This is a genomic window from Anaeromyxobacter sp. SG17 (assembly GCF_022690695.1).
In the GTDB taxonomy this organism is placed as follows: Bacteria; Myxococcota; Myxococcia; order Myxococcales; family Anaeromyxobacteraceae; genus Anaeromyxobacter; species Anaeromyxobacter soli.
Map to the genome: position 1 here is coordinate 1 of NZ_JALCYX010000036.1, position 42,907 is coordinate 42,907.

At 73.8% G+C, this 42,907-nt stretch carries 38 protein-coding genes and 1 tRNA gene; 27 read left to right on the forward strand and 12 right to left on the reverse strand.

Annotated elements, in window-relative coordinates:
* Positions 1-113: 113 nt before the first annotated feature.
* Positions 114-1,778: a zinc-ribbon domain-containing protein gene (locus MNY60_RS14015; protein ID WP_242360876.1), complete on the reverse strand. Its 1,665-nt coding sequence runs from the start codon at positions 1,776-1,778 to the stop codon at positions 114-116.
* Between the two features lie 109 nt (positions 1,779-1,887).
* Between MNY60_RS14015 and MNY60_RS14020 the strand changes: the two genes are divergently transcribed.
* Positions 1,888-2,487, forward strand: a complete 600-nt coding sequence (locus tag MNY60_RS14020) for a polyhydroxyalkanoate synthesis regulator DNA-binding domain-containing protein (protein ID WP_242338792.1) — start codon at positions 1,888-1,890, stop codon at positions 2,485-2,487.
* 3 nt (positions 2,488-2,490) lie between these two features.
* On the opposite strand, the gene MNY60_RS14025 is transcribed toward MNY60_RS14020, so the two are convergent.
* Both MNY60_RS14025 and MNY60_RS14030 read right to left on the reverse strand, forming a co-directional pair.
* Entirely contained in the window at positions 2,491-3,258 is a 768-nt protein-coding gene (locus MNY60_RS14025; protein WP_242338791.1) for a ParA family protein, read from the reverse strand.
* 1 nt (position 3,259) lies between these two features.
* Complete coding sequence (locus MNY60_RS14030; RefSeq protein ID WP_242338789.1) at positions 3,260-3,574, reverse strand: hypothetical protein; 315 nt, start codon at positions 3,572-3,574, stop codon at positions 3,260-3,262.
* Positions 3,575-3,615: 41 nt separating this feature from the next.
* Here MNY60_RS14030 and MNY60_RS14035 point away from each other — a divergent pair, with 41 nt between their 5' ends.
* The 4 genes from MNY60_RS14035 (at position 3,616) to MNY60_RS14050 (ending at position 7,331) form a co-directional block, all read left to right on the forward strand.
* Positions 3,616-4,557, forward strand: coding sequence for an ArsA-related P-loop ATPase (locus tag MNY60_RS14035; protein ID WP_242338787.1), 942 nt, complete (start codon positions 3,616-3,618; stop codon positions 4,555-4,557).
* Positions 4,554-5,681 carry an ArsA-related P-loop ATPase gene (locus MNY60_RS14040; protein ID WP_242338785.1) on the forward strand — a complete coding sequence of 376 codons (1,128 nt, stop codon included), beginning with the start codon at positions 4,554-4,556 and terminating at the stop codon, positions 5,679-5,681. The genes MNY60_RS14035 and MNY60_RS14040 overlap by 4 nt, the downstream gene beginning before the upstream one ends.
* Positions 5,682-5,843: 162 nt before the next feature.
* The gene (locus MNY60_RS14045) at positions 5,844-6,254 is read left to right on the forward strand and encodes a secondary thiamine-phosphate synthase enzyme YjbQ (RefSeq protein WP_242338783.1); all 411 of its coding nucleotides are present in this window, start codon (positions 5,844-5,846) and stop codon (positions 6,252-6,254) included.
* A 12-nt stretch (positions 6,255-6,266) separates the two neighbouring features.
* A complete protein-coding gene (locus tag MNY60_RS14050; protein ID WP_242338781.1) occupies positions 6,267-7,331 on the forward strand; it encodes a hypothetical protein in 1,065 nt (354 codons plus the stop codon).
* Between the two features lie 17 nt (positions 7,332-7,348).
* Here MNY60_RS14050 and MNY60_RS14055 read toward each other — a convergent pair whose 3' ends face one another.
* Entirely contained in the window at positions 7,349-9,169 is a 1,821-nt protein-coding gene (locus MNY60_RS14055) for a long-chain fatty acid--CoA ligase (protein WP_242355480.1), read from the reverse strand.
* A gap of 161 nt (positions 9,170-9,330) precedes the next feature.
* Here MNY60_RS14055 and MNY60_RS14060 point away from each other — a divergent pair, with 161 nt between their 5' ends.
* The 4 genes from MNY60_RS14060 to MNY60_RS14075 all read left to right on the forward strand — a co-directional run bounded on the left by MNY60_RS14060 (position 9,331) and on the right by MNY60_RS14075 (position 15,590).
* Complete coding sequence (locus MNY60_RS14060) at positions 9,331-10,647, forward strand: O-acetylhomoserine aminocarboxypropyltransferase/cysteine synthase family protein (protein ID WP_242360878.1); 1,317 nt, start codon at positions 9,331-9,333, stop codon at positions 10,645-10,647.
* A 144-nt stretch (positions 10,648-10,791) separates the two neighbouring features.
* On the forward strand, positions 10,792-12,516 hold the full coding sequence (locus MNY60_RS14065; protein WP_242338775.1) for a nitrogen regulation protein NR(II): 1,725 nt from the start codon (positions 10,792-10,794) through the stop codon (positions 12,514-12,516).
* Complete coding sequence (locus MNY60_RS24315; RefSeq protein WP_242338773.1) at positions 12,513-13,910, forward strand: sigma-54 dependent transcriptional regulator; 1,398 nt, start codon at positions 12,513-12,515, stop codon at positions 13,908-13,910. The genes MNY60_RS14065 and MNY60_RS24315 overlap by 4 nt, the downstream gene beginning before the upstream one ends.
* Before the next feature lie 108 nt (positions 13,911-14,018).
* Positions 14,019-15,590 (forward strand): ammonia-forming cytochrome c nitrite reductase subunit c552, encoded by a 1,572-nt coding sequence (locus MNY60_RS14075; protein WP_242338771.1) that lies wholly within the window; start codon positions 14,019-14,021, stop codon positions 15,588-15,590.
* Positions 15,591-15,668: 78 nt separating this feature from the next.
* Here MNY60_RS14075 and MNY60_RS14080 read toward each other — a convergent pair whose 3' ends face one another.
* The gene (locus tag MNY60_RS14080; protein ID WP_242338769.1) at positions 15,669-18,134 is read right to left on the reverse strand and encodes an OmcA/MtrC family decaheme c-type cytochrome; all 2,466 of its coding nucleotides are present in this window, start codon (positions 18,132-18,134) and stop codon (positions 15,669-15,671) included.
* 404 nt (positions 18,135-18,538) lie between these two features.
* Between MNY60_RS14080 and MNY60_RS14085 the strand changes: the two genes are divergently transcribed.
* The 12 genes from MNY60_RS14085 (at position 18,539) to MNY60_RS14140 (ending at position 29,931) form a co-directional block, all read left to right on the forward strand.
* Positions 18,539-18,979, forward strand: a complete 441-nt coding sequence (locus tag MNY60_RS14085) for a hypothetical protein (protein ID WP_242338767.1) — start codon at positions 18,539-18,541, stop codon at positions 18,977-18,979.
* Positions 18,972-20,150: a hypothetical protein gene (locus MNY60_RS14090; protein ID WP_242338765.1), complete on the forward strand. Its 1,179-nt coding sequence runs from the start codon at positions 18,972-18,974 to the stop codon at positions 20,148-20,150. The genes MNY60_RS14085 and MNY60_RS14090 overlap by 8 nt, the downstream gene beginning before the upstream one ends.
* The gene (locus MNY60_RS14095) at positions 20,150-20,482 is read left to right on the forward strand and encodes a hypothetical protein (protein WP_242338763.1); all 333 of its coding nucleotides are present in this window, start codon (positions 20,150-20,152) and stop codon (positions 20,480-20,482) included. The genes MNY60_RS14090 and MNY60_RS14095 overlap by 1 nt, the downstream gene beginning before the upstream one ends.
* 12 nt (positions 20,483-20,494) lie before the next feature.
* A complete protein-coding gene (locus MNY60_RS14100; RefSeq protein WP_242338761.1) occupies positions 20,495-22,399 on the forward strand; it encodes a PP2C family protein-serine/threonine phosphatase in 1,905 nt (634 codons plus the stop codon).
* Positions 22,392-22,916, forward strand: coding sequence for an ATP-binding protein (locus tag MNY60_RS14105; protein ID WP_242338759.1), 525 nt, complete (start codon positions 22,392-22,394; stop codon positions 22,914-22,916). Before MNY60_RS14100 ends, MNY60_RS14105 begins: the two co-directional genes overlap by 8 nt.
* On the forward strand, positions 22,909-23,301 hold the full coding sequence (locus tag MNY60_RS14110) for a hypothetical protein (RefSeq protein WP_242338757.1): 393 nt from the start codon (positions 22,909-22,911) through the stop codon (positions 23,299-23,301). The genes MNY60_RS14105 and MNY60_RS14110 overlap by 8 nt, the downstream gene beginning before the upstream one ends.
* A 286-nt stretch (positions 23,302-23,587) precedes the next feature.
* Positions 23,588-24,040, forward strand: coding sequence for a cytochrome c nitrite reductase small subunit (gene nrfH, locus MNY60_RS14115; protein WP_242338755.1), 453 nt, complete (start codon positions 23,588-23,590; stop codon positions 24,038-24,040).
* Positions 24,041-24,071: 31 nt separating this feature from the next.
* A complete protein-coding gene (locus tag MNY60_RS14120) occupies positions 24,072-25,544 on the forward strand; it encodes an ammonia-forming cytochrome c nitrite reductase subunit c552 (protein WP_242338753.1) in 1,473 nt (490 codons plus the stop codon).
* A gap of 68 nt (positions 25,545-25,612) precedes the next feature.
* Complete coding sequence (locus tag MNY60_RS14125; protein ID WP_242338751.1) at positions 25,613-25,873, forward strand: hypothetical protein; 261 nt, start codon at positions 25,613-25,615, stop codon at positions 25,871-25,873.
* Positions 25,870-26,142: a hypothetical protein gene (locus MNY60_RS14130; protein WP_242338749.1), complete on the forward strand. Its 273-nt coding sequence runs from the start codon at positions 25,870-25,872 to the stop codon at positions 26,140-26,142. The genes MNY60_RS14125 and MNY60_RS14130 overlap by 4 nt, the downstream gene beginning before the upstream one ends.
* A 190-nt stretch (positions 26,143-26,332) precedes the next feature.
* On the forward strand, positions 26,333-27,679 hold the full coding sequence (locus MNY60_RS14135; protein ID WP_277957014.1) for a multiheme c-type cytochrome: 1,347 nt from the start codon (positions 26,333-26,335) through the stop codon (positions 27,677-27,679).
* A 137-nt stretch (positions 27,680-27,816) separates the two neighbouring features.
* Positions 27,817-29,931 carry a S9 family peptidase gene (locus tag MNY60_RS14140; protein ID WP_242338747.1) on the forward strand — a complete coding sequence of 705 codons (2,115 nt, stop codon included), beginning with the start codon at positions 27,817-27,819 and terminating at the stop codon, positions 29,929-29,931.
* Between the two features lie 56 nt (positions 29,932-29,987).
* On the opposite strand, the gene MNY60_RS14145 is transcribed toward MNY60_RS14140, so the two are convergent.
* From MNY60_RS14145 to ttcA, 4 genes are read right to left on the reverse strand one after another with little or no spacing between them, the layout of a single operon-like run.
* The gene (locus MNY60_RS14145) at positions 29,988-30,929 is read right to left on the reverse strand and encodes an EI24 domain-containing protein (protein ID WP_242338745.1); all 942 of its coding nucleotides are present in this window, start codon (positions 30,927-30,929) and stop codon (positions 29,988-29,990) included.
* Positions 30,926-32,095: a phosphopentomutase gene (locus tag MNY60_RS14150; protein WP_242338743.1), complete on the reverse strand. Its 1,170-nt coding sequence runs from the start codon at positions 32,093-32,095 to the stop codon at positions 30,926-30,928. The genes MNY60_RS14145 and MNY60_RS14150 overlap by 4 nt, the downstream gene beginning before the upstream one ends.
* 35 nt (positions 32,096-32,130) lie before the next feature.
* Positions 32,131-32,811, reverse strand: a complete 681-nt coding sequence (deoC, locus tag MNY60_RS14155; protein WP_242338741.1) for a deoxyribose-phosphate aldolase — start codon at positions 32,809-32,811, stop codon at positions 32,131-32,133.
* A complete protein-coding gene (gene ttcA / locus MNY60_RS14160) occupies positions 32,808-33,689 on the reverse strand; it encodes a tRNA 2-thiocytidine(32) synthetase TtcA (RefSeq protein WP_242338740.1) in 882 nt (293 codons plus the stop codon). Before ttcA ends, deoC begins: the two co-directional genes overlap by 4 nt.
* Positions 33,690-33,814: 125 nt before the next feature.
* On the opposite strand from ttcA, the gene MNY60_RS14165 reads away from it, so the two are divergent.
* Positions 33,815-34,090 (forward strand): TIGR02300 family protein, encoded by a 276-nt coding sequence (locus MNY60_RS14165; protein ID WP_242338738.1) that lies wholly within the window; start codon positions 33,815-33,817, stop codon positions 34,088-34,090.
* A gap of 19 nt (positions 34,091-34,109) precedes the next feature.
* Here the strand turns inward: MNY60_RS14165 and MNY60_RS14170 are convergent, their stop codons facing one another.
* The gene (locus MNY60_RS14170; RefSeq protein WP_242338736.1) at positions 34,110-34,796 is read right to left on the reverse strand and encodes a carboxypeptidase regulatory-like domain-containing protein; all 687 of its coding nucleotides are present in this window, start codon (positions 34,794-34,796) and stop codon (positions 34,110-34,112) included.
* Between the two features lie 190 nt (positions 34,797-34,986).
* On the opposite strand from MNY60_RS14170, the gene cyoE reads away from it, so the two are divergent.
* The 4 genes from cyoE to MNY60_RS14190 are packed head-to-tail and all read left to right on the forward strand — an operon-like array spanning position 34,987 to position 38,977.
* Complete coding sequence (gene cyoE / locus MNY60_RS14175) at positions 34,987-35,877, forward strand: heme o synthase (protein ID WP_242338734.1); 891 nt, start codon at positions 34,987-34,989, stop codon at positions 35,875-35,877.
* An 8-nt stretch (positions 35,878-35,885) separates the two neighbouring features.
* The gene (locus MNY60_RS14180; RefSeq protein WP_242360881.1) at positions 35,886-37,811 is read left to right on the forward strand and encodes an ABC transporter ATP-binding protein/permease; all 1,926 of its coding nucleotides are present in this window, start codon (positions 35,886-35,888) and stop codon (positions 37,809-37,811) included.
* On the forward strand, positions 37,808-38,239 hold the full coding sequence (locus MNY60_RS14185; RefSeq protein WP_242338731.1) for a DUF420 domain-containing protein: 432 nt from the start codon (positions 37,808-37,810) through the stop codon (positions 38,237-38,239). The genes MNY60_RS14180 and MNY60_RS14185 overlap by 4 nt, the downstream gene beginning before the upstream one ends.
* A gap of 45 nt (positions 38,240-38,284) precedes the next feature.
* Positions 38,285-38,977, forward strand: coding sequence for an Ig-like domain-containing protein (locus MNY60_RS14190; RefSeq protein ID WP_242338729.1), 693 nt, complete (start codon positions 38,285-38,287; stop codon positions 38,975-38,977).
* 227 nt (positions 38,978-39,204) lie between these two features.
* Here MNY60_RS14190 and MNY60_RS14195 read toward each other — a convergent pair whose 3' ends face one another.
* On the reverse strand, positions 39,205-41,472 hold the full coding sequence (locus MNY60_RS14195) for a tetratricopeptide repeat protein (RefSeq protein ID WP_242360883.1): 2,268 nt from the start codon (positions 41,470-41,472) through the stop codon (positions 39,205-39,207).
* 109 nt (positions 41,473-41,581) lie between these two features.
* Between MNY60_RS14195 and MNY60_RS14200 the strand changes: the two genes are divergently transcribed.
* Positions 41,582-41,657, forward strand: a tRNA-Ala gene (locus MNY60_RS14200).
* A gap of 51 nt (positions 41,658-41,708) precedes the next feature.
* Here MNY60_RS14200 and MNY60_RS14205 read toward each other — a convergent pair.
* Positions 41,709-42,907, reverse strand: a 1,199-nt coding sequence (locus MNY60_RS14205) for a mechanosensitive ion channel family protein (RefSeq protein WP_242360885.1), incomplete at its 5' end; no start/stop codon positions are given.

The window sequence follows — 42,907 nt, forward strand, 5'->3', positions numbered from 1 at the left end:
CTCGGCGCCGATCTCGCGTCACGCGGCGCGGGCGCGGATCTCTCCCTCCTCGAGCGCCCCGAGCCGCCGCGCGAGCCGCCGCGCCGCCAGGACCTCCGGCGCGGTCGCGCCCGTCACCTCCGGCGCGCCTCCTCCGGCGCGGCGGAGATGCGCAGCGCCGCCCCGGCGAGCTGCGGCGGGTACTCGTCGATCGCGACGAGGAAGGGCACCTCGTCCCCGGGCCGGATCTCGTCGGGCGCACGCCGGGCGGCGGCGCGGGACGCCCGGGCGAGCGCCTCCGGAGTGGCCGCGCGCCAGAGATCCTCCGGGCCCGGGACCGCCCCCGCGAGCGCCTCCCCGCGCGCGATCACCGTCCCCTCGCGCACCACCTCCACCGCGACCCGGACCGAGCGGACCCGCGCCGGCGCGTGCGAGACGATGGAGCCGCGGACGAACAGGATGGGGGCGGCGCGCTCCCTATCGTAGAGGCCGCTGCGGACGTCGGACGCGACGAACGGGCCCGCGGGCGTGCCGTGGCGGAGGGCGGCGGCGATGGCCGCCGGCCGGAACGCCGCGGCCTCGATGCGCCCGCCGCGCCACACGACGAGCATCGCGAGCGCGATGGCGAGCACGGCCACGAGCGCGACGGCGTTCACGGCGAGCGCGGTCAGCCGCGCGCCGCGCGCCGAGGAGCCTCGCCGCGCCGAGGCGGGCGGGGCCGTGAACGGCGCCGCGCGCACCGGCGCGTGCGGCTCCGGCACCTCGGCGACGGGGATGAAGTCTAGCGTCGTGGGGACGTGCGCCGGGATCGGCAGGGGCGGCGGGCGGAGCGGGGCGCGCGGAGCGGGCGCAGGCGTCGGCTCCGTGGCGAGGGCGAGCGCGGCGGAGGCGTGGTGCGCGGGTGCGAAGGACGGCTCGGGGTGCGAGGAGAGCTCGGACAGCTCGAGGCCCGGCGCACCGAAGGCGAACGCGGGCTCGGAGTCGAGCGCGAGACCCGGCCCGCCGAACGCCGGCTCCGAGCCGCCGAACGCGCCGCGCGAGCGGTCGCGGCCGCCGCCGGACGCACGGAACGCCGCCGGCGTCTCGCGATCCTCGAGCGTCAGATCGGGCCCGGAGGGCGGGGCCGCCTCGCCGGCGGGCTCGGGCGGCGGCTCGGCGGGAGCCGGCGCGGCGCCGAGCAGGTCGGCGAGGTCCGTGAGCGGCAGCCCGCGCGCGCGGCCCGAGGACTCCGCGGGACCGTCCGCCACCTCCGCGAGCGCCGCGCTGCCGGTCGCGGCCCAGGGGTCGGCCCCGAAGGAGGAGGCCTCTTCCTCGGGCGCGCCGGCGGCGTCGCCGGCGCCGGCGGCGAACGGATCGTCGCTCGCCGTCGAGGAGGCGAACGGATCCGCCGCCTGGAAGGGATCGGCCTCGGTCGCGTGCGGCTCGCGCGCGGCGGGCGCCGGGATGGTCCACGCGAAGGGGTCGGCCTCCGGCCCGGCGGGCGCCGCGGGGGCGAACGGATCGAACGAAGGGGCAGCGAAGGTGTCCGGGCGAGCGAACGACGGCTCCGGCGGCGGGGGGAACGCGAAGGGATCGCCGGACGCCGGTGCGGAGGAGCGCGCGGGCGGCTCGAGCTCGACGTCGAGCGCCGGCGCGCGCGGCGCCGGGGCGGGCACCGCGGCGGGCGGCGTCCCGCCGTGCTCACGCTGCACGGCGAAGACCGTCTTGCACTGCGAGCAGCGCACCTTGGCGCCGCGCGGGCCGATCTTCTCGTCCGCGACGCGGAACCTCGCTTGACAGCTGGTGCAGAGGACGATCATGCGGCCCCACTCGGGATCCGCAGATTACACCGCTGCGGCGCTTGACACAAAGCGTCCGCCCCAGAACAATCCTTTGAGTTCGCGCACTTACTCACCTCGGACGGCCCCCATGAACGAAGAACGCCCCGCAGCCAGCGAGCCCTCCGCGGGTGGGCGCGAGCCCAAGGTCATCAAGCGCTACACCAACCGTAAGCTCTACGACACGGTCGAGTCGCGCTACGTGACCCTCGACGAGATCGCCCAGATGATCAAGGCGGGCGCCGAGGTGAAGATCATCGACAACCGGACGAAGGAGGATCTCACGTCCGTCACGCTCGCGCAGATCATCTTCGAGGAGGAGAAGAAGACCTCGAAGATGAGCCTCGACACGCTGCGCGATCTGATCCGCCACGGCGGCGAGGTGGCGCAGCGGCTCGTCGAGGGGACGCAGGCCGAGCTGCGCGGCCGCGTCGAGGCGGTCCGCGCCGCCGCCGAGCAGCGGGTGCAGACCCTGCTCGTGAAGGGTCAGCAGACGAGCGATCGCGCCCGGGAGATGGTGCAGTCGTCGCAGGAGACGATGACCGCGTTCCAGAAGCGGGTCGACGAGCGGGTGCGCACCGCGGTCGAGCAGATGTCCACCGTCTCGGACGCGCGGAAGCAGCTCGACGACATCTCGCGGCGGATCGAGGCGCTCGAGAAGCGGCTCGACGACCTCGCCCCGAAGCCGTAGCGCTCAGGCCGCGGGCGCGCGCGCCAGGATCTCGTCGGCGATCGCGGCGAGGGCCCGCGCGCCCGACGAGCGCGGCGCGTACTCGAAGATCGTGCGCCCGTGGCTCTGGGCCTCGTCGATCTTGACGGACCAGCCGAGCACGTGGGCGGACAGCTCCGCCGGGAAGCGCGCGCGGAGCCGCGCGAGGATCTCGTCCGCGAGCTGCGTCTTCCGGTAGAGCGTCGGGACGACCAGGGTGAGCGCGGGCGCCCTGCCGCGCGCCGCGCGCATCGCGTCGAGGCTCTGCACCATCTCCGCGCAGCCGTCGAGCGCCAGGTACGTGAGCGCGACCGGGATGACGATCTCGCTCGCCGCGACGAGCACGTTCTCGGTGACGAGCGACACCGAGGGCGGCGCGTCGATGAGCACCGCGTCGTAGCGGCCCGCCGGGATCGCGTCGAGGCGCCGGGCGAGCCGCTCGGCCCGATCGGGCGACGACGCCACCGCGACCGGGAACGCGGCGAGCTCCTTGTTCGCGGGCAGGAGCTCGAGCCCCTGGATGGGCGTCCGGACGGCGATCGCGTCCATGGGCCGATCGCCCGCGAGGAGGTCGTGGATGGTGGGGGAGAGCCCGCGCACGTCGACGCCCAGCGACTTGCCGGCGTGGCCCTGCGTGTCGAGGTCCGCGACCAGGACGCGCAGCCCGCGCGCGGCGAGGTGCGCCGCCACGTTCACGCAGAGCGTGGTCTTGCAGGTGCCGCCCTTCTCGTTGACGAAGGCGATCCGCCGCATGCTACTCGCGGCCGTCGTCGTCCGCGCCGCGCTCCACCTTGGCGGCGAGGCCGTCGATCATCGACTCGAGCTCGGACAGCTTCTGCTTGAGCGAGGCGACCTCGTCCTTGGAGGGCAGGTTCGCCGCGTGCAGCGCCTGGCGCACGCCCTTGTCGAAGGTCTCCTTGGCCTGCACCGCGGAGGAGAAGAGGGTCTGCAGCCCGGTGGTCACGCGCTCGCTCGCGAGGAGCTTGCCGACGAAACGCCCCATCCTTTCCTCGCTCGCCTCCAGGGCGCGCTTCAGCATGGGGTTCCTGAGCATCTCGTCGAACGGCATGTTGGACTTGTCACCCTCCCCTCGCTAGCTTGTCAAGCCTCGTGCCCACCCCGACCCTTCTCGATCGGAGGCTCGTCGTGGTGACGGGCAAGGGCGGCGTGGGGAAGTCGACCGTGTCGGCCGCCCTCGCCGTGCTCGCCGCGCGCGCCGGGAAGCGCGTGCTCGTCTGCGAGGTGAACGCGCGCGAGCGCATCGCGCCGCTCCTCGGCGCGCCGCCGGCCGGGGCGCAGATCCGCGAGGCGCGCCCGGGCCTCTTCACCTTGAACGTCACCCCGCCCGACGCGATGCGCGAGTACGGGATAATGGTCCTCAAGTTCCGGACCATCTACGACGCCGTCTTCGAGAACCGGCTGGTGCGGCACTTCCTCCGGGTGATCCCCTCGCTCGCCGAGCTGGTCATGCTCGGCAAGATCCTCTTCGAGGCGAAGTCCGAGGAGCGCGGCCGGCCGCGCTGGGACGTCGTCATCGTGGACGCGCCCGCGACGGGCCACGCGGTCCAGCTCCTGCGGGTGCCCTCGGCGCTCCTCGACACGGTGCCCGCGGGGCCGCTGCGCGGCGACGCGGAGTGGATGCAGGCCCTGCTGCTCGACCCGGCCCGGACGGCGCTCGCGATCGTCACGCTGCCCGAGGAGATGCCGGTGAACGAGGCGATCGACCTCGACGCCCAGGTGCGCAGCGAGCTCGGCGTCCCGCGCGCCGCCCTGTTCGTGAACGCGATGCCCGAGGCGCGCTTCACGCACGAGGAGGAGGCGCGCCTCGAGTCGCTCGCGGGTGAGCCGCCCCCCCTCGGGCCCGCCGCCGCCGCCGCCCGCCTGCAGGCGCTCCGCGCCGAGCAGGCGCAGCGCTACCTCGCGCGCGCGCGCGCCGCCCTCGACCTCCCCACCACGGTGCTCCCGCTGCTGCCCGTCGCGGAGTGGGGCGCGGCGGCCGTCGAGCGGATCGCCGACGCGATCGCGGCCGCGCCGCCGGAGCCGGCGCCGTGACGCCCGTGCGCGACACGACGGCGGGCCGGCGCATCGTGGTGTGCGTGGGCTCGGGGGGCGTGGGGAAGACCACCGTCGCGGCGGCGATCGCGCTCGACCGCGCGCTCGCCGGCGGGCGCGTGCTCGTCTGCACCATCGATCCCGCGCGCCGCCTCGCGAACGCGCTCGGCCTCACGTCGCTCGGGAACGTCGAGTCGCGCGTCCCCGATCACAAGTTCGCGGAGGCGGGGCTCCGGGCGAAGGGCGAGCTCCACGCCATGATGCTCGACGTGAAGCGCACGTGGGACGACCTCGTCGCGCGCCACGCGCCGGATCCCGCCCGCCGCGAGCGGATCCTGAAGAACCGGCTCTACCAGCAGATGTCCTCCGCGCTCGCCGGCTCGCAGGAGTACATGGCGATGGAGAAGCTGTACGAGCTCGCCACCGACCGCGACTACGACCTCATCGTCCTCGACACGCCGCCGACCGCCCACGCGCTCGACTTCCTCGACGCGCCGGATCGGATCCTCGACTTCCTCGGCAACGACGCGGCGCGCGTGCTGCTCGCGCCGGCGATCGGCGCCGGCAAGCTCGGGCTCCGGCTCGCGCAGCTCGGCGGCGGCTACGTCGCGAAGACGCTCGCGCGCTTCACCGGGCAGGCCGCGCTGTCCGACCTCGGCGACTTCCTGCAGGGCTTCCAGGGCATGTACGAGGGTTTCAAGGACCGCGCCGGCGCCGTGCGGGCCCTGCTCTCGCGCCCGGAGGTCGGCTTCGTGCTCGTCACCTCGCCGAGCCCGATCTCGATCGACGAGGCGATGGCGTTCCACGAGCGGCTCCACGCCGAGTCGATGCCGGTCGCCGGGCTGGTGGCGAACCGGGTCACCCCGGATCTGTGGCCGGGCGCGGCGCCCCTGCCCTCCCCGGAGGACCTCGCGTCGCCGCTCGGCGAGCGCGGGGGAAACGACCGCGGGTTCGCGCGCCGCCTCGCGGAGACGCTCGCCGAGCACCAGATGCTCGCGGCGGCGGAGCGCCGGGCGCTCGAGCGGCTGTTCGAGGCGGTGTCGGCCCCGTACGCGGTGGTCCCGCGCCTGGAGAGCGACGTCCACGACCTGCGCGGTCTCGCCAGGCTCGCCGAGCGGCTCTGAACGGGGACTGCGCCCCGCCCCGCCGACGGCTGACCGCCGTCGCCCGGGACCCCATCCCTGCTCGCCGGGTCCCGTGCGCCGCCGGGAGCGGCGTCCGTCCCGGCGGCCTCGCTCCGCTCGCGCGTTGTCGAATCCCGCGCGGCCGTTTAGCTTCCCGAGGCCATGCTCCTCCCTCCGCTCGAGATCAAGACCCGCGCCTCGAACGAGCTCGTCGACGTCACCGCGGAGGTGCGGGCGGCGCTCCACCGGAGCGGAGTCGAGAGCGGGGTCCTCGTCGCGTTCGTCCCCCACACCACCGCAGGGATCACCATCCAGGAGAACGCGGATCCGGACGTGCGCACGGACCTCCTCCTCGCGCTCGCGAACGCCGTCCCCGAGCGCCCGCCCGGCGGCGCGTACCGGCACGCGGAGGGGAACAGCGACGCGCACGTGAAGGCGTCGCTGGTCGGCAGCTCCGCCACGATCGTCGTCGAGCGCGGGGAGCTCGTGCTCGGCACCTGGCAGGGCGTCTACCTGTGCGAGTTCGACGGGCCACGAACGCGGAAGATGCTCCTCTCGGTCCTCGCGGGTTAGGCTCCTCCCACGATGCGCCGCGCCCTCCTCGTCTCCGCCACGCTCCTCCTCGCCTGCGCCACCGCCCGCCGCCCGCCCGGAGACCCGGGCGTGACGTTCGCTCCCGAGGCCCCCGCCCGCACCGCCCTCGACGCGGAGCTCGCCGGCAAGAACGACGAGGAGCTCCTCGCGATCGGCAACGCCGCCGCTGGCGCAGCCAGCCCGGGCGACGACGCGCGCGCCGCCGCCGCCTTCGCGGCGCTCGCCGACCGGTACCCGCGCTCGCCGCACCTCGCGGAGGCGCTCCTCGGAGCGGGCGCCGCCTACGCGCGGCAGGCGGAGTGGCGGCTCGCGCTCGAGCGGTTCCGCGCGCTCGAGGCGCGCGGCGGACCCGAGGGGCTCGAGGGGGCATTCCGCGCGGCGGAGGCGCACTACCAGCTCGACGACCTCCCCGAGGCACGGGCCGCGCTCGAGCGGATCCTCGCGCGCCCGGAGCTGCCCGCGGCCGCGCGCGTCCGGGCCCTCGCCGAGCGCGGCGTCGTCGAGATGGACGGCGGCGAGCCGGCGCGGTCGGAGGCCACGCTGCGGGAGGCGCTCGCGGCGTATGCGGCGGCGAGCGCGACGGAGCGGCTCGCGCCGGCGGCCGCCGCCCAGGCCCGCTTCTACCTCGGCGAGCTCCGGCGCGCGGCGCTCCTCGCCGCCCCGCTCGATCCGACGCAGGGCGACGACGGCGCCCTCGCCGCCGAGCTCGAGCGCAAGTCGCAGCTGCTCCTGTCCGCCCAGGAGGAGTACCTCGCGGCCATCCGGCTCGGCGACGAGCGGTGGGCGGTGGCCGCGGGATACCGGGTCGGCGAGCTGTACGACGCGCTGCGCGAGCAGCTCCTCGAGGCGCCGCTTCCGCCCGGGCTCCACGACGAGCAGGCGGCGAGCTACCGCGCGGAGCTCCGCCGCGAGGTCCGCGTGCTCGCCGCCAAGGCGATGACCGCGTACGAGGAGACGCTCGCGCTCGCCCGCCGCGTGCGCGTCGAGGACGTGCGGTTCCTCTCGGACGCGGAGTCGTCGCTCGGGCGGCTGCGCGCCACGCTCGCCGCCGAGTAGCGCGGCGCGCCCTCGCGTCAGGGACCGCGCGGCGGCTCGCGGTACATGGCGTCGAGCTCGGCGCGGTAGCGCTGCTCGACCAGCTTTCGCTTCAGCTTCTGGGAGGCGGTGACCTCCCCCGCGGCCTCGCTGAAGTCGCGCGGCAGGATCGTGAAGCGCTTGACGGTCGCGAAGCGCGGCAGCCCCGCGTTGAGCTGATCGACCGCGCGCTGGACGAGCGCCCTCACCTCGGGGGCGCGCGCGAGCGCGTCGGGAGAGAGGTTCCCCAGGCCGTGCTGCCCGGCCCAGCGGGCGGCCGCCTCCGGCTCGAGCGTCACGAGGGCGGTGACGTAGTTGCGGCGATCGCCGTGGACCAGCACCTGGGCCAGCACCGGGGAGAGCACCTTGAGGCGCCCCTCGAGCTCGGTCGGCGCCACGTACTTGCCCCCCGAGGTCTTGATGAGGTCCTTCTTGCGATCGGTGATGGCGAGGAAGCCGTCCGCGTCGAGGTGGCCGACGTCGCCGGTGTGCAGGAAGCCCTCCGCGTCGAGCGCCTCCGCCGTCAGCTCCGGCAGCCCGCGGTAGCCGCGCATGATCCAGGGGCCGCGCATCAGGATCTCGCCGTCCTCGGCGATCTTCACCTCGATGCCGGGCAGCGCCGGGCCCACGGTCCCGAGCCGCCGCGCGCCGGGCAGGTTCACGTGCGTCGCGGCGGACGACTCGGTGAGGCCGTAGCCCTCCAGGATCACGACCCCCATGGCGTCGAAGAACTCGGCGACGTCCTTGGACAGCGGCGCGGAGCCCGACACGAAGAACCGGAGCCGCCCGCCGAACAGCGCGCGGACCTTCTGGAACACGAGCCGGTCCGCGGCCGCGAACTGGGCGGCGAGCACGGCCGACGGCTGCTTCCCCGCCCGCAGCGCGCGCGAGCGCGCGAGGCCCACGTCGAGCGCCCAGCGGAAGATGGCCGCCTTCACGGCGCCGCCCTCGCGAGCGTTCTGGAGCACCTTGGCGTGGACCTTCTCGAAGATGCGGGGCACCGCGCAGACGAAGGTCGGCCGGATGACGCTCAGGTTCTCGACGATCCGCTCGATGCGCCCGTCGATGGCGGTCGGGAACCCGATGCGCAGCTGCGCCGTCCCGATCATCTTCCCGAAGACGTGCGCGAGCGGGAGCCAGAAGAACTGCAGCGGGTCGGGGTGGCCGAGGATGCCGGTGTCCTGGACCGCCTTCGACTGGGTGATCCAGCAGGCGTGCGTCAGCTCGACGCCCTTCGGCTGGCCCGTCGTGCCCGAGGTGTAGATGAGCGTCGCGAGCGCGTCGCCGCGCAGGGCGGCCGCGCGCTCCTCGAACTCGCCCGGATGCGCGGCGTCGTGGGCGCGCCCCCGCTCCTCGAGCTGTGCCAGCGTGATCACCCAGCCGTCAGCGCTGGGCGGGCCGTCGAAGGTCACCACGTGGCGGAGCGCCGGCAGCTCGGCGCGGCGGGAGGCGAGCTTGGCGATCTGCTCGCCGTTCTCCGCGAACGCGACCACCGAGCCCGAGTCGGCGAGGATGAACGCGCTCTCCTCGGGCGTCGACGAGGGGTAGATCGTGCTCGTCGCCGCGCCCGCGCAGAGCACGCCGAGGTCGGAGAGGACCCACTCGATGCGCGTGGACGACAGGATGGCGCAGACCTGCTCGTTCTCGACGCCGAGCGCGCGCAGCCCGCTCGAGATCGCGCGCACTCGCGCCTCGGTGTCCGCCCAGGTGAGGCTCTTCCACCCTCCGTCCACGGGGTAGCGGAACGCCTCCGCGGCCGGCGTCTTGCCGACGCGCTCCAGGAACAGCTCCGGGACGTTGCGAGGGGAGAGTTCGGCCAAGGGTCGGGTCTCCATGGTGAAAAGGGGGCTGGACTGTACCCCCGAGGCTGGGGAGACGCGACCGCGTCAGCAAGCGCGCAAGGCGGGGACGCGGCTTGACGCCGCGCTTGTCCGCCAAATAGGATGCTCGTCTCACTTAACGGATAACCCCGAGGACGCCGATGACCATCCCCTCCGACCGGAAGCTGCGCTTCGAGACGCTCCAGGTCCACGCCGGACAGGAACCGGCGCCCGGCACGAACGCCCGTGCGGTCCCCATCTACCAGACCACCTCCTACACGTTCGACAGCGCGGACCACGGCGCGAACCTGTTCGCGCTGAAGGAGTTCGGGAACATCTACACGCGGATCATGAACCCCACGACGGACGTCTTCGAGAAGCGGGTCGCCGCCCTCGAGGGCGGCGTCGCGGCGCTCGCGACCGCGTCCGGGCAGGCGGCGCAGTTCCTCGCCATCGCCAACATCGCCCAGGCGGGCGACAACGTCGTCTCCACGAGCATGCTGTACGGCGGTACGTACAACCAGTTCAAGGTGACGCTGCCCCGGCTGGGCATCGGCGTGAAGCTGGTCGACGGCGACGACGTGGGCGCGCTCGCGAAGGCCATCGACGGCCACACGAAGGCCCTCTACGTCGAGTCCATCGGCAACCCGGCCGGGAACGTGCCCGACTTCGAGGAGCTCGCGAAGGTCGCTCACGCGAACGGCATCCCGCTCATCGTCGACAACACCTTCGGCGCCGGCGGCTACCTCGTCCGGCCGATCGAGCACGGGGCGGACGTCGTCGTCGAGTCGGCGACGAAGTGGATCGGCGGGCACGGCACCTCGATCGGCGGCGTGATCGTCGACTCCGGCAAGTTCGACTGGGCGGCGAGCGGCAAGTTCCCGGTCTTCACCGAGCCCTCGCCGGGGTACCACGGCCTCGTGTTCAACGACGTGTTCGGGCCGAAGGGGCCGTTCGGCAACATCCAGTTCATCATCCGCGCCCGCGTCGAGGGGCTCCGCGACCTGGGGCCGGCGCTCTCGCCCTTCAACGCGTTCCTCCTGCTCCAGGGCCTCGAGACGCTCTCCCTGCGCGTGCAGCGCCAGGTGGACAACACGCTCGCGCTCGCGAAGTGGCTCGAGACGCACCGCTCGGTCGCGTGGGTGAACTACACCGGGCTCGAGAAGCACCCCCACCACCAGCGGGCCCGCAAGTACCTCCGGAACGGGTTCGGCGGCGTCTTCACCTTCGGGATCAAGGGGGGGTTCGAGGCGGGGAAGGCGTTCATCAACTCGGTGAAGCTCGCCTCGCACCTCGCGAACGTCGGCGACGCGAAGACGCTCGTCATCCACCCCGCGTCGACCACCCACCAGCAGCTCTCGGAGGCGGAGCAGCAGAGCGCCGGGGTCACGCCCGATCAGATCCGGGTCTCGACCGGCATCGAGCACATCGACGACCTCAAGGAGGACTTCGAGGCGGCGTTCGCCGCGGCGCGCTGACGCCCCCTCGTGCGGCGGGTCCCCCGGGGCCCGCCGCCGCGCGCCGTCGCCTGCCCCGGGCGCCGCGGTCGCGCGTCCTCCACCGCGCCCGCGGCGGACGGGCACCTTCCCCGCTCCCGTCCGCCCGCGGTAGGTTCCGGCGCCATGCCCGTCGGGACCTACGCGGCAGCGGGCCGCACCGCCCTCCTCCTCCTGGCCGTCGCGGCCGTGGTCTCCGGCGTCGCGGGCGCGTACCTCCAGACCGAGGAGGCGCACGCGGAGCGCCGGCTCGTGGAGGGTCGCGCTGGCGCGCTCGCCGAGGCGCTCGAGCGGTCCGTCACGGAGGCCATGGACGAGCACCGGCCGGAGAGCATGGGCGCGATCCTCGCGGCGGTGGCGCGCACCCAGGGCGTGGCCGGCGCGGCGCTCGCCGGCCCCGAAGGCCGGATCCGCTTCGCGGCGGGGGAGACGCCCGCGCGCCTCGACCTGGGCGCCGAGGCGCGCTGGACCGAGCGCCGCTTCGTCCTCTCGAAGCCGATCGCGAACGGCCCCGCGTGCCGCGGCTGCCACGGCGCCGCGACCGTGAACGGGGCGCTCCTCGTGGCGCTCGACACGACCGAGCTCGGGCCCAGGCTCGCCGCCTCGGCGCGACGCATCTGGGCGCTCGTGGGGCTCACCTTCCTCGCCATCGGCATCGCGGTCGTCCTCGTACTGCGGGCGGCGCGGCGCGTGGCCGATCGCACCCAGCGGCTCGCCGAGGCGCTGGCGGCGGCGAACGCGGCGCGCGAGGCCCGGGCCGCCGACCTCTCGCGGCTGCAGGCGATCCTCGACTCCATGGCGGACGGCGTCCTCTTCATCGACGCGGACGAGCGCGTCGCGCTCGTGAACAAGGCGGGCCGCGTGCTGCGCAACCTCACCGGCGGGGCGGGCCGGCCGCTCCGCGACTGCCACCCGAAGGCCTCGCACTCCATGCTCGACCGCGTGCTGCGCTACCTCCGCGACGGGGACGACGCCGGCCCGGCGCACTCGATCATCAAGGAGCGCGAGGGGCGGTTCGAGACGACCTACGCGCCGGTGAAGAACGCGGACGGCGCGTACCTCGGCACGGTCATGGTGATCCGCGACATCGCCGAGCGGCGGACGCTCGAGCGGCGGCTCCTCGACGCGGAGCGGCTGTCCGGGCTCGGGCAGATGTCCGCGCAGATCGCCCACGAGCTCCGGAACCCCCTCAACGCGATCGGCGGCGCGGCGCAGTTCCTCAGCCGGCGCTTCGACGGCGACGCCGAGGTCGCCGAGTACGCCGGCCTCATCGACGCGGAGGTCCAGCGGGTGAACCGCTTCGTCTCCGAGCTGCTCCAGGTCGCGCGCCCGGGCGAGCCGGAGCTGGCGCCGGTGTCCGTCAACCGGCTCCTGCGCGAGGCCGCCCGGAAGGCCGCCGTCGCGCGCGGCCTCCCGGCGGACGCGGTGCGGCTCGAGCTCGCCCCGGAGCTGCCCGTGCTCGACGTGGACGCCCCCATGATCACCGAGGCCCTGGTGAACCTCCTCCAGAACGCGTTCGAGGCGGGCGGCGGCGCGCCGGTCGAGCTCGCGAGCCGCTACGAGACCGCCGGCGGCGAGGGGACCATCCTGGTCGAGGTGCGCGACCGCGGCTGCGGGATCCCCGCCGAGGAGCTCGACGAGGTGCTGCGGCCCTTCGTGACCACGAAGCCGACGGGGACCGGGCTCGGCCTCGTCGTCGTCTCGCGCGCCGTCGAGCAGCACCGCGCCCGCTTCGCCCTCTCGCGCCGCGAGGGCGGCGGCACCGTCGCCGCCATCCGGTTCCCCGTCCGCCGCGCCGCCGCGGGGCCCTCCGATCCCGCGGCAGGCTCCGCCGCTCCGGAGGTGGCGTGAGCGCCCCGGTCGCCGCGGAGGGGCTCGTCCTCGTCGTGGACGACGATCCCGGCACGCGCAAGGTCGCGAAGGCGAACCTCTCCCTCGAGGGCTTCGAGGTGCTCGTCGCCTCCTCCGGCGCGGAGGCGCTCGCGCGGCTCGAGGAGTCGGACCCGCTCGCCGTCGTCTCCGATCTCAAGATGCCGGATCTCGACGGCATCGCCCTCATGGATCGCGTGCACGCGCTCCGCCCCGCGCTGCCGGTCGTGCTCGTCACCGCGCACGCGACGGTGGAGACGGCGGTCGAGGCGATGCGCAGGGGCGCGCTCCACTACCTCACGAAGCCCATCCGCTACGACGAGCTCGCGCTCGTGCTCCGCCACGCGGTGGCGCACGAGCGGCAGCGCCGCGACGTGACGCGCCTGCGCGGGGAGCTCGAGCGGGCGTCCGGGTTCGAGGAGATCGTCGGGACCTCGCCGGCGATGCGCGAGGTCTTCTCGATGGTGGAGCAGGTCGCCGACGCCGACGCGACGGTGCTCCTGCGCGGCGAGACCGGCACCGGCAAGGAGCTCGTCGCCCGCGCCATCCACCACCGCTCGGGGCGGCGGGACCGCACCTTCGTGGCGGTGAACTGCACCGCCATCCCGCGCGATCTCATGGAGAGCGAGTTCTTCGGCCACGAGAAGGGCGCGTTCACCGGCGCCGTCGCGCGGCGGATCGGCCGGTTCGAGCAGGCGCACGGCTCGACCCTGTTCCTCGACGAGGTCGGCGACCTCGATCTCGCCATCCAGGCGAAGCTCCTGCGGGTGCTGCAGGAGCAGGAGCTCACGCGCGTCGGCGCCCAGGACGCCATCCGCGTGGACGTCCGCATCGTGGCGGCGACGAACCGCGATCTCGAGGCGCTCGTCCGCGAGGGCCGCTTCCGGGACGACCTCTACTACCGCCTGAACGTCATCCCGCTCCGCCTGCCGCCGCTGCGCGAGCGGACGAGCGACCTGCCCGCGCTCATGGAGCACTTCCTGGGCTCGTTCGCGAAGCGCTACGGCCGCAGGGCGCCGCTGCCCCCGCCCGACGTCATCGCGGCCGCCCGCGCCTACCCGTGGCCCGGCAACGTCCGCGAGCTGCGCAACCTCTGCGAGCGCGCCGTGCTCATGGGGTGGGCGGCGATCGCCCCGATCCTCGGCGCGGGACCGCGCGCCGACGCGTACGGCGCGGCGGCGCTCGTGGACCCGTCCCTGCCGCTCCTCGAGGCGAAGCAGCGGCTCGTCGAGCGGTTCGAGCGCGAGTACCTGACGCGGCTCCTCAAGGAGCACCGCGGGCGGGTCGGCGAGGTCGCGCGCGCCGCGGGGATCGCCGAGCGGAACCTGTACGAGAAGATGAAGGCGTACGGGCTGTCGCGCGACGACTACCGGTGAGCCCGCCGGTTCGCCTCCCCCGCAAGCGGCCGTTTGCACGTCGTCCCTGGCGGGCGTGCCCCGCATTGGCAGTCCTCGCCGCGGGGAGGCGTGCTGCACAACGGGGCCATGACCGACCGGACCCCCAAGAACCGCCGCGCCGCGCTCGCCCTCGGCCTCGTCGCGCTGCTCGGCGCCGCCGCGACGCTCGCGCGGGCGCAGACCCAGGAGAAGCCCGCGAGGCCCGCCCCCGCCGCCAAGGCGCAGAAGCCCGCCGCGAAGGCGAAGAAGCCGGCCGCGAAGGCCGCGCCCGCCGCCGCCGGCCCGCAGATCACCGACGAGACCGTCGATCCCGCCGTGTGGGGCAAGCAGTATCCGCTCGAGTACGAGACCTACAAGAAGACCGTCGACCAGGTCCGCACGAAGTACGGCGGCTCGGAGGCGCTGCCGCGCACGCCGGACGAGGCGGACCCGCGCTCGGTCGTCTCGCAGGAGAAGATCGAGGAGGACCCCCGCCTCAAGACGATGTGGGCGGGCTACGCCTTCAGCGTCGACTTCCGCGAGGAGCGCGGCCACGCGTACATGCTCGAGGACCAGACCTTCACGAAGCGTCAAGCGGTCGTGAAGCAGCCGGGCTCGTGCATGCAGTGCCACGGCTCCGTGTACGTCCCCTACAAGAAGCTCGGGAACGGCGACCTCGAGGCCGGGTTCCGCAAGATGAACGCGATGCCCTACATGGAGACGCGCAAGCTCGTCGAGCACCCGGTCGCCTGCATCGACTGCCACGACCCGGAGACGATGGCCCTGCGGGTCACGCGGCCCGGCTTCATCAACGGCATGCGCGCCCTCAAGGCGAAGCTGGGCGTGAAGGACTACGACGTGAACAAGCAGGCCTCGCAGAAGGAGATGCGCGCGTTCGTCTGCGGGCAGTGCCACGTCGAGTACTACTTCAAGGGCGACGACAAGCAGCTCACCTACCCCTGGTTCAACGGCATCCGGGTGGACGACATCCTGGCGTACTACGACGAGATCAAGTTCAAGGACTGGGTCCACAAGACGACCGGCGCGCCCGCGCTCAAGGCCCAGCACCCCGAGTTCGAGATGTGGAACCAGGGCATCCACGCCCGGTCCGGCGTCACCTGCGTCGACTGCCACATGCCGGAGATCCAGTACAAGGGCGAGAAGATCACCGATCACCAGGTGAACAGCCCGCTCCTCAAGGTCGAGGCGTCCTGCACGAGGTGCCACGCGGGCGTGAAGCCGGACGAGCTCAAGAACCGCGTCCTCACGGAGCAGGACCGCTTCTACAAGCAGCGGAACATCGCGATGGACGCGCTCATGGATCTCATCGGCGACATCCAGAAGGCGCAGGGCGAGGGCAAGGCCACCCCCGAGCAGCTCGACGCGGCGCGGTACCTCCAGCGGCGCGCGCAGTTCTACCTGGACTTCGTCGAGGCGGAGAACTCCACCGGCTTCCACGCCCCGCAGGAGGCGCTGCGGATCCTCGGCGACTCCGTCGACTACGCGCGCCAGGGACAGCTCGTGCTGCGCGACGCGACGTTCAAGCCCGACGTGAAGGTCGTCGTCGTCCCGACGGCGCAGCCCGGCCCGGCCCAGGCGCCGGGGACGCACCCGGCGGCCGCTCCGCCCGCGCCCGCGCCCGCCCCCGCGCCAGGGAAGCCGGCGGAGAAGGCGAAGTAGCGGGGCGCGGGCGAGGGTACGGCGAGGCCCCGCCGCCTCGAGCGGCGAGCGGGGCCCTCTCGCATCCTTCGCGCGGGGCTACAGGGGGACCGGCAGCGGGAGGCGGTGGACCTTGTCCACCGACTGCGGGCCCTTCACGCCGTGACAGGAGACGCACTGCTCCTTGCCGTTGCCCGTCTCGCGCGCCGCGTGGGAGATCGCGTAGGCGGTGGCGTGGCACGCGGTGCACGCCGCGGCGATCGGGGGCGTCGTCGGCTCGTCCGCCCCGTGAGCGGACGATCCGGCGTGACGGATCGTCGGCGTCTCGTTCGCGACGGTGGGCGGCGAGGTCGCGGGGACCGCCTCGACGCGGTAGGTCCCCTCCAGGTGACAGAGCGTGCACCGGGCGAGGTCTCCGGGGAACTCGCCCATGTCGCGGAAGCGGAAGCTCCCGTAGCGACCGTACGAGACGTACGGGCGGAGGGTCGAGAGCTCCGCCGTGCCCGAGCGCCCGCCCGTGTGGATCCGGTGGATCATCACCTTGAAGTGGATCGAGCGCTCCTCGATCCCGTCGTAGGTGCTCGCGAGGTCCGTGTCGCCCGCGGCGGTCTTGGGGCGGGCGTGCCAGTCCGTCCGCTCCGGGGTGTGGCACGCGGAGCAGTACTCGACGCGCATGCGCATCTGGCCGTGATAGGCGATGCGCACGTGACAGGCGTTGCACTTCGCGACGTCGACGATGCGCCGGCGCGGCGTCGGATTTCCCCCGCCCGTGCCGCCCGCGGCGAGATCGATCCACACCGTCGCGGTGTCGGCGGGCTCGTAGAGGGACTCGCCCGTGTACGGCCAGGCGAACGCGTTCGCGACGGGGTCCCATAGCGGGGTGTAGGCGCCGCGCCGCGTGTCCAGGCCGGCGATCCAGGTGCCGCTCGCGTCGGCGGGGAGCGTCGCCTTGAACGTGTAGCTGAAGCGGCCGTTCACGTCCGCCGCCATGTCCACCGGGACGAGCTCGCTGATCGGGAGCGAGGCCGCGCCGAGCGAGCGGAAGTCCGGATCGGCCGGGCCCGCGATGGTGGCCTCGAAGTAGCCGCTGTGCCCCGGGGCCGCGTCGAAGGCGCCCCGCGGCACCGGGCTCGTGGCGTCGAGCGCCGGCGTCGGCGAGAGCAGGGACGTGAGCAGGCCGTCGCGATCCGAGACCGTGAAGACGATCGTCGGCGACATGCCGGGCAGCGCGTTCTTGACCTCGACGATCTCGAGCGTCGGCCTGTTCAGCCGCGGGCTCCGGAGCGGCGCGACGTGCGCCTCCGCGATGTCCACCTGGTCAGCCGGATCCCCCGGGAGCGACACGTGGCACTTCGCGCAGCCCGTGTCGTCGGGCTGCGGCCCGCCCGAGTGGGCGAAGTGGACCGGGTCCGGCGGCGCGCCCGCCCCGAACCAGACGTCCGCGTGGCAGCCCTGGCAGCTCCGCCGCGAGATCTCGGTCGCGAGCGCCGCCTCGCGCGCCGCCCCCGCGTGGCACGTGGTGCAGTTGCGGAGGTCCACGGGGAACGTGACGCCGCGCGCGACCAGCTTCGCCGGCTGTCCGTTGTCGGTGCGCGCGACCACCTGCCCGAAGATCCGCTCGCGGCTCTCCGCGCCGATCACCGAGAACCTCCGGCCGAGGAGCGGCGTGTTGCGCCCCGTGAAGAACGGCTTCGGGCTCGTCGCGCCGATGGGCGGCGCCTCCACGGCGCTGCTCGCCACGTAGAGCGTCGGCAGGTTCTTCCCGCGGTGGATGCGGTGCACGAGGCGCGACAGCTCGAGCGGGTTCGGATCCGTGTCGGCGGTCGCCGCGGCGGGCGCGGCCGGATCCACCGTCTGCCCGTCCGCGTGCTGGTACGTGTGGCAGGTGACGCAGATGCGGGTGCCGGTGCGGGACCCGTCGTGCGCGCGCAGCGTGCCGTGGCAGCTCGCGCAGGCGGTGTCGAGGACGAGCTCGCGCCCCCGGAGCGGCCCGTGGTTCGGCACGAAGTCGAACGTCGAGGTGGTGAGCTGGGTCCCGGCGACGCCGGTCAGGAACGCGCCGACGCGCAGCGTCTCCGCGAGGTCCTGGCCGGCGGGGAGCGGGGCCGCGAGCGTGTACGTGAACGCGCCGCCGCCCTGGTCCGTCCAGGTCCCGGCCGTCTCCGCGCCGGGCTGGCGCGTACCGTGGAGCACCGCTCCGTCGGGCGTGCCCGGCCCTGCCACGGGGAGGTTCGCGAGCGTCTCCGCGCCGGTGAGCAAGAGGCTGCGCCACGCGGGCAGGGCGGTGCCGGGGTTCACGGGATCCGGAGAGAGCGCCGCCAGCGTGAAGGCCGGGCCGAGCGACCGCGCTGCCGCGAGGCCGAGGGGCCGCTCGTCGCGCGAGATCTGCAGGGTGACGACGACGTGCTGGGCAGCGTCCAGCGCCGCGCCGATGATCTCGATCCTCGGCCCGGTCGGCGGGGGCGATCCCACGGCGGCGCCGAGCTTCGGCGCCTGCTGGCATCCGCCGAGCAGCGCGAGCGTGACCGCCGCGGCCCAACCGCTGTTCGTGAACCGGCGACTCATCGATCCTCCCGGCGCGCGCGCCGACGCCTTCCCCGGCTCGCGTCTCGTCGCCATAGCACGAAGCAACCGAGAGGCACATTCCGCTTACCGCCACGCAGTCGCGAGGTGCGCGCGCGTCGGTCACCGGCAGCGCACCGGCGCAGAGGTGCGGACTGCGCCGCGTCAAGGCGACAGCCGCGAAGTTGACACCCACAGGATCTCGGCACGTACCATGCGCGCCGGGACCGACTCCGCGACGGACGAGCCGTCGCGGCGGGGAGGATGGACATGCGAATCGGCCGAGGCCCTGCGGGCCGGCCTCGCATCCTGGAGAGCGGAGCGTGCGCGGAGGCCCTCGGGGGCGCCGGGCGGCGCGGTGCGTCCTCCGGCTGGCTCGAGCCGAGCGGAACTTCGAGCGGGCGGCCGTGACGCGCCAGCTCGCCATGGCGCTCGCCGCCGCCTCCTCCCTCTTCGCCGCGTGCGCGCCCGAGCCGGGGATCGGCGTGCCTCAGCCGATCCAGGTCCCCGGCGGACCGGCCGAGCACTTCTCCACGCTCGAGCTGAACATCCTCGTCCCGCGGTGCGCCACCGCCTCGTGCCACGCCGGCGAGTCTCCGCCGGCGTACCCGCCCCTCGACGCGGGCCTGGCCTACGGCGCGCTCGTCGCGTCCCCCTCGCAGCAGGCCTCGCTGAACCTCGTCGAGCCCTTCGATCCCGCGGGCAGCTACCTCGTCATGAAGCTGCGCGGCACCGCCGGCGACGTCGGCGGGGTCGCGAGCGCGATGCCGATCGGCGACGCCGCCCTCGACGAGGCCGACATCCAGGCGATCGAGGCTTGGATCGCGAACGGAGCGCCGAATGACTAGCCGCAGCGCACCCCGGCGGATCGCAGCCGCCGCCGCGCTCGCCCTCGCCGCCACCCTGCTCGCCTGGGCGCCGCCCGCGCGCGCCAGCGGCGACAACGTGATCGTCTCCGGCTCCGTGTACGTGGACTACTGGGGCATCGAGCGGCGGGACATCGCCGCCCGCACGCCGCGGAGCGTCTCGCCGGACGCGTCGCTGAAGGTCCAGGTCGACATCAACGACGACCTCGCCTTCTCCGCCAAGGCGTGCTTCAGCTGCCACGGCATCGACCTCGAGCACGCCCACCTCGACTACACGCCGAAGACCTGGTTCAACGTCCAGGCCGGGCGCATCGCGGTGCCGTTCGGTGAATACGCGAACCGGGTCGATCAGTCCGGACACAAGACCGTGTCCGCGCCGCTCATCTACGACATGGGCCGCATGGCGTACGGCGAGAAGAACGCGATGAACCTCGGCGTCATGCCCCAGCCCTACTCCGACACCGGCGCCCTGCTGTACGGGATCACCTGGCTCGGCGAGAGCCTGCAGGTCTGGTACGGGCTCTACGGCGTCGCCGGCATGCGCGGCTCGAACGACCTCGACTTCACCTCGCTGCGCACCGTCTATTACACCGACAACAACGACCAGCCCGCCGGCGGCGGTCGGCTCGCCGTCACCTGGGCCTCCTCCGGCAAGGGCTTCTTCGGCGACGTGAGCGTCGGCGCCTCGGCCACCGGCGGCCGCTACGATCGCGCGGCGAAGCTCGACTACGCGGCCGTCGGCGCGGACGCGTCCATGAAGCTCGGCCCGGTCACGCTGCGCGGCGAGTACGCGGCGCGGCGCACCGACATCGACACGGCCGCCAAGGGCTACAAGTGGACGATCGTCGACCCCTTCGTCATGAAGGAGGGCTGGTACGCCGAGATCGAGCACCCGCTCGGCAAGCACGTGGACATGGTCTACCGCTACGACGAGCTCCGTCGTAAAGGCGTACCCCTCCCCGGCTCCACGATCACGCCGGACAGCCTCCTCGTGCGCTACACCGCGGGGCTCGTCCTGACGCCGGCACAGTCCACGTACGTGAAGCTCGGGTGGGAGTACTGGAGCGACAAGACGATGATCGGCACGCCGCCCGGCACGACGCCCTTCCAGGACTTCCACTCCATCCACCTCGGATTCGGAGGAGCCTTCTGATGTCCGTCACCTTCGCCGCCGCCGCCGTCCTGGGGCTCGTGCTCCAGGCCGAGCCCGAGAAGGCGCCCCCCGATCCCCGCGACTTCGGGCCGGGCACCATCGACGTCTCGTCGTATCCGGAGGAGCAGCAGCGCCGGTACGAGATCCTCATCGGGAAGTGCAACAAGTGCCACCCGGCCGCGCGGGCGGTGAACTCGCACTTCAGCTCGCAGCAGTGGAAGCGCTACATGAAGAAGATGCTGCGGCGCCCGAACTCCGGCATCAACGAGGAGCAGGCGCAGCGCATCTACGAGTTCCTGAAGTTCCGCGCGACGCAGGAGGGCCTGGGCTAGGCCCGGACCGCCATGTTCGCCAGGTTCGCCGATCGCACGAAGAGCTCGCTTCGCTTGCGCCTCATGGTGGCGACGCTCGTCCTCGTCGCCCTCGCCCTCGCCATCGCCGCGGTCGCGTTCGAGCGCGTCGCGCGCTCGGTCATCGTCGACGCGGTGCACTCGCACCTCTCCGCCCGCGCCGAGGAGGTCCAGGCCGCGGTCGTCCGGTTCCAGCGGGAGCGCGCGCTCGCCATCCGCAACTGGGCCGAGGCGGAGGCGATGCAGATGACGATCGACTCCGGCGATCCCAAGTTCGCCGAGGACTACCTGCGCAGGACGATCCAGGACCAGGGCGGGACGATCTCGGCGGCGGCGCTCCTCGACATGGACGGCGCCGTCATCGCCGCGGTCCGGGAGGGCGCCGCGGGCGAGCGCCGCGGGCTGCCGGTCGTGACGCTGCGCGGCGTGGTGCTCGGCGACGTGCCGGTGAAGGCCGCGCTGGAGGGCTCCGCCGAGCTCGGCGACGGCGTCGCCGCGGGGACGGTGCCGCTCTCGCGGCTCGATCCCACCGAGGGCAGCGCGCTCGGGGTGATGGTCGCCGCGCCCGTGAAGGACTTCGCCGGCGACCTCGTGGGCGTGGTGGTGGGCGTCCTCTCGCCGCACGGGCTCTCCCGGCTCCTCGGCGGGATCGCGGGCGAGGACGGGCTCTACCAGCCCATCGTCGCCGACGAGCGGCTCACGCTCGTCCTGTCGGTCCCGTCCGCCGACGCGCGCAAGGTGCACGCGCTCGCGGAGGCCGCGTCCGCGGCGCCCGGCGCGCTCGAGACCATCGCGCTCGCCGGCTCGGAGCCGGTGCTCGCCGTCCGCACCGCGCCCGACGCGGGCGTCCCCGGCTGGCGCACGTTCATGGCGGTCCACGAGGCGGACGCGTACGGCCGGCTCTACTGGCTGCGCGCCCTCCTCGGCATCCTGTTCGCGATCGTCCTCGCCGTCGCGGGCGTCGCGAGCATCGGCGCGATCCGCCAGGCCTCGCGGCCGCTCACGGACATCACCCAGTCCATGACCCAGGTCGCGAGCGGCGACCTGTCCACCCGCGTCCCCGAGGCCTACAGCGACGAGCTGGGCCACCTCGTCCACTCGTTCAACGTGATGGTGAGCGAGGTCGAGCGGTCTCGCGACGAGCTTCAGCGCACCGAGGCGCTCCGGCGCGAGGTGGAGATCGCGCACCGGATCCAGACCGCGATCCTGCCCGTGGCGCCTTCGCTCGCGGGCTACGACGTCGCGGCGCGCATGAAGCCGGCCGACGACGTCGGCGGCGACCTCTACGACCTGCTCCCGTTCGACGACACGTTCTGGGTGCTCGTCGGGGACGTCTCCGGACACGGCATCAACTCCGGGCTCGTGATGATGATGGCGCAGGCCGCGGCGTACGCGGCGATCGCCGAGAACCCGCGCGGCTCGCCGAAGACCGTCATCGCCGCCGTCAACCGCGTGGTGCACGAGAACGTCCGCCGGAGGATGCGGCGCGACGACTACCTGACGCTCATGGCAGCGCGCCACATCGGCGACGGGCGCTTCGTCGCTGCGGGCGCGCACCAGCCGATCTTCCTCTCCCGCGGGAGCGGCAAGGTCGACGTCATCGAGCCGGCGGGCCCGTGGTGCGGGCTCGGGCCCAGCGTGGCGCCGCGCGAGTACGAGTTCCAGGTCCACCCCGGGGAGATGCTCTGCCTCATCACGGACGGCATGGTCGAGGCGCCGGACGCCGGGGGCGATCTCTTCGGCGAGGACCGCCTCGCCCAGATGCTGTCCGAGCCCTCCGTCAGCTCCGCGACCGCCTCGCAGGCGCTCGCCGCGATCTTCTCCAGGGTCGAGGCGTTCGCCGCCACGCAGGCGGACGACATGACCGCAGTCGTCCTGAGGCGCCAGCCCCATGCCTGAGCAGAAGCCCGAGCCGCGCCAGCCCATCTACCTCATGCTGCGGATGAAGCCGCCCTGGGTCTTCATCGACGAGATCCGGCGCTTCGTCGAGTCGTTCTGCGCCTGCGCCTGCGAGGTCGCGGTGAACCGCGAGTCGCAGCTCGCGCTGGCGGTGCACGAGCTCATGCAGAACGCGGTGCCGTTCTCGCACGAGGAGGAGGTCGACCTCGTCCTCGAGGTGGATCCCGACGCCGATCGCGTCGAGGTGGCGGTGACGAACCGCTGCACCGAGGCGGAGTTCCAGTCGCTGAGGGAGCGCATCGAGCGCATGAACGAGGAGCCCGACGCGCTCCGCCACTACCTCGCCGAGATGAGCACCTCGCCGGCCACCGTGCGCGGCGGGCTCGGCCTCGCGCGCGTCCGCTTCGAGTGCCAGCTCGAGGTCACCTTGAGCCGCTCGGGTGGCCGCGTCACCGTCCACGCCTCCGGCGCGCTGCGCGCGCCGGCCCTGAAGGTTCCCGGAGGAGCCCATGCCTGAGTTGCCCGTCCCGACGAATCCGCTGCAGGTCGCGGACGACAAGTACTCCGCAGTGCTCGCGAGCGACGTGGAGGGTCCACGCGTCGTCTTCCGCGGCACGATCAGCACCGTCAACCCCGCGGTGATCCTGAACCCCTTCGTCGACGCGGTGCACGGCGAGCTCTCGCGGCTCGGGAGGAGGCGGGTCCGGGTGGATCTCCGCGAGCTGGAGTTCTGCAACTCCTCCGGCTTCAAGTCGTTCATCCACTGGATCGAGCGGATCGGCGCGCTGCCGGAGCCGCAGCGCTACTCGCTGCACTTCCTCTCCAACCCGGCGCGCAAGTGGCAGCGCACGAGCCTGCTCGCGCTCTCCTGCTACGGCGTGAACAGCGTCTCGATGGAGTAGGCGCGGCACCGCGCCGCCCCCGCAGGCGGCGCTCCGAGCTCGCGGCCCGTTCGCCTCCCGGCGGGCGGGCCGCGTCACATTGACGCAGCGTGATCGCCGCGCCGCGAGGCCACGCGCCGCTCCGGTCGGATGGGCGCATCCGAACGCCTGGCGCGGTCATCCGAACGCGCCGCGCGCTCTCGTCCTGCGGACCGCGTAACCCCGCGAGACGCCGTCGGCGAGCGGGGACCGCGCCCGTGGCGCGCGGCTTGCGATGTGAGGGGCCAACTCGTTCACGAGGCCCTTCATGCCCATCGGAAGCTCGCTCCTCTCGTGGCCCCTCGTCCTGGTCGCCGGGACCCTCGGCGTCGCCGCGGGCGTCGGCGGCTACGCCTTCGCGTACGCGAAGGGGACGTCGTACCTCGGCAACGACCCGGCCACGTGCGCCAACTGCCACGTGATGTCCGGCCACTACGAGGGCTGGCAGGAGTCGTCGCACCACGCCTTCGCCACCTGCAACGACTGCCACACCCCCGCCGCGCCCGTCGGCAAGTACGTGACCAAGGCCGAGAACGGGTTCCACCACTCGATGGCGTTCACGGTCGGCGGGTTCCCCGACGTGATCCGCGCGCGGGCTGCGAGCCGCGAGGTCGTCGAGGGCCAGTGCCGGCACTGCCACGCCGCCGTGGTCGACGCGATGACCGCGGGCGGCGAGGTCTCCTGCATCCGCTGCCACGCCTCCGTCGGACACCTCCGCTGAACCGCCTCACGTCACTCAAGGAGAAACGCAAATGACCCCCGAAACCGCCCCGAAGAAGCGCGGGCTCCTCCTCGCCCTCGTCGCGGGCGCCTTCGCGCTCGCCGCCGTGCTGGCCGCCGCCCTCCTCGTGAACGTCGCCGAGAAGAAGAGCGAGGCGAAGAACCCGACCGTGCGCGTGGTCGAGCTCACCGACGACACCGAGGATCCGGCCGTGTGGGGCAAGAACTTCCCGGCCGAGTACGACCTCTACAAGAGGACGACGGACATGGTCCGCACGAAGCACGGCGGCTCCGAGGCGATGCCCCACACGCCGACGGCGCAGGATCCGCGCACAGTGACCTCCCAGTCCAAGACGGACGCGGACCCGCGGCTCAAGACGATGTGGGCGGGCTACGCGTTCGCGGCCGACTTCCGCGAGGAGCGCGGCCACGCGTACACGCTCGACGACCAGATCTTCACGCAGCGCCAGGTCGTCGCGAAGCAGCCCGGCACCTGCGGCCAGTGCCACGCCTCCGTCTACGTGCCCATGAAGAAGCTCGGGAACGGGGACATCTTCAAGGGCTTCGAGGCGCTCAACAAGATGCCGTACTCGGAGGCGAAGCAGCACTTCAAGCACCCGGTCGCCTGCATCGACTGCCACGACTCGCAGACCATGGCGCTCCGCGTGACGCGCCCGGCCTTCCTCGAAGGCATCCGCGCCTTCAAGGCGGCCCAGGGCGTGCCGAACTACGACCCGAACACCATGGCGACGCGGCAGGAGATGCGCGCCTACGTCTGCGGCCAGTGCCACGACGAGTACTACTTCAAGGGCCCGGAGAAGCGGCTCACCTTCCCCTGGTCGAAGGGCATGAAGGGCGACCAGATCCTCTCCTACTACGACGAGGTCGGCTTCCGGGACTGGACGCACAAGGAGACGGGCGCGCCGGTGCTGAAGGCGCAGCACCCCGAGTTCGAGATGTGGAACCAGGGCATCCACGCCCGCTCCGGCGTCGCCTGCGCCGACTGCCACATGCCCTACATGCGCGTCGGCGGCACCAAGGTCTCGGATCACTGGGTGCGCAGCCCGGTGCTGAACCTGAACCGCGCCTGCCAGGGCTGCCACAAGTGGCCGGAGGAGGAGCTCAAGGCCCGGGTCGAGGCGATCCAGGACAAGCACCTCGAGCTCCGCGAGCAGGCGTTCGACGCCCTCGTCGCGCTGATCGGCGACGTCAAGGCGGCGAAGGAGGCCGGCAGGACGGACGCGGAGCTCGAGAAGGCGCGGTTCCTCCAGCGCCGCGCGCAGTTCCTGTTCGACTTCGTCGAGGCGGAGAACTCGACCGGCTTCCACGCGCCGCAGGAGGCCGCCCGCGTGCTCTTCGAGTCGATCGACGCCTCCCGCCAGGGCCAGATCGCGCTGCGCGATCCGTCCTTCAAGCCGACCGTCGCGGTGGTGACGATCCCCCCGCCGCCGGCCGCCCCCGGCGCGCCGGCCCCCGCCGTGCAGCCGGCGGCCCTCACGAGGTGATTCCCCGGGGCCTCCGGACGCGCTCCCCTGCCGCGCCGGAGGCCCTCTTCTCTCCACCGGAGGCCGCCGTGCCGAGACCGCTCTCGTTCCACGCCCGCCGCGAGCTGCTCCAGGCCTCCGCCGCCGCGTCGGCCCTCGCCGGGCTCGGCCTCCCCGTCGACGTGCTCGTCGCACGCGGCAAGGGCTGGTCGCGGCGCAGCGGTGCTCGCTCCGGCGCCGAGCCCCGGCCCCCGTCCGACGCCCGCGACGAGGGGGCGAGCCGTCCGGGCACGGAGGAGCGCCGGGCCCGCGAGCCGTCGGACGTCGAGGGCGACCGGGGCCCGCGATGATCGTCGCCGGCCTCGTCATCGAGACGGTCCCGGGCGCGGCGCCGCGCGTGGCCGCGCGGCTCCTGCACGAGCCCGGCCTCGCCCTCCAGGGCGGCGACGGGGATCGCCGCCTCGCGGCCGTGTTCACCGGCGCGGACGGCGCCGCGCTCGAGGCGCTCGCGGAGCGGCTCGTGCGCGCGCACGAGGACCTCCTGGGCGTCTTCCCCACCTACGTCGCGGACGCGGGCGACGGGTCCGGAGATCCTGGGCCGGGCGGCGCCCGCTCGTGACGCTCCGTCATTTGCCGCCAGGCCTCGCGGCCCACTCGCCCGGAGCCACGGCGCTCGCCCGCTCCCGGGCACTTGGGGTTCCCCGCGCGAGGACCCGCGCCGCTCCCCCGGCGGTGGCAGCATCCGCACGCCGCCGCCCCGTTGCACCCGCCGTCACCACGCCGGCGGCGACCCTCACCCCGGAGGTACCATGAAGCTGACGACACGCATCACGCTCGCCGCGGCCCTCGCGCTCCTCGCCGGCCCCGCGGCCGCGCAGAAGAAGCCGGCGCCGGCCGGCAAGCCCGCCGCAACGAAGCCGGCCGCCGGCGGCGCGTGCGTCACCTGCCACGCGAAGGTGAACCCGAGCATCGTGAAGGACTGGGAGCTGTCCCGGCACTCGAAGGTCGAGGTCGGCTGCGTCGAGTGCCACGGCTCGGCGCACAAGACGAAGGACGACTTCGCGAACGCGAAGATGCCGACCCCGGACACCTGCGGCCAGTGCCACGACGCCCAGGTCGCCCAGTTCAAGAAGGGGAAGCACGCCTTCGCCTGGGCGGCGGTGAAGGCCATGCCGACCTTCCACTACCAGCCGGTCGCGATCCGCGAGGGGCTGAAGGGCTGCGGCGGATGCCACAAGCTCGGCCTCAAGACCCCCGAGGAGCAGGCCGAGCTGCGCAAGGTGGCCGGGCCCTACGGGAACGCCTCCTGCGACGCGTGCCACACGCGCCACCTGTTCTCCAAGGCTGAGGCACGCCGCCCGGAGGCCTGCCAGACCTGCCACATGGGGTTCGATCACCCGCAGTGGGAGATGTACAGCGGCTCGAAGCACGGCGTGCGCAACGCGCTCAAGCAGACGGGCGCGATCCCGCAGTACTCGGCCGCGCCGACCTGCCAGGACTGCCACATGCAGGAGGGGAACCACGAGGTCCGCACGGCCTGGGGCTTCCTCGCCGTCCGGCTGCCCTTCCCCGAGGATGACCCGCAGTGGAAGGCGGATCGCGTCACCATCCTGCAGGGCCTCGGCGTGCTCGACCCGTCGGGCAACCCCACCGGCCGCCTCGACGTCGTGAAGGCCGCCGACGTGGCGCGGCTCACCCAGGAGGCGTGGGACGCGGAGCGTACGAAGATGCTGAAGACCTGCAACCAGTGCCACTCGGGCGAGTTCGCGAAGGTCCAGCTCCAGCAGTCCGACGGGATGATCCGCGACGCGGATCACGCCATGGCCGAGGCGATCCGCGCCGTGGCCGGGCTGTACCAGGACGGCATCCTGCCCAAGCCGAAGAGCTACGCCTTCCCGTTCCCGGACCTGCTCACGTTCCACGACGCGCCCACGCCGGTCGAGCAGAAGCTGTTCGTGATGTTCCTCGAGCACCGCATGCGCGCGTTCCAGGGCGCGTTCCACGCGAACCCGGACTATGCCAACTGGTACGGCTGGAGCGAGATGGCGCGCGATCTCGTCGACATCAAGGCGGAGGCGGCCACGCTCCGGCGCGAGCACAAGGCCACGCCCGCCCAGGGTCCCGCGCCCGCGGCACAGCCCACGCCGAAGAAGTAGCGTCACGTAGGGTGATGGACGAGGGGAGGCGTCTCGAGGGCGCCTCCCCTCCTCGCGTCCGGGCGTCACCGCCCGTCCGGGTCCCTCGACGGAAGCCGCGGCGGTCGCTAGAACGGGCGCCATCCTAGGGAGGCCCCATGACCCGGCGGCTCGCCTCGAAGCTCCTCCTCGCCGTCACCGTCGCGACCCTCGGCTGTGCAGGGACGCGGCGTGACGGCGCCGCCGCGGCCGCCGCGCCCGGAAAGGCCGGCGCGCCAGCGGCCGCCGCCGCGCGGCGCGAGGGCCTGCCGCCCATCGTCGACCGGGAGCTCATCTTCGGTGATCCGGAGATCTCCGCCGCGCAGCTCTCGCCGGACGGAGCGTGGATCGCGTTCCTGAAGCCGCTCGACGGCACGCGCAACGTCTGGGTGAAGCCGGTCGACGCGCCCTTCGAGCAGGCGAAGCCGGTCACCGCCGACCAGGCGCGTCCCATCCCGGCGTACTTCTGGAGCTGGGACTCGCGGTTCATCCTCTTCGTGCAGGACCACGCGGGCGACGAGAACTACAACGTCTACGCGGTCGATCCGCGGGCGGCGCCCGCGCCCGGCGCGAAGGTGCCGCCGGCCCGCGGGCTCACCGATCTGAAGGGCGTTCGCGCCGAGATCTACGAGGTCCCGAAGGCGCGGCCCGGAGTCGTGTACGTGGGCCTCAACGATCGGGACGCCCGGTGGCACGACCTGTACGAGGTGGAGATCGCGACCGGCAAGCGGACCCTGCTCCGCCGGAACGAGCAGCGCTTCGTCTCGTGGACGTTCGACCTCTCCGGCCGGCTCAGGCTCGGCACGCGCGTGACCGAGCGGGGCGACACCGAGATCCTCCGCGTCGATCCCGCCGGGATGCAGAAGGTCTACGGCTGCACGGTGCTCGAGGACTGCTCCGCCGCTCGCTTCGATCCGGACGGGCGGGTGTACCTCGTCACCAACGGCGGCGCGGGCGACCTCCTCCGGCTCTCCCTGCTCGACGTCCAGACCGGGGTGGAGGAGGTCCTCGCGTCGGACCCCGAGAAGCGCGTGGACCTCAAGGCGCCGGTGTTCTCCGAGGCGACCGACCGCCTCGTCGGAGCCGTCTACGACGACGAGCGGCTGCGCTTCCGCTGGAGCGACCCCGGCTACCAGGCGGACCACGCCGCGCTGCAGGCCCGCTTCCCGGATCGCGACGTGCTCATCCAGTCCACCACCCGCGACGACCGGCGCTGGCTCGTGTCGGTGACGGCCGACGTCGAGCCGGGCGAGGTCTACCTCTTCGACCGCACGACGAAGGCGGTGACGAAGCAGTACCGCCTGCGCGAACGGCTGCCGCGGCAGGACCTCGCGCACATGCAGCCGATCCGCTACCCGTCGTCCGACGGGCTCGAGATCCCCGCCTTCCTGACCCTGCCCGCGGGCGTGCCCGCGAAGGCGCTGCCGCTCGTCGTCTTCCCGCACGGCGGGCCGTGGTGGCGCGACAGCTGGCGGTGCCACCCGTTCGCGCAGTTCCTCGCGAACCGCGGGTACGCCGTCCTCCAGCCGAACTTCCGCGGCTCGACGGGCTACGGGAAGCGGTTCCTCGACGCCGGAAATCTCCAGTGGGGCGACAAGATGCAGGACGACCTCACGTGGGGCGTCCGGTACCTCGTCGCCCAGGGCGTGGTCGATCCCAGGCGCGTCGGGATCATGGGCGGCTCGTACGGCGGCTACGCGACGCTCGCCGGCGTGACGTTCACGCCCGACCTCTACGCCGCGGCGGTGGCGATCGTCGCGCCGTCGAGCCTCATCACCTTGCTCGAGACCATCCCGCCCTACTGGGAGGCGGGCCGCATCGTGTTCCACACGCGGATGGGCAACCCGACCACGCCGGAGGGCCGGGCGCAGCTCGAGCGGCAGTCGCCGCTGAATCACGTGGCCGCCATCCGCACCCCGCTGCAGATCGTGCAGGGGGCGAACGATCCGCGGGTGAAGAGGTCGGAGTCGGACCAGATCGTCGTCGCGCTGCGCGAGCGCGGGTTCCCGGTGGAGTACCTCGTGGCGCCGGACGAGGGGCACGGCTTCCAGCGGCCGGTGAACAACATGGCGGCCTTCGCCTCCGCCGAGAAGTTCCTCGCGAAGCACCTGGGCGGCCGGTTCCAGGAGGACATGCCCCCCGCGGTGGCGCAGCGCCTCCGCGAGATCACCGTCGATCCGGCGAGCGTCGCCGCGCCGCAGCGCGCCGCGCCGGCGGCTGCCCCGCCGAGGTGACCCGCGAGCGCCGCCGCGTCCCCGCGACCCTTGGGCGCGCGGCGCCGCGGACATGGTCAGGATCCGGGCGGCGTCTCCGCGTCGAGCCTGCCGACGGCGGCCGTCGACGCGACGATCGCGATCGCGCGGAAGAACAGCCCGACGACGGGGATGACCAGGACCGCGCCGACCGCGACGCCCAGCCCGAGCGTCTCGAATCGGTGGCGCTCCGTGAACGCCACCTCCTCGCGCCACGGACGCGTCAGGCGGTCCAGGAACCGCGCCAGCGCCGAGAAGGGCCGCAGGACCCACGCCGCGCGCCCGGCGCGGGCGAGCAGGCGGGAGTACCAGGGCGAGGGCCCGCCGGTGCGCGGGCCGGAGAGGACCTCGATCGGCAGCTCCAGCGCGTCCACGACGAGCCAGTAGAAGGCCCACGCGCCCGCGAGCAGGGTCGCCTCGAGCGTGCCGAACGGCAGGATCCGCACGAGGATGAGGAGAGGCGCGATGCCGATCGACACCACGATCGCCTGGCGCAGCGCCTTGGCGCTCTCGGCGACCACGAGGCGGACGTAGCCGACGTCGGCGAAGGCGTCCTCGCCGGGCGGGAGCCCGAGCGCGCGGCGCGCCTCGAGGGCGACGCGCAGCCAGAGCCGCTGGAGCAGCGTCGGAGGCATGGAGGCGAGCGCGACGAACGTGACGAGGAACGCGTGGAAGGTGCCCGCCGGATCCGGATCGTCGGCGCGGGCGGTGGCGAGCGTGGCGAGGAGCGCGCACCCCGCGAAGGTGATCGCCGTCGGCACGAGCGCCGCGCGCCGGAGCGCCGGGTCCCCGGCCACGAGCCGCGCCGCGTGGAGCACCTGCGCGACCCCGTAGAGCGCGCGGTCGAGGCGCGAGACGCGCGGGGCGGCGGCGGGGTTCGACGCGTACCAGGCGATGGCGCGAGCCGCCGCGCGGGGACCGTCGAGCGGCGGGGGCGCGAGAGGGTCCTCCGGGGGAAGCGTCGAGCCCGCCCCCGTCACCGCGCGAGCTCCCCGAGGAAGCTCTTGCCCGTCTCGTGCCGCACGCCGAAGAAGTCCGAGACGGTCGCGCCCAGATCGGCGAACGAGCCGCGCGTGCCGAGCGCCCCGCCGCCTCGTCCGGGCGCGTGGACGACGAGCGGCACGTACTCGCGCGAGTGATCGGTGGAGGGGGTGGTGGGATCGCAGCCGTGGTCGGCGGTGATCGCGGCGACCTCGCCGGGGTGGAGCTTTCCGAGGATCCGCGGCAGGGTCCGGTCCAGCTCCTCGAGCGCGCGGGCGTAGCCCACGGGATCGTTCCGGTGCCCGTACAGCATGTCGAAGTCGACGAGGTTCACGAACACGAGCCCGTGGTCCACGCGGTCGAGGAGCGCCTCGGTCTTCGCGAGGCCGTCCGCGTTCCCGGCCGTGTGCACCTCGTCGGTGATGCCCCGGTGGTCGAAGATGTCCGGGATCTTGCCGACCCCGAACACCGGCACGCGCGCGTCGACGAGCTTCTCGAGGACGGTCGGCCCCGGCGTCGCGAGCGCGAAGTCCTTGCGGTTGTAGGTCCGGACGTACCTGCCCGGCGTGCCGACGAACGGGCGGGCGATGACGCGCGCCACCTTGAACGGATCGAGGATGCGTCGCGCCGCGCGGCACCAGGCGTACAGGGTCTCGAGCGGGACCGTCTCCTCGTGCGCCGCGATCTGGAACACCGAGTCCGCGGAGGTGTAGACGATGGGCTTCCCCGTTCGCTGGTGCTCCTCGCCCAGCTGCTGGATGATCTCCGTCCCGCTCGCGGCCACGTTCCCGAGCACCCCCGGCGCGCCCGTCTCCCGCAGGAAGGGCTCCAGGATCTCGGGCGGGAAGCCGTGCGGGTGAAGCGCGAGCGGCTCGGAGAGGACGATCCCCATCATCTCCCAGTGACCCGTGATGGTGTCCTTGCCCTTCGAGCGCTCCGCCATGCGGCCGTGGAAGGCGACCGGCGAGGGCTCCGGCGGCACGCCGAGGATGGAGGTCAGGTGCCCGAGCCCCATGCGGCCCATCACCGGGAGGGCGAGGCCTCCGACGGCGCGGCTCGTGTTGCCGAGGGTGTCGGAGCCCTCGTCGCCGTACTCGCGCGCGTCGGGGAGCGCGCCGCAGCCCACGCTGTCGGCGACCAGGATGACGAAGCGGCGTCGGTCCATGCCCGGATCCTAACCGGCCGGCGCCGGCGCGACGCTCAGAACGTGCCGAGGACGATGTCCACGCAGGCCGAGGCGCCGACGCGGCTCGCCCCCGCGCGGATCATCGCCAGCGCCTGCGCGGCGCTCCGCACCCCGCCCGACGCCTTGACCCCGAGTGCCCCTCCCACGACCGCCCGCAGGAGGGCGACGTCCTCGACGGTGGCGCCGCCGCCGCCGAAGCCGGTGGAGGTCTTCACGTAGGAGGCGCCGGCGCAGCGCGCGAGCGCGGCGGCGACGACCCGCTGGTCGCGCGTGAGCTTCGAGGTCTCGAGGATCACCTTCACCGGGACCCGCGCGGCGGCGACCACGCCGCGGAGATCCTCGAGCGCCGCCTCGTACCGCCCGGCGAGCACCGCCGGCAGCGGGAGCACGACGTCGATCTCCTCGGCTCCGGCCGCCGCCGCCGCGGCGGCCTCCGCCGCGCGGGCCGCCGGAGTCCCCTCCCCCCGCGGGAAGTCGGCGACCGCGATGGGCTGGACGGCGGTGTCGGCGAGGAGGAGCCGCACCTGCGGGATGTGGGCAGCGTGCACGCAGACGCCGGCGAACCCGTAGGCCCGCGCCTCCGCGCAGACGCGCGCGACGTCGACCTCGGTGGCGCCGGGGGCGAGGAGGGTGTGGTCCAGGTACGGCGCGAGGTCGCGCGGCGTCCGGATCGTCGCGGGGTCGACGGTCCTCATCGATCCTCGCTCGCGCCCGCGAGCTTCACGAGCCCGCTCGCCTCGCCGGGCGCCTCGTCCACGCCGCAGCCGTCCTCGTCCTCCTCCGCGTCGAGCCAGGGATCCTTGCCGGTCGCCGCCGCCACCTTCCCGGCCAGGTCGCGATCGAGGAGGTGCGAGGGGACCACGCGCTTGAGGGCGTGGAGGAGGTTGCCCTTCACCGCGGCGTGCTCTGCCGAGAGCTCCGCGATGAGCCCCTTCACGCGCTTGCGGCGCAGGTTCGGCTGCGAGCCACACAGGTCGCACGGGACGATGGGGAACTGCATCGCCGCGGAGAACGCCGCGATGTCCTCCTCGGCGGCGTACGCGAGCGGACGGATGACCACGTTCCTGCCGTCGTCGGAGCGGAGCTTCGGGGGCATGCTCTTCAGCGCGCCGGAGTAGAGCGCGCTCAGGAGGAGGGTCTCGATGAGGTCGTCGCGGTGGTGGCCGAGCGCGATCTTGGTGCAGCCCATCTCGGCGGCGGCGTTGTAGAGAACGCCCCGGCGCAGCCGGGAGCACACCGGGCAGGTGGTCTTGCCCTCCGGGACGAGCCGGCGCACGACCGAGTAGGTGTCGCGGTGGAGCATCCGGTACGGGACGCCCACCGACTGGAAGTGGCGCTCGACGATCTCGGCGGGGTATCCCGGCTGCCCCTGATCGAGGTTCACCGCCACGAGCTCGAAGTCGATGGGCGCGCGCTCACGCATCCGCATGAGCAGGTGCAGCAAGGTGTAGGAGTCCTTGCCGCCGGAGACGGCGACCATGATCTTGTCGCCGTTCTCGATGAGGTCGAAGTCGCGGATCGCCTCGGCGGCCGCGCGCAGGAGCCTCTTCTCGAGCTTCGACAGGTCGTGCATCGGGCGGACTCTATAGCAGCGATGCGCCGGCGTGCGCACCCCGGGGCCCCCGGAGATTTTCGTTTGACGCCACCGTCGGCCCTGCGATAAAGGCGCGGGTTCCGACAGGAAATATCGAGGGGAGCATGCCTGCGAAGGACCTGGGCACCAAGCACATCTGCTTCAAGTGCGGCACGAAGTTCTACGACCTCAAGAAGCCGGAGCCGCTCTGCCCGAAGTGCGGGGCGGACCAGCGGCAGAGCCCGGCCTTGAAGTCGCCTGCGCCCTCCGAGCGCCGCCAGCGGGCGGCTGCCCGTCCGGTCGAGCCGGAGCCGGTGGAGGCGGACACCGAGCTCGACGAGGAGGTCGAGGAGGCGGAGCCCGACGAGGACGTCGCCGCCGAGGACGAGGACGAGCCGTAGTCCGCGGCGGGCCCGGCGACTACGGGTACGCGATCTCCAGCGTCGCCGGCCCGCTCGCCGGGACGACCACGGTCGCGATCTTCTCCCCCAGCACCTCGTGCCACGCGATCGCCGTGTAGCGGCCCGGCGGCACGCCCGCGATCCCGAAGCGCCCCTCTCCGTCGCTCACCGCGTGGTAGGGCGTGTCCACGACGAGGATCCACGCGCTCATCCAGGCGTGAACGTCGCACCCGACCCTCACCGGGCCCGGTCGCGCGAGCGTCCGCTCCACGCGCTGCCCGGGGCCCGGCATCGGCACGTTGAACGTGGTCGCGACGCCCGACCAGCCGTGCACGTTGTGGAGGATGGGGTCTCCGTTCAGGAGCGCGAGCGTGGAGCCGACGGGGGCCGCCTGCACGTGCGGCACGAACCGGCAGCCGCGCTGGTCGAGGGTCACGGCGCGCGGCTCCTCCTTCGCGCCGGGGGCCACGATCCGGACCACCACGTTCGCGAGCCCGCCCTTCCCGACGAGCACCGACTCGTCGGGCGCGGCCTCGCCGCAGGCGGCGCGGTCCTTCGTGACGGGCTGGGCGGGCCGCGGCGGCGGCGTCGCGCCTGCGTAGCGCACCTGCCCGCGGAGCTCGCCCGCACGAGCGAGCGCGGGCACGAGGGAGGCGGCGGCGAGGAGCAGGCTCGCGGCGACGAGGAGCGGACGGGGAGCGGGCATCAGGGCAGGGGTCCCGGGCAGAGGTGCGACGGAGCGAATAGCCGCCCCGGGGCCCGGCGGCAACGGGCGCGTGCTCCCCGGTCCGGTGATCTTCCGCCACGGCGGCCGGCCCCCGAACGCGACGTTGACCCCCGGGCGAGCCGTCGCTAGGTCCCACTCGCCTGCACTCTCGCAGGCCCCCGGGACCCTCGTGACGATCGCCACCGCCCCCGCCCGCGCGCGCCCCTCCCCCCTGCAGGTCGCGAAAGACGTCCTCCTCCTCGCCAAGCCCCGCCTCTCGGGGCTCGTCATCCTCACCAGCGCCGGCGGGCTCGCGCTCGCGCCGGGCGACATCGGCGCCGCCCGCGCCGTCCTGACCGTCCTCGCGACGGCCGCGGTCGTGGGCGCCGCGAACGCCCTCAACTGCTGGATGGAGCGCGACATCGACGCGCGCATGCGTCGCACCCGCGACCGGCCGCTCCCCGCCGGACGCCTCGACCCGTTCACCGCGCTCGGGCTCGGGATCATGGTCCCGGTCTTCGCGCTCCCCGTGCTCGCGCTCGTCGCGAACCCGCTCACCGCCGCGCTCGCGTTCGTCGCGATCGTGACCTACGTCGCGATCTACACGCCGATGAAGCAGCGCTCGACCCTGGCGCTCCTGGTCGGCGCCGTCCCGGGCGCGATCCCGCCGCTCATGGGCTGGACGGCCGTCACCGGAGCGCTCGACGCGGGCGGGCTCGCCCTCTTCGCCCTGCTCTTCGCCTGGCAGCTCCCGCACTTCCTCGCGGTGTCGCTCTACCTGCGCGAGGACTACGCGCGCGGCGGCCTGCGCGTCTTCTCCATCGTGCACGGCGAGCGGGCGACCCGCGGGTGGATCGCGGCGACCTCGGTCGCGCTCGTGCCGGTGTCGCTCGCGCTCGTGCCGCTCCAGGTCGCGGGGCGGCTGTACGGCGCCTTCGCCGCCCTGCTCGGGCTCGCGCTGGCCGGGTACGCGCTCGCGGGGGTCGGGCGCGAGGGCGGCCGCTGGGCGCGGAACTTCTTCCTCGCCACGATCCTCTACCTGACGCTCCTGTTCGTCGCGCTCTTCCTCGGCGCGCGCTAGCGATGCGCGTGCCCGCCGCTCGCCCGGCCACTCCGCCCGCGCGCCTCGCGATCGAGGGCGTCGCCGTGCGGCGCGGCCACCGCGAGGTCCTGCGGGGCGTCTCGCTCGAGGTGCGCCCGGGCGAGATCTTCGGCCTGCTCGGGCCGAACGGCGCCGGGAAGTCCACGCTGTTCGCCATCCTCGCCGGCCTGCTCCGCCCCGACGTGGGGCGGTTCCTCCTCGACGGGCGCGCGATCGCCCCCGGCGCGCGGAGGCTCCGCAGCGCCGCCGGGATCGTGTTCCAGGATCCCGGCCTCGACGGGAAGCTCACCGCCGCGGAGAACCTCCGGCTGGGCGCGGCGCTCCACCGCGTCCCGCGGCGCGAGGTGGGTGCGCGCGTCGCCGCGCTGCTCGAGGAGGCGGCGCTCGCCGACCGCGCCCGGGAGCCCGTCGACCGGCTCTCCGGCGGGATGCGGCGCCGGCTGGAGCTCGCCCGCGCGCGGATCCACGAGCCGCCGCTGCTCGTCATGGACGAGCCGACGAGCGGGCTCGACGCCGCGGCCTTCCGGGCGTTCTGGGCGCGGGTGGCCGCGCTCCGCCGCGAGGCGGGGACGACGGTGGTGCTCACGACGCACCGTCCGGACGAGGCCGAGCGCTGCGACCGCCTCGCGGTGCTCGCGCGCGGCCAGATCGTGGCGTGCGACACGCCCGAGGCGCTCCGCGCCCGCGTATCGGGAGACGTGGTCGTCGTCGAGGCGGACGACCCGGAGGCGATCGCCGCGGACATCGGGCGGCGCCTGGGGCTCCCCGCGCGTGTCCGCGCCGACGGCGTTCACGTCGAGCGGGAGGCGGCCCACGAGCTCGTGCCACGCATCGTGGAGGCGTTCCCGGCGGGGAGGCTGCGCAGCGTCTCGGTCCGGCGCCCGACGCTCGCCGATGCATACCTCGCCATCACGGGCGAGGCGCTCGAGGAGCAGCCCGCGGCAGAGGAGGACGCGGCCGGACGGACGGACCGGAGGAGGGCGGTGCGCGCGGTCCCGGCTGCGACCTCGACCTCGACCGCGACCTCGACCTCGACCTCGACCTCGACCGCGACCTCGACCTCGACCTCGACCCCGACCGCGACCGCGACTCCTAGGCCGGTCCCCCGCGCCCCCGGCCTCCCCATCCTCCGCGCCCTCGCCTTCGATCTCGCCACGGTCGCCGTCCTCGCCCGGCGCGACCTCGTCCGGTTCTTCCGCCAGCCGTCGCGCCTCGTGGGGGCGCTCGGGCAGCCCGTGATCTTCTGGCTCGTGATCGGCTCCGGCTTCGGCGAGACGTTCCGGATGCCGGGCTCGAGCGTGCCGTACCTCGCCTACTTCTTCCCGGGCGTCGTCCTCATGGTCGTGCTGTTCGCGTCGATCTTCACGACCGCCTCGGTGATCGAGGACCGGCACCGCGGCTTCCTCCAGTCCGTGCTCGCCGCGCCCGGCTCGCGCGTCGCGCTCGCCGTCGGCAAGACGCTCGGCTCGGCCGCGGTCGCGCTCACGCAGGCCGCGCTCTTCCTGGCGCTCGCGCCGCTCGCCGGCTTCGGGTACGCGAGCGTCCACTGGCCGCTGCTCCTCGGGGCGCTCGCGCTCGCCGCGGTCGCGCTGGCCGCGCTGGGCTTCGCCGTCGCCTGGGGCCTCGACAACGTGCAGGGCTACCACGCGATCCAGATGACGCTGCTCGTGCCGCTCTGGGTGGTGTCGGGCGCGATGTTCCCCGCCCCCTCGGGCACGGGCGCGCTCGCCGCGGTGATGCGCGCGAACCCCCTCGCCTACGCCGTCTCCGCCGCGCGCCGCGCCCTCGGCGGCCCCGCGGCGCCGGGCGCGCTCGCGGGCTCCGGCGCGCGGGACCTCGCGGTCTGCGCGCTCTTCGCCGCCGCCGCCCTCGCGCTCGGCGCGCTCGCCACCCGGAGGGCCCCGCGATCATGAGCCTCGGCGAGGTGCTGCCCAGCGTGAACGCCACCCTGAACGGCCTCGCGTTCGTCCTCCTCCTCCTCGGCTACGTCGCCATCCGCCGGGGCCACCGCGAGCGGCACCGGGCGCTCATGCTCTCCGCCTGCGGCGCGTCCGCGCTGTTCCTCGTCGGCTATCTCACCCGCATCGCGCTCACGGGCACCCACAGGTTCCCCGGCGGGGGCCCGCTCCGCGCGGCGTACCTCGCGGTGCTCACGAGCCACACGATCCTCGCGGCCCTCGCGGCGCCCCTCGTCCTGCGCACGCTGTTCCTCGGCCTCCGGGCGCGCTTCCCGAACCACCGCCGGATCGCCCGCTGGACGCTGCCGATCTGGATGTACGTGTCGGTGACCGGCGTGGTCGTGTACGTGATGCTCTACCACCTCGCCCCGCGGGCCGGCTGAGCCGGGAACGCGTCGCGGGGCTCGCGCTGCGCTAGCATCGCAGCCATGCGCGTCCGCTCCCTCCTCGCCCTCCTCGGCCTCCCGCTTCTCCTCGCCGCCTGCGAGAAACCCGCCCGCGTCGACGTGGAGCCCACCTCGCTCCGCTTCGGGCTCCGCGGCCAGACCGCGCCGCTGCACGCGACGCCGCGGCTTCGCGACGGCAAGCCCGTGCCGAAGGAGGCCTGCCGCTGGTCGTCCTCCGACGAGAAGGTGGCGACCGTCACCGGCCCCGCCAACGACGCGATCGTCACCGCGGCCGGACCGGGAACCGCGACGATCCGCTGCACGATCGGCGAGGCGAAGGGCGAGGTCCCGGTGATCGTCCGCGTGGTCTCGCGCATCGCCGTGAAGCCCGCCTCGGTGGAGGTCCGGATGGAGGACGAGCCGCGGCCCGTGGCGCTGCAGGTCGAGGCGTTCGACGACGCCGGCGCGCCGGTGCTGGGCCGCGTCGCCTACACCCGCTGCGCCGACGAGGGCGTCTGCCGCGGCGACGGTCGCGGCCAGCTCTGGGGAGTGAGCGCCGGCAGCTCGACCGCGATCGTCGAGGTCGAGGGGGCGCGCGCGGAGATCCCGGTGAAGGTGGTGGACGCCCGCACGGCGGAGGGAAAGCCGAAGCGCGTGACCGGGAACCCGATGGACGCCATCGAGAAGGAGGTCCGGCAGCGGGAGGCGGAGGAGGCGAAGAAGAAAGGAAAGTGAGGAAGGGCGCGGCGGCGGGGCGACCCCGGCCGCAGCACTGAGTCCGACCCCGACCTCGCCGTCGACAGCGACCTCGACCCCGACCCCGACCTCGACCTCGACCTCGTCGTCGACCCCGACCTCGACCGGCCGGCTCGGTCTCGACCTCGCCGACGCGCCGTCCAGAAAGCAATCGCCCCGCCCGCTTCGCGCGGACGGGGCGAACGGGGCTCCGAAAGCGGAGGAGGCTACCTCGAGAGCGCCGCCGCCTCGCTCGCGTGCGAGCCGCGCGGGCAGAGCTTCGCGTACGCGCCGAGCCGCTGCTTCGCGCGCTCGGTGCGCTGCACGTCCGCCTCGAGCTTGCCCGAGCCCCACAGCGCCTCGCAGCTCGCGGGATCGCGCTCGAGCGCCTTCTCGTAGAGCTCGACGAGCACCTCGCGCTTCGCGCCGCGGGCGCGCTCCGCCTCGGCCATCTCCACGTAGGCGACCGCCGCACCGCCCGCGCCGCCCTGGCCGTACTCGTCGATCGCCTGCGTGAGCTCGACGAGCGCGCCGGGGATGTTGTCCTTCGCGCGGTGGAGCTTCGCGAGCGAGACGCGCGCGTCGGGGAACGGGCGGCCGAGCTGGATCGCCTTCTCGTACTGGCCACGCGCGAGGTCGGCGTCGCCGGCGGCGCGGTAGGCGTCGCCGAGCAGCAGCGCGAGGCGCGGGCTCTCGCCCACGCGCGCGACCGCGCGCTTCAGGGTCTCGAGCGCCTGCTGCGCGCCGCCCTCGCGCGCGAGCTGCGCGCGGACGAGGTCGGCGTAGAGCGACACGCGCTGCGGATCGATCGACACGGCGCGCTGGAGCGCCTCCACCGCGCCGGCGGCGTCGCCCTCGCGGAGCTTCCGCTGGCCGACGAGGTGCGGAATCTCGGGGCTCGAGGGATCGAGCTTCGCCGCCTGCGCCTCGGCCGCGGCGGCGTCCGTCGCCTTGCCGGACGCGGCGAGCACCGCGCCGCGCAGGGCGTACGCGAGCGCCTGCTGCGGCCGCGACGCGGCGGCCTGCGGCGTGAGGACGAGCTCCGCCGCCTTCCCGCCCTCCTCCGCCTGGCCACGGGCGACGAGCACCTCCGCCTTCCCGAGGATCGACCAGACGTGGTCCTTCTGGATGCGGAGCGCGTAGTCGTAGAAGCCGGTCGCCGAGAGCTCGTAGCCCTCGCCGCGGCGGCGGAACTGCTCGCCGAGCAGGTACGCGATGCGCACGTCGCCGGGGCTCGCCTTCTGCGCCTTGCCGAGCACGTCGCGGGCGCCGTCGAGGTCGCCCTCGCGCAGCAGGATCGCGCCGAGCACGCCCTGCAGGAACGGGCTCTGGTTGCCCTCGCCGCCCTGGAGCACGGCGTTCACGACCTCCTTCGCGCCGGCGGCGTCCCCGCCGTACAGCTTCAGGTACGCCTCCGCCGCGACGAGGTGCGAGTGGCGCTGCCCGAGCTGGCGCGCCGCGTCGACGTGCTTCACTGCCTCGGCGCGGATCGCGTCGCCGTCGCCGTGCTCGCCCGCGCGGAGCGCGTCGACGTAGGCGAGGAACGCATGGCCGGCGATCGACTTGTCGTCGTGCTCGAGGATCTGCTGGAGCTTGCCCGCGGCCTCGACGTAGCTCGCGTGCGCGTCCTTGTCGAGCAGCGGCAGCGTGTCCTTGAGGAGCCGGTCGATCGCCTCGATCCGCTCCTTCCGCGCGCGGTTGAAGAGCACCCAGCCGCCGAGCGCCACCGCGAGCACCATGAACAGCGCGACGGTGGTCACGAACGTGCCGCGCTTCGCCCGCTTCCGCGGCGCCGCGCCGGGCGAGAGCTGGAACTCCTGCGTCGCGTACTTGTCGGCGAGCTCCTGGGCGTAGACCGCGCCGCGGGCGCGTGTCGCCGGAACCGGCGTCGGGGTGGGGACCGGGACGTCCTCCTCGAGCATGGACGCCGCCGGGCGTGCCGCGGTCACGCGGGCGGTGGTCGCGGCCGGACGGCCCAGGGCGGGCGGCGCGACGCGCGGGGCCACGGGCGGCGCGTCCGGCCCCGTACGGGGCCCGGCCGGGGGCGCGGCGGCGGGAGCGGGTCTGGCGACGGCGCTGATGCCGTACTTCTGGAGCATCTCCCGGATCTCGGGATCGTTGGGCGCGGCCTCGGCGGCACGGCGCAGCGCCGCCTCGCCCGCCTCCCGCTCGCCGAGCCGGAGGTGCAGGCCGCCGGCCATGCGCAGCGCCGCCACGAAGGTCGGGAAGGCGGCCAGGACGCCCTGGAGCTCCTCGAGCGCCTTCCGGTCCTTCCCCTGATCGGCGTAGACCTGCGCGAGCAGCACGCGGGCCGAGGGGTCGTCCGGATGGGCCTTCACGCCCTTCTTGCAGACGACCATCGCCTCCATGTACCGGCCCATGGCGAGGTAGGCCTCGGTCAGCGGGCGGTACGCGTCGGAACCGGGATCCGCGGCGAACGCGTGCTCGAGGGCGGAGAGCTCGGCGGGCGTGAGTTGCTTGGCGGGGTTGGGCATGGGGGCGGGTCGGGTCTAGCAAGGGTACCCGGGCGAGTCAAACGGTGCTTGACACGTCCCGGGCGCAGCCGCTATGAAGCGCGTCCTCGACGGCGACGAAAGTTTTCGTGGGGCTGTAGCTCAGCTGGGAGAGCGCTAGAATCGCACTCTAGAGGTCGTCGGTTCGATCCCGATCAGCTCCACCACTCCGAGAGGGCCCGGCGGAAACGTCGGGCCCTCTCCCTTTTTCACTCACATCATCGGCGCTCTCCCGACCCGCGCGCACGCGCGGGTCCGCCGCCGGCGCCGTCCACGAGGTGGAGCGTGCGCGTCGGGAAGGCGAACGAGGTGCCCGCCCGCTCCACCACCTCCATGAAGCCGAGGAGCAGGTCCTGGCGGATGGCGGTGAACTCGCCGAAGTCCGCGGTCTGGAACCAGGCCACCACCTCGACGTTCAAGGCCGACTCGCCGAGCGCGGTGAAGCGGACCGAGACCGCGTCCGGCCAGATCTTCGGGTGCGCCCGCAGGAGGCCCTCGATCCCGGCGAGCACCTCGCGAAGCTGCGCCGCCGTCGTCGCGTAGGCGAGGCCGAGGTTCGCGAGGAGCCGGATCCGGTCGCGGGGGGCGAACGTCTCGGTGCGCAGATCCGCGAGCTTGCCGTTCGGGATCGTCACGATCGTGCGGTCGAGCGTCCGGATGCGCGTAGAGCGCATCCCGATGTTCTCGACGGTCCCGAGGACGTCCTCGACCTTGATGAAGTCGCCGGTCCGGAACGGCTGGTCCACGCCGATGGAGAGCGAGCCGAAGAGGTTCTCCACCGTCTTCTGCGCCGCGAGCGCGAGCGCGATGCCGCCGATGCCCAGGCCGGCGAGCAGGCTCGCGACCTGGAACCCGAGCTCGTTCATCACGGCGACGACGCCGAGGGCGAGCAGCACCACCTTGGAGACCTTGCGGCCGACCGGCAGCATTCCCGCGAGGCTCGGGCTCGCCCGCGTCCAGGGGGACGCCGCCATGACCGCGAACGCCACGTTCACGGAGCGGAATCCGGCCCAGAAGAACGCGAGGTAGGTCGCGGCGCGGAGCAGGTGGTGCAGGACGAGCTCGGGGCCCTCGGGGAGCGCGAGCCAGGACTGGAGGACCGTCACGACCGCGATCGCCCACAGCGCGGTGAGCGGCGCGGCGACGCGCTCGAGGAGCACGTCGTCCCAGGTCGTGCGCGTGCGCGCCGCGAGGTGGCCGAGGACGAGGCGCGTGAGCCAGCCGAGCAGCGACCCGAGGATGACCGCGAGGAGGAAGAGCGCGGGGAGCGCCAGCCACTGCCACCAGAGCAGGCCGCGAGGACCCTCGGCGAGCAGCGGCGCCGGGAGGTGCTCCTCGAAGAACGGGCGCGCCGCCTCGCGCTCGACCGCGGCGCGGGCGGCCTGCGCGGCCCGCTCCGCGCGGGCGGCGCGCTCCG

Excerpts from the sequence above, each read along its gene's own strand:
- MNY60_RS14015 (WP_242360876.1), bottom strand. The coding sequence starts at position 1,778 with ATGATCGTCCTCTGCACCAGCTGTCAAGCGAGGTTCCGCGTCGCGGAC.
- MNY60_RS14020 (WP_242338792.1), top strand. The coding sequence starts at position 1,888 with ATGAACGAAGAACGCCCCGCAGCCAGCGAGCCCTCCGCGGGTGGGCGC.
- MNY60_RS14025 (WP_242338791.1), bottom strand. The coding sequence starts at position 3,258 with ATGCGGCGGATCGCCTTCGTCAACGAGAAGGGCGGCACCTGCAAGACC.
- MNY60_RS14030 (WP_242338789.1), bottom strand. The coding sequence starts at position 3,574 with ATGCCGTTCGACGAGATGCTCAGGAACCCCATGCTGAAGCGCGCCCTG.
- MNY60_RS14045 (WP_242338783.1), top strand. The coding sequence starts at position 5,844 with ATGCTCCTCCCTCCGCTCGAGATCAAGACCCGCGCCTCGAACGAGCTC.
- MNY60_RS14050 (WP_242338781.1), top strand. The coding sequence starts at position 6,267 with ATGCGCCGCGCCCTCCTCGTCTCCGCCACGCTCCTCCTCGCCTGCGCC.
- MNY60_RS14060 (WP_242360878.1), top strand. The coding sequence starts at position 9,331 with ATGACCATCCCCTCCGACCGGAAGCTGCGCTTCGAGACGCTCCAGGTC.
- MNY60_RS14065 (WP_242338775.1), top strand. The coding sequence starts at position 10,792 with ATGCCCGTCGGGACCTACGCGGCAGCGGGCCGCACCGCCCTCCTCCTC.
- MNY60_RS14075 (WP_242338771.1), top strand. The coding sequence starts at position 14,019 with ATGACCGACCGGACCCCCAAGAACCGCCGCGCCGCGCTCGCCCTCGGC.
- MNY60_RS14080 (WP_242338769.1), bottom strand. The coding sequence starts at position 18,134 with ATGAGTCGCCGGTTCACGAACAGCGGTTGGGCCGCGGCGGTCACGCTC.
- MNY60_RS14090 (WP_242338765.1), top strand. The coding sequence starts at position 18,972 with ATGACTAGCCGCAGCGCACCCCGGCGGATCGCAGCCGCCGCCGCGCTC.
- MNY60_RS14095 (WP_242338763.1), top strand. The coding sequence starts at position 20,150 with ATGTCCGTCACCTTCGCCGCCGCCGCCGTCCTGGGGCTCGTGCTCCAG.
- MNY60_RS14100 (WP_242338761.1), top strand. The coding sequence starts at position 20,495 with ATGTTCGCCAGGTTCGCCGATCGCACGAAGAGCTCGCTTCGCTTGCGC.
- MNY60_RS14105 (WP_242338759.1), top strand. The coding sequence starts at position 22,392 with ATGCCTGAGCAGAAGCCCGAGCCGCGCCAGCCCATCTACCTCATGCTG.
- MNY60_RS14110 (WP_242338757.1), top strand. The coding sequence starts at position 22,909 with ATGCCTGAGTTGCCCGTCCCGACGAATCCGCTGCAGGTCGCGGACGAC.
- nrfH (WP_242338755.1), top strand. The coding sequence starts at position 23,588 with ATGCCCATCGGAAGCTCGCTCCTCTCGTGGCCCCTCGTCCTGGTCGCC.
- MNY60_RS14120 (WP_242338753.1), top strand. The coding sequence starts at position 24,072 with ATGACCCCCGAAACCGCCCCGAAGAAGCGCGGGCTCCTCCTCGCCCTC.
- MNY60_RS14130 (WP_242338749.1), top strand. The coding sequence starts at position 25,870 with ATGATCGTCGCCGGCCTCGTCATCGAGACGGTCCCGGGCGCGGCGCCG.
- MNY60_RS14135 (WP_277957014.1), top strand. The coding sequence starts at position 26,333 with ATGAAGCTGACGACACGCATCACGCTCGCCGCGGCCCTCGCGCTCCTC.
- MNY60_RS14140 (WP_242338747.1), top strand. The coding sequence starts at position 27,817 with ATGACCCGGCGGCTCGCCTCGAAGCTCCTCCTCGCCGTCACCGTCGCG.
- MNY60_RS14150 (WP_242338743.1), bottom strand. The coding sequence starts at position 32,095 with ATGGACCGACGCCGCTTCGTCATCCTGGTCGCCGACAGCGTGGGCTGC.
- deoC (WP_242338741.1), bottom strand. The coding sequence starts at position 32,811 with ATGAGGACCGTCGACCCCGCGACGATCCGGACGCCGCGCGACCTCGCG.
- ttcA (WP_242338740.1), bottom strand. The coding sequence starts at position 33,689 with ATGCACGACCTGTCGAAGCTCGAGAAGAGGCTCCTGCGCGCGGCCGCC.
- MNY60_RS14165 (WP_242338738.1), top strand. The coding sequence starts at position 33,815 with ATGCCTGCGAAGGACCTGGGCACCAAGCACATCTGCTTCAAGTGCGGC.
- MNY60_RS14170 (WP_242338736.1), bottom strand. The coding sequence starts at position 34,796 with ATGCCCGCTCCCCGTCCGCTCCTCGTCGCCGCGAGCCTGCTCCTCGCC.
- MNY60_RS14185 (WP_242338731.1), top strand. The coding sequence starts at position 37,808 with ATGAGCCTCGGCGAGGTGCTGCCCAGCGTGAACGCCACCCTGAACGGC.
- MNY60_RS14190 (WP_242338729.1), top strand. The coding sequence starts at position 38,285 with ATGCGCGTCCGCTCCCTCCTCGCCCTCCTCGGCCTCCCGCTTCTCCTC.
- MNY60_RS14195 (WP_242360883.1), bottom strand. The coding sequence starts at position 41,472 with ATGCCCAACCCCGCCAAGCAACTCACGCCCGCCGAGCTCTCCGCCCTC.